This is a genomic window from Bradyrhizobium sp. LA2.1, from assembly GCF_040547725.1.
In the GTDB taxonomy this organism is placed as follows: domain Bacteria; phylum Pseudomonadota; class Alphaproteobacteria; order Rhizobiales; family Xanthobacteraceae; genus Bradyrhizobium; species Bradyrhizobium barranii.
On record NZ_JBEPQI010000005.1, the window covers coordinates 170915 to 226717 of the forward strand.

The window sequence follows — 55803 nt, forward strand, 5'->3', positions numbered from 1 at the left end:
GGTTCATGTCGATCTTCCGAACGGAATCTCGTTCGAAGTGCTGCATTCCTCCGGCGGCCACGCCACGGACAGCGACGCCGTCCTGAAGGAGCTCACCGAGGCCGCCGAAGAACTCGCCGAATCGCTGTCGCACTATTCACCGGCATCGGCCGCAGCTTCCGCCTATGCCTCGCAAGCAAGTTCGTCCGGTCGCAGCAGCCAGCTCGACGCGAGGAGCTGAGCAACACGCAGGCCGCCCTGAGGCTAGCGCCCCTTCGCAAGCGCCAGCGCAGCATCCACCGCGTTTTCGAGAATCTCCTCCGACAATTGCCTGTCGCTCACCGCGCGCGACAATTGCAGCGCGCCGACCATGGTGGCGTAGGCCGCGATGGCGCGGCGGCGCCGCTCCGCCGGCGTGCCCTCAGGCATTTGCGCTGCCATCAGCGCGAGGATGTCGGACATCTTGCCGGTGAAGGCCTCGCGCGTCGCCTTCGGATGCCGCGCGATCTCGGAGACGAGGGCCGCGGTCGGGCAACCGGTCGCCGCGCGATCGCGATGCCTGGGCGAGAGATAATCGCGGATCACGGTCTCGAGCGCGACGCCGTTTTCGAGATTGTCCTTGTGTCGCTGCTCGCGCCGCTCCAGCGCGTCGAGCAGCACCGCGCGCACCAGATCTTCCTTGGAGGCGAAGTGCGTGTAGAAGGCGCCGTTGGTCAGGCCCGCTTCCGCCATGATGCCGGCGAGGCCCACCGCGGCGATGCCGCTCTCGCGGAACTGCGATGATGCGACATCGAGAATGTGCCGCCGCGTCGTGTCCCTGTGTCCCTTGTCATAGCGCGCCAATTCCGCCTCCTGCGAACCCGCCGCCCCCTATGCCACAAAATCGTGAGGTCTATCCTATTGCATTACGGTCATACTAATACATTATGATCATAATGCAATGGGCGGCCGACCGGGCGGTCCGAGGGAACCACAGGATCGAACCATGTCCGTCGAGAATGCCGCCGCGCCGGCCTTGTCCGCCGCGCCATTCGTGGCCCACACCGCGGCGCCGCTTCGCCAGGCGGCTACGCCCGCACCAAGCGCGGCTGAGCAAAGACGCGCCGCGCTCCTGACCGCGCCGATCTTGCCGACGCTGCTCAAGCTCGCGCTGCCGACCGTGACCGTCCTGGTGGCACAGACCGCCGTCAACATCGCAGAGGCTTATTACGTCGGCTATCTCGGCACCGATGCGCTCGCCGGCGCCGCGCTGGTGTTCCCGATCTTCATGCTGATGACCATGATGTCGAATGGTGGGTTCGGTTCCGGCGTTGCGTCCTCGGTGGCGCGCGCGGTCGGTGCCGGCCGCCGCGCTGACGCCGAGGCGGCGCTGTTTCATGCCGTGGTGCTCGCCATCATTGCCGGCGGCGTGTTCACGCTCGGCGTCGTCCTCGGTGGTCCGCATCTCTATCGTGCCCTCGGCGGCACCGACGGTGCGCTTAGCGCTGCCACCACCTATTCCAACTATCTGTTCGCCGGCGCCATTCCGGTGTGGATCGTCAACCTCCAGGCTGCCGCGCTGCGCGGCGCCGGCAACGTCAAAGTGCCGGCCCTGGTGACGCTGGTCGGCGCCATCGTGACCATTCCGGTCTCGCCGGCACTGATCTTCGGGTTCGGGCCGATCCCGCGGCTCGGCATCGGCGGCGCCGGCATAGCCTTCGGCCTCTATTACGGCGCGGCGATGCTGTTCCTGCTGCGCTACATGTCGACGGGCGCGACTGGCTTGAAGCTGCACATCGTGCCGTTGCGCGCAAAAATCTTCGGCGACATGCTGAAGGTCGGCGTCCCCACCGCGTTCAACGCGGTGCTGACCAACCTCACCGTCATTCTCGTCACCGGCGCGGTCGGCCTGTTCGGCACCTCCGCGCTCGCCGGCTACGGCATCGCCTCGCGGCTCGACTACATCATGATCCCGCTGCTGTTCGGGATCAGCACGGCGACGTTGACCATGGTCGGCGTCAACATGGGCGCGGGCCAGACCGCGCGGGCACGAAAGATCGGCTGGATCAGCGGCGTGGTCGGCACGATCATGACCGGCACGATCGGCTTGCTGGTTGCGATCTTCCCGACGGCCTGGCTGCACCTCTTCAGCCATGACGCGGACGTCGTCAGCGAGGGCATGACCTATTTGCGCATCGTCGCGCCCGCCTATGCCGCGCTCGGCTTCGGTTTTGTCAGTTCGTTCGCGGTGCAAGGCACCGGCCGAGCGATGGGGCCGCTGGCCTCGTCAGTCGCGCGCATCTTGATCGCGGCCGGTGGCGGCTGGATCGCGGTGGCGAGTTTTGGCGCGGGCATGGCGGGTCTCGCCACCATGGTCACGGCCTCGCTGGCCGCCTATGCCGCGATCTGCGTCCTGATCATGCTGTCACCGTGGACGTGGCGCTCCGAGTAAACAGGCTCACTGGATGCCGGTAGCGCCGACAGCAGCAGCAAGTTGCTCAGCAAGTTGAGCGATGACGCGTTGATCAGCTTCATCGTCAGGGCGACGCCGGAATTGAACGGCACGCCCTGGAGCAAGGGATAGAGCCTTCGAGGCGGTTCCGGCTGGCGAACTTCGGGGCGGCGAGGCCGGTCATGACTGAACTCCTTGCCGATCTTGCCGCCAATCTCGCATCCGGAGTGACACTTTGCCGTGATGCCCATCACGCTTGCGCAACGCGCCCCATGACCCGCGAATTCGTTTCCTATTTTGCGCCGAATGGAGAACGAGAGTCCGCCACCGGTAGTCATTATGGATTTTCATTTCATTGATTTCGCCTCACGGAGAAGCGAATACGGTTCCACTGATTGCCGCCCGCGTGATGGAGACCAAGATGTCGTTTCGCCTCCCCCTGATCCTCGCAACCGCGCTTGCCGCCTGGTCGGCCGCAGCAACCGCCGAGACCATCAAGATCGGTGTGACGCCGGGCCCGCATGCGCAGATCTTCGAGGCGGTGAAGCCGATCGCCGCCAAGCAGGGCCTCGACATCCAGCTGATCGAGTTCTCCGACTACGTCGTGCCGAATGCCGCGCTCGATGCCGGTGAGATCCAGGCCAATTCGTTCCAGAACCAACCTTATCTCGACAACCAGAAGGCCGACCGCGGCTACAAGATCGAATCCGTCGGGCTGACCGTGAACTTCCCGATCGGCGTCTATTCGAAGAAGCACAAGGCCTTCGCCGATATCCCTGAGGGCGGCAAGGTCTCGATCCCGAACGATCCGACCAATGGCGGCCGCGTGCTGCTGCTGCTGCGCGACAAGGGCGTGATCAAGCTGAAGGACGGCACGGGCTTCAAGCCGACGGTGCTCGACGTCACCGAGAATCCCAAGAAGCTGAAATTCATCGAGGTCGATGCGGCGCAGGCGCCGCGCGCGCTCGACGATGTCGATGCCGCCGCGATCAACACCAATTATGCAACCCAGGCGGGCCTTGATCCCGTCAAGGATCCGATCCTGCGCGAGGACCCGAAAGGACCTTACGTCAACCTGATCGCGGTACGTGCCGCCGACAAGGACAAGCCCTGGGTCAAGATCCTCGTCGACAGCTACCACACGCCCGAGGTGAAGGAGTTCGTCCTGACCAAGTTCAAGGGCGCGGTGCTGCCGAGCTGGTAGGCAATCTGCCTAGCCAAGGTCCAGCGCGGGGGCGATCCGGCGGGCAGCCTTGCGCAATGCCCGCTTGTCTGGAGCTGCGGCAACCGACATCATCGGGGCCCATCCTCGCCCGACAGGGGTCGTATGAAACGCTTTGCAAACCTGAAACGACTGGGGTTCTTCACGCGCCTCCTCGATGAAGCCCCGCCCGCGGAGCGCTACCGCTTTGCCGCCGAGCAGATCGTGCGCGCAGAGAAAGCGGGCCTCGATTCCGCGTGGATCGCGCAGCATCATTTTCACGAACGCGAGGGCGGCCTGCCGTCGCCCTTCACTTTCCTCGGCTACGTCGCGGCGCAAACCTCGCGCATCCGTCTCGGCACCGGCATCGTCACGCTGCCGCTGGAGAACGCGGTGCGGGTGGCGGAAGACGCCGCGGTGCTCGATCTGCTCTGCGACGGCCGCTTCGAGCTCGGCGTCGGCACCGGCGGCAATCCGTCGGCCTTTGCCGCCTTCGGCCTCGACAGTGCCCAGCGCAACGAGATCTTTGCCCGCAATCTTGACGTGGTCCGCACCGCCCTGGTCGGCAAGCCGCTCACTGGCGGCGATACGCTGTATCCGCAGCGGCCCCAGCTGGACAAGCGGATCTGGCAGGCGACGTTCTCGGTTGCCGGTGGTGCGCGCGCGGGCAAGGCCGGCGATGGCTTGCTGCTGTCGCGCACCCAACCCCGGACCAAGGAGGCGCCGAAGGCCACGCTTGCCGAGATCCAGAATCCGGTCATCGATGCCTATCTCGAAGCGCTACCGCCGGGATGCGAGCCCCGGATCATGGCCTCGCGCAGCGTCTTCGTCGCCGACGACCGGACTGAAGCGATGCGCCTTGCCGACATCGGGCTGCGTCGCGCGCTGCCGCAGTTCCTCAAGGGTGGTCACGCCAGGCCGGGCGAGACGCTGGAGGAGATGATCACCGCATTCGACACCCATGTCGGCGCGGCCGACGACGTCATCGCCTCGCTCCGCGCCGACGCCACGCTGGAGCGGGTGACCGACCTCGTCTTCCAGGCGCATTCGGTGGACGCGCCGCATCCTCATACCCTGCGCTCGATCGAGCTTGTCGCGGAGAAGGTCGCGCCGGCGTTGGGCTGGACCCGGACGGCGGCTGACGTGGCTCTGGCGGGCTGATCGGAACGAACATGATCGCGTTGCACGAGGCTGAATGATGGCTACGAAAGATATCATCGACACGCTTGCCGGGATCGAACCGGGCACGGCTCTGGATGGCATTCGCGCACGCCGCCTGCAAGCGCGCGAGAACGCGCAGAAGAGCTATCTCTCGCTGTTCGAGCCGATCGACGCCGGCAATTTTTCGCTTGTGGAGCGCGCCGCAGTCGCGCTCTTCGTGATCGGCCTTCACCGCGAGCCCAATGTGGCCGCCTTCTACCGGGCGAAGCTCGCGGCGACCGCCGATGGTGCGCGCCTGGCCGAGGCGATCGAGGTCGAAGTTGCTCGCGGCGAGACGTCAGGCCCGTACGGTGCGTATCCGGCCGGACCGCTGTCAGTCGAGAACTCGGCCGGCCTGATCTATCGCGTGAGCGCGGAGGGCAGGTCCGTCCTTGGCGCCAAGCTCGCCGCGGCGCTGGAGCATGCGCATCTGCTGGTGTTCCGCCCGCGCGATGCCGCGTCCGCCGATATGAAGGCGCTGCTGGCCGCCGGCTGGTCCGACACCGGCATCGTCACCTTCTCTCAGCTCGTCGCGTTCCTGTCGTTCCAGGTGCGCGTCGTCACGGGCCTGCGCGTGCTCGGCGCCTCGTTGGGCACCGCAAGCGCTGCGGCCGGCGCGTAAGGAGACTGCATCATGAGCGCTGCAAACAACGTCAATCCGCCCGTCGTCTTCACCCAGGACGAGCTCGGCTGGGTCTCGTGGATCGACCCGCTGCCCGAGGCCGAATTGACCGAGCGGCATTTCGCGGGCCTGGTCGATCGCTCCCGTGCCAAGTCCGAATACTTCCGCCTTCTCGTGCGTGATCCCGAGGTGCTCGAAGCCCGCACCAAGACCGACAAGGACATCTTCTACAACGTCGCCGATGGCCTGCCGCGCGCCGAGCGTGAGCTCGCGGCGGCCGCGACCTCGCGCTACAACGGCTGCATCTACTGCGCTTCGGTGCATGCGCGCTTCGCCAGCACCTATTCCAAGCGCCGCGACGACGTGCAGCGTCTGCTCGACGAAGGCGTCAAGGCCGACCTCGGCGAGCGCTGGAATGCGGTGGTCAAGGCCTCGGTCGCGCTGGCCGCGACGCCGATTGCCTTCGGACCTGAGAATATCGCGGAGCTGCGCCGCGCCGGCCTCGACGATGCCGAGATCGTCGACGTCATCAACGGCGCCTCGTTCTTCAACTGGGCGAACCGGCTGATGCTGTCGCTCGGTGAGCCCTCGAAATAGGCAATCTCACCGGCACAAGAATTGCTGCTTGTTTCAACACTGGATGGAGCCGTGCATGAGCAACATCGATCGTCGTACCCTGGTCAAGGGCTCGCTCGCCGCCATGATGGCGGGAGCAGCCTTCTCGCGCGGCGCCTTCGCGCAATCGTCTGAACCGATCCTGCTCGGTGTCAGCGGTCCCCTGACCGGGCCGAACGCGCAATATGGCACGCAGTGGAAGCAGGGCTTCGATCTCGCGCTCGACGAGATCCAGGCGGCCGGCGGCATCAACGGCCGCAAGCTCGCCTATCAGTTCGAGGACAGCCAGAGCGATCCGCGCCAGTCGGTGGCGATCGCGCAGAAATTCGTCTCCGATCCCCGCGTCGTCCTGGAGCTCGGCGACTTCTCCAGCCCCGCCTCGATGGCGGCTTCGCCGATCTATCAGCGCGCGGGCCTGGTGCAGTTCGGCTTCACCAATTCGCACCCTGACTTCACCAAGGGTGGCGACTTCATGTGGAGCACCTCGGTCAGCCAGGCCGACGAGCAGCCGCTGTTGGCGTCCTATGCGGTGAAGCGCCTCGGCCTCAAGAAGCTCGCGGTGCTGCACCTCAACACCGATTGGGGCCGCACCAGCCGCGACTATTTCGTCAATGCTGCCAAGGAATATGGCGCGGAGATCGCGGTCACCGAGGGCTATATTGCCGAGGAGCGCGACTTCCGCTCTACCCTGGTGCGCGTCCGCGACGCCAACCCAGATGGCTTGATCCTGATCTCCTACTACTCCGACGGTGCACTGATCGCGCGTCAGGCGCGCCAGGTCGGGCTCAAGCAGGTGATCTGCGCGGCAAGCTCGGTCTACTCGCCGAAGTTCCTCGAGCTCGGCGGCGAGGCCGTCGAGGAGGTCCATGTCGGCACGCGCTACTTCCCGGAAGACCCGCGGCCCGAGGTGCAGAAGTTCATCGTGGGCTTCAAAAAGAAGTACAATGGGCTCGAGCCCGACGCGTTCAACGCTTACGCCTATGATGCGATGAACATGGCGGCTGCCGTGGTGAAGATCGGCGGCACCGACCGCAAGGCGGTCCGTGACGCCTTCAGCAAGGTCAAGGACGTGCCGAGCGTCATCTTCGGCGCCGCGACGTTCGACGTCGCGACCCGCCGCGTCAAGGGCGCCATGAACGCCGAGCTCGTCGTGCGCAAGGGCCAGTTCGCGCTCTGGGACGGCAAGCCGACCTGACTTGATGGCCGGAGCGGGGGCTCCGGCCGCTTTCCTCTCTACGCGGTGATATCAGCGTGTCTTCCTGGCTCGACTACACGATCAACGGGCTGATCGTCGGCAATGTTTACGCGCTCGTTGCGGTCGGGCTTGCGCTGATCTTCGGCGTTAGCCGGCTGATCAACTTTGCCCAGGGCTCGATCTATCTCGTCGGCGCCTATATCGGCTGGGTCGCGGTGGTGCAGCTGCATACGCCGCTGCCGCTCACCATCATCGTGGTGGCGGTGGCGGCCGCGATCGTCGGACTGATCATCGAACGGTTCGGCCTGCGTCCGCTCCAGAATTCCGTGCGCATCGCGCCGTTGCTCGCGACCATCGGCATCAGCTTCGTGCTCGATCAGCTGGTGATGCTGACCTTCTCGCCCAATCCGCGCGCGCTGCCGAGCCAGCTGCCTGACGTGCGCTTCCAGGTCGGTGGCGGCACGATCGGACCGCTTGATCTGCTGATCGCCGGCGTCGGCCTCACCAGCGCGCTGCTGCTGTTCGTGTTCCTGCGCTACAGCAAGCTCGGCTGGGCGGTGCGCGCCACCGCGCAGGACCGCGACGCCGCCATGCAGATGGGCGTCGATGTCAACCGCGTCAATCAGGCCGTGTTCGGCATCGCGGCTGCGCTCGGCGGCGTCTCCGGCCTGCTGGTCGGCATGTACTACAACCAGATCGACACCGCGATGAGCCTGCAGGCGACGCTGAAGGGCGTCGTTGCGGAAGTGGTCGGTGGTGCCGGCAACGTGCCGGGCGCCGTGATCGGCAGCTTGTTGCTCGGGCTGGTCGAGAGCTACGGCGTCGCCGTGTTCGGCACCAGCTACCGCAATCTGTTCGCGTTCCTGCTGCTGGTCATCGTGCTCGTGCTGCGCCCGAACGGCCTGTTCGCCAGCGCGCGGCAGGCGCCACCCGAGCCGCTCACCGGCACCTTCATCGCGCCGAGCCGCCCGGTGCGGATTCCGCGTTGGGCGCTGCTGGTCGCCGCCGGCGTGTTCGCGATCCTGCCGTTCTTCCCGGTGTCCTTCTACGTGCTCCAGACCCTGATCAACGCCTGGCTGCTCGGCATGCTCGCGCTCAGCCTGACGCTGGTTGCGGGCACGGTGGGGCAGGTCTCGCTCGGACATGCCGCGCTGCTCGCGATCGGCGCCTACACCTCCGCGCTGCTGTCTCTGAATTTCTCCGTCCCGGTCGGCCTCGCCATCATCGCCGGCGGCCTGATGAGTGCCGCGCTCGGCACGGCATTGATCTCGCCGTCGTTCCGTCTGCGCGGCCATTACGTGTCGATCGCGACGCTCGCCATCGGCGAGATCGTGTCGCTGGTGATTTTGAACTGGGAGAGCGTCACGCGCGGTCCGATCGGCATCTCCGGCATTCCGCCGCTGTCGCTGTTCGGCTACGATCTGGTCAGCCCGACGTCGATCTACTGGTTCAGCTTTGTCGTGATGGTCGTGCTGGCGCTGCTGCAGGGGCGGCTGCTCGGCTCGCATCTCGGCCGTAGCTTTCGCGCCATCCGCGACGACGACATCGCCGCGCGCGCCTATGGCCTCAGCCTGAACCGCTACAAGTCGCTGGCCTTCATCTTCGGCGGCTTTGCCGCCGGCGTCAGCGGCGGCATCGCCGCCCATCTCTATTCCTACATCAACCACGAGACCTTCAACACGCAGCAATCCATCCTGGCGCTGACGGTCGTGATCCTGGGCGGTCTCGGCAACGTGGTCGGCGCCATCGTCGGAGCGGTCGCGCTGGTCGGCCTGCCGGAGGTGTTCCGGATCGCGGCGGAGTATCGCATCCTGATCTACGGCATCGTGCTGCTGCTGCTCGTGCGGTTCAGGCCGCAGGGCCTGTTGGGGACGATATGATGGCGGAGCAGCACACGCCCATGCTGTCCCTGCGCGGGCTGACGCGCCGCTTCGGTGGCCTGACCGCGGTGGATGCCGTCGATCTCGATCTCGCCAAAGGCGAGCTCATCAGCATCATCGGCCCGAACGGTGCCGGCAAGACGACGCTGTTCAATCTCGTGACCGGGCTCGATCGGCCCGATGCCGGCCATGTCCACTTCGAAGGGCAGGACATCACGGGTCTCTCGCCCGAACGGCTCGCGGCCGGAGGCATCGCGCGCACGTTCCAGCTCGGTCGCGTCTTCGGCAATCTCAGCGTCATGGACAACGTCCTGATCGGCGCGCACACGCGGCTGCGCGCGGTGAAGCCTGCGGTGCCGGTGATCGGCCCGCTGCTGGAGTTGGGGCTGGCGCTGTTGCGTCCGGCCAGCGTCAGGGACGAAGAGGAACGGCTGCGCGAGGAGGTGAAGGCCATTCTTGCGCGCTTCGGCGAACGGCTGCTGCCGCGGATCGACCAGCCCGCCTACAGCCTGTCCTATGCCAACCGCCGCCGCGTCGAGATCGCGCGCGCGCTTGCGCTGAAGCCGCGCCTGTTGCTGCTCGACGAGCCGACCGCCGGCATGAACCCGACCGAAACCACGGAGATGCAGGGCCTCGTCGCCGAGCTGAAGGCCGAGGGGCTGACCATCCTCCTGATCGAGCACAAGCTGGAGATGGTGATGCGCCTCTCCGACCGCGTCATCGTCATGGACGAGGGCAAGAAGATAGCGGAAGGGCCGGGTGAAGTGGTGCGTGGCGATCCCAAGGTGATCGAGGCCTACCTCGGCCACGGCCTGTTGGAGACGCCGGAGCGGGAGAGCGTGGTATGACGACTGGCGCATCCGAGCCGCTGCTGGCGCTCTCGAACGTCAACACCTTCTACGGCCAGGCGCAGGTGCATTTCGACCTGTCGATCACGGTCGGCCGCGGCCATATCGTCTGCCTGCTCGGCGGCAATGCCAGCGGCAAGTCGACCACGATGAAGATCATTTTGGGCCTGGTGAAACCGCGCTCGGGTGACGTGACCTTCGACGGCGCCTCGCTGCTCGGGCTGACCACGCCGCAGATCGTTCGCCGTGGTATCGCCTCTGTTCCCGAGGCGCGGCGGTTGTTCGCGGACATGAGCGTGCGCGAAAACATCCTGATGGGGGCCTTCGTGCGCAACGACCGCGATGCGGTGGCGCAGGATCTCGACAAGATGCTGACGCTGTTCCCGAAACTTGGCCAGCGGCTGTCGCAGCGCGCGGGCTCGCTCTCAGGCGGCGAGCAGCAGATGGTCGCGATGGCGCGCGCGCTGATGAGCCGTCCCCGGATGATCGTGATGGACGAGCCGACCATGGGCCTGTCGCCGCTCTATGTCGACCGCGTGCTGGAGTTGATCCGCACCATCAACCAGGAAGGCGTGTCGGTCTTCATGGTCGAGCAGAACGCCAGCCTCGCGCTCGAGATCGCGCACGAGGCCTATGTGCTCCAGACCGGCAAAATCGTGCTCTCAGGCCCGGCGCGAGCTCTGAAGGACGACCCCCGCATCCGCGATGCCTATCTTGGTGGTTCCGAGGCCGCGTAGCTTGACCTCGGCCTGATGGTTCGCCCGGCGATGCAGAGCATCGTCCGGACGCCCGCTGCGCGGGCTCCTCCCCATGAGGGTCTGCTCGCAACGTGGCCGCGAATCCAGGCCTCATCCTGAGGAGCCCGCGCAGCGGGCGTCTCGAAGGATGGTTACAAGCATTCCTGCAAAGCGGCCCCCTGGAATTGCATTGGTTAGTGTGATCATTCTATGAAAAGATCATACCGTTGCCGCGAAGGGGCGTGCGAACGGAATGATTGTCGTGACGAAATGGTCCCTACGGGCTGTGGAGCCCGCCACCGTGTTGCTGTTCGGCGGGCTCATCGCCGCCAACGTCGCCGCATGGGCCTGGGCCTTCGCGGCGTTCGGTGACCGGCCGACGGTGATGGCGACCGCGCTGCTGGCCTGGGTGTTTGGCCTCCGCCATGCCGTCGATGCCGACCACATCGCCGCCATCGACAATGTCGTGCGCAAGCTGATGCATGCGGGCGGTGCGCCGCGCAGCGTCGGCCTCTATTTCGCCCTCGGCCATTCCACCGTGGTCGTGGTCGCGACCATGCTGCTGGCACTCGGCGTGGTGAGCCTCGGCGGCGACAGCCTGCTCAGGGATATCGGCGGCGTCATCGGCACATCGGTGTCGGCGCTGTTCTTGCTCGTGATCGCGGCCATCAATCTCGCCATCTTCGTCGGCCTGTGGCGGACGTTTCGCATCGCGCGCGCGCAGGGCGTCCACGACGCCGCGCAGCTCGATGCGCTGCTGGCGAGCCGTGGATTCCTGGCGCGCCTGCTCGGCCCGATGTTCCGCCTGGTGACAAAGCCCTGGCACATGCTCCCGCTCGGCTTCCTGTTCGGGCTCGGCTTCGACACCGCGACCGAGATCGGCCTGCTCAGCATCTCCGCGACCGAAGCCGCGCGCGGCGCTTCGCTCGCCGATGTCATGGTCTTTCCCGCGCTGTTCGCGTCGGGCATGGCGCTGGTCGACACCGCCGATTCGGCGCTGATGGTCAGCGCCTATCGCTGGGCCTTCGTCGATCCCCTGCGAAAGCTCTGGTACAACCTCACCATCACCGGCGCCTCCGTCGCGGTGGCGCTGTTGATCGGCGGCATCGAGGCGCTCGGCCTGATCGCCGACCGGCTTGGTCTAACCGGCGGGGTGTGGACGCTGGTCGACGGCCTCAACGAGTCGCTCGCCAATGTCGGCTTCGCCGTGATCGCGCTGTTTGCGATCGCCTGGCTCGTTTCTGTCGTGCTCTATCGCCGCATGTTTGCGGGCGCCGCGTCCCGCGCGAATGTACTTCGGGGCGCCGATGCGACCGAGGCGGCCTGAGTCTGGCCGTCGTTGCGGAGCGTTGACGGCATTTTCTGCCATCATGCTTCTCGCGGATGACGGCAGCGCCTTCGCGCAGAGCGGTGGCGCCTCGCGCGAACTGCCGCCGATCGAGGTCTCCGGCGGCGAGACGAAGCCTCACAAGAGACTGGCGGCATCGCGGCGAGCCAGCAAGCCGGTCCCGGCCAATCGCGGTCACGTGGCTCAGCCGACGCAGGCTCCGGTCTCGGACGCCCGCAGCGTCGCCTCCGGCGCAAAAGGCCCGCCTGGCATGGCGAGCGAGATCACCGTCTCCGGCGATGAGATCAACGCGCGCCCTTTCGCGCGGCCGGGTGAGGCGCTCGAAGTCGTGCCGGGGTTGATCGTGACCCAGCATTCTGGTGAAGGCAAAGCCAACCAGTATTTTCTGCGCGGCTACAATCTCGACCACGGCACCGATCTCGCCATCTATGTCGATGACGTCCCCGTCAACATGCGGACCCACGCGCATGGCCAGGGCTATGCCGATCTCAACTGGCTGATCCCGGAAACCATCAGCGCGATGGATGTGCGCAAGGGGCCGTACTTCGCCGACGAGAGCGATTTCGCCTCTGTCGGCAGCGTGCGCATCGGCCTGATCGACCGTACCGAAAAGGGCCTCGCGCAGGTGACCGCCGGCAGCTTTGGCTATCGTCGTCTTCTCGGCATGGACTCAGCGAAAGTCGGCGACGGTTCGCTGCTCGTCGCGGGCGAGCTCGGCACCTACAACGGCCCCTGGGACAATCCGGACAATGTGCGCAAGCTCAACGGTCTCGTCCGCTACAGCCAGGGCACCGCGACCGATGGCGTCTCCGTCACCGGCATGGCTTGCGCGAACAAATGGAATTCGACCGACCAGGTGCCGCAACGCGCGATCACCAGCGGCTTTCTCGACCGGTTCGGCTCGGAAGATCCGAGCGACGGCGGCAACACCAACCGCTTTGCGCTCTCGGGCCGCATCGCGCAGAGCGACGATGTGGGGTCGTGGAAGGCCAACGCTTATGTCGTGAAGAGCCAGCTCGACCTCTTCAACAACTTCACCTATTTCCTCAGCGATCCCGTGCTCGGCGACCAGTTCCACCAGCACGACGACCGCCTGATGGCGGGCGCCAACATCTCGCGCACGCTGAACGGGTCGTTCGCCGGACTGCCGATGCAGACCACGATTGGCCTGCAATCGCGCTATGATTCGATCGATCTGGCGCTGAGCAACACGTTCCAGCGCGGCTTCCTCTCCAACATTCGGAGCGACAAGGTCGGCGAGGGCGGCGTCGGCGTCTATGCCGAGAACACCGTACGCTGGACCGATTGGCTGAGGACCACTGTCGGCCTGCGCGGCGATTACTATGCGGCCGACGTCACCTCGCTGTTCAATGCCAACAATTCCGGCCGCACTGACGCCGCGCTCGGCAGCCCGAAATTCCGCATGGTGCTCGGCCCGTTCAACCAGACCGAATTCTTCCTCGGCGCCGGCACCGGCATGCACTCGAACGACGCGCGCGGCGCGACCGCGACGGAAGATCCGAGCGATCCCGCCACGCGACTGACGCCGTCGCCGCTGCTGGTCCGCACAAAGGGCGCGGAGGTTGGCGTCCGCAGCAAGATCGTTCCCGGCCTCGACACCTCGTTCAGCCTCTTCATCCTCGACCAGGATTCCGAGATCCTGTTCTCCGGCGATGCCGGCGATACCTCGGCGACCCGCGCCGGCCGCCGCTACGGCTTCGAGTGGACCAATCATTACCGCCCGCGCTCGTGGATCGACATCGATGCCGATCTCGCCATGACGCATGCGCGCTTCCGCGGCACTGACGGCGAGCAGGCGGAGGTCTACGCCTCGCTCGCGGGCTATCCCGAGGCGCAAATCGGCAACGCGCCCGGCAACTACATTCCGAACGCGCCGGCGATGGTGGCATCGGCCGGCATCACGCTCGGCGAGAAGACCGGCTGGTTTGGGGCTTTGCGCTGGCGCTATCTGGCGTCGAGCCCGCTGACGGAAGACAATGCGTTCCGCTCGTCCGCGACCAGCATCTTCAACAGCCGCCTCGGCTATCGCATCGACAATGGCTGGCGCATCCAGCTCGACGTGCTCAATCTCTTCAACACGCAGGCGAACCAGATCACTTATGCCTATGGCTCGCTGCTCAAGACCGACACGCTGTACAATCTCTGCACCGGCGGCGTCGCGCCGACGGCGGTCTGCCAGAATGGCGTGATGGATTACGTGCTGCACCCGGTCGAGCCGCTGACCTTTCGCCTGACTGTCGCCGGGACGTTCTAGGCGATCTCAAGCCGAGGCCGCGCTCGGAACCGGCTCCGCCGGCAAATCGTCGCCGTTGGGATCGCCCGGCGCGGTGGCCCAGGCCAGCTCCACCAGCGTCACTATCCGGCGGCCGCCGCCGTCGAGCTGGCAGACGATCAGGCCCTGCTCCTCCATGTAGCCGAGCAGGCGCTGGGCGCGGCGCAGCGAATGCGAGCCGTAGGCGCGCGCGATCGCGGCATCGCCGGGGCAGGGCCAGCCTTCCTTCGCCGCGCGTGCGATCATCATGAACACGCCCTGCATGTCGTCGGGCAGGATCGAGGCGCGCAGCGACACGTCCTGCCAGACGTCGTCCTCGGCATGCTCGGCGCCGAGCCCGGCGCGTGCGCGTGTCAGCATGCGGCGGAATTCGTTCAGATCAGGCACCGCGGAGCCGAGGCCCTCGATGCGGCAGCGAACCACGAACTCCTGATAGAGCACGCCGACGGCGCGGAAGCCGGCATCGGGCTCGGCAAGCACGGCGCGAAGCGTACGATCGACGCGCTCGCGCCGCTCGGCGAGCTCCTCGGCGCTGATCGGCACCTCGGCCACCTCAGGCCGGATCTCCGGCGCGGCCGCCTTCGCGGCGCGGAGCTGCTCGAGCAGATCGGGCGCGGGCCGGCGCTGCGGGCGGCTGGCATCGGGCGGCGGTGCGGCCAGGATCACGGCGCGCATATCCTCGAGCGCGGCTTCCGGCATCGGCATCAGCCGCGGCGTGGAATTGCGCGCGTGGGTGTCGGTCGGGCCGATATGCAAACGCAGGGGGCGTCGCGACAACGCCGGGCCGAGCGCCATGAACTGTCCGCGCTCGAGATCGCGAAAGGATTCAGCCTGCCGCCGCTCCATGCCGAGCAGGTCGGCGGCGCGCGCCATGTCGATGTCGAGGAAGGTCCGGCCCATCAGGAAATTGGAGGCTTCCGCCGCGACGTTCTTGGCGAGTTTTGCCAGGCGCTGGGTCGCGATGATGCCGGCGAGGCCACGTTTGCGGCCGCGGCACATCAGATTGGTCATCGCGCCGAGAGAGAGCTTGCGCGCCTCGTCCGAGACCTCGCCTGCGACTGCCGGCGCGAACAGCTGCGCCTCGTCGACCACCACCAGCATCGGGTACCAATGATCGCGATCGACGTCGAACAGGCCGCCGAGGAACGCCGCGGCACGCCGCATCTGGTTCTCGGCGTCCAGCCCTTCGAGATTGAGCACGGTGGAGACGCGATGCAGCCGCGCGCGCTCGCCCGCGACCTGAAGGCCGCGCTCGGTGTGATCCTCGGCCTCGATCACCAGATGGCCGAATTGCTCGGCCAGCGTGACGAAGTCGCCTTCGGGGTCGATGATGGCCTGCTGCACCCAGGGCGCGCTCTGTTCGAGCAGCCGCCGCAACAGATGCGACTTGCCGGAGCCCGAATTGCCCTGCACCAGGAGCCGGGTCGCCAGCAGTTCCTCGAGGTCCATGGCGGCCGCGGCGCCTGCCGTGGTCTGCCCCATCTCGATCGCAACTGTCATGCCCCGACTCAAGTCCCCATCATTCGCGGACAGGGGCTTATCAACCCGGCCGGGGCGCGTCGAGCGGCACCGTGCGAATCATGCGGTGTTGCCCACGGCGGAGTTCAGGCGTGATTCGATTGCCGTAAAAGTGCGGCCCGATAGGGCGCCTGCGGATCGTCGTCCTCGTTCTCGGGGATCGCACAGGAGCCGAATTCCTGCCGGATACGCTCGATCTCGGCGATGCGCTCGTGCAGCCGCTGCAGATGCTCGGGCGATGTCGCGCGCCAGAACCGGAAGGTGTCGGTGGTGAGCGGCAGGAACGCCGTTCCGAACAGCGTCGGCTCGGGAACGATGGTGCGTCCGAGCAGCAGGAACCGGTTCTCGCCGGAGACCACGAGGGTCGCGTAGCCGCGGTTACCGATCCGCCTGATCCCGTTCAGCGACCATTCGACGAGCTTGCTGAAATAAGGCTCCTCGCGCCAGCGATCGGGGCAGTGGTCGTCGACCGTCACGTTGACCGCGTCCTGGCTGAAATGCACGATGATGCCGGACGTCGCCGGAAACCACGCATCATCGAGATGACCTTGCAGCCAGGCGCAGACGAACGACCGGCACATCTGCGGGCGGCGGTCGTAGATGGTGCACCCGGTTCCCGTCTGCCAGTGTCTGCACAGCTGGTTCACCGGCTTGTCGACGGCGGCCACTTCAAGGATATCGCAGCAGGCGTTGCACGATCCGCACTGCCGGGTCAGCGGCGCCGTTTTCGGCAGGCCGGTCGCGCGAAAACCCTGGCCGTCGCGGACCAGGAGCTTTTGCTTCTCCAGCGTGCTCAGCGCGCGCTCGACCTTGAGGCGGGACAATCCGGTCGCGTCAACGATCCCCTTCATCGTCGTCGCGCCGGCCTCCACCGCGCGAGCGACCTGCAACGCCGTCTGATCCATCGTCTTCTACTTGTTCTTCAGCCCTTCGATCCGGCCATCGCGCTGCCCCGGAACCTGCGGAAATCGGCGCCCGCGTGACGGCTAGCAGTCGCATGTATGCGGGATTTACGCAAACGGACTGCTGAGCAGGATCGCCCGTATTGGGCCAAATTGTAAGCCCATGCTCAGGGGCGATCCGATCTGCATCGACAATTCGATCAGTGCAGGCCGGCGCGACCTATGACGGCAGCGCCGGCACGCTGCTACTGCGCGCCAGATCCGCCCTGCACGATCTTCTCGTTCAGCTTCAGGTCCACGGTCTCGACCGTGCGGTCGATCTCGGCATTGGGGGCGCCGAGCTGATGCGAGATCAGCTTCACCAGCAGGTCGACGCGCTCGATGAAGGGCGCGCCGCTCGCGACCGCGCGCGCGGCCGATGACGGCTTGAGCAGGCTTTCGGCGGCCTTGGCGTATTTCGCGAACGGCACCTGGTCCTGCGGATCGGCGCCGAGACGGCGGGCGATCGCGTCGACATGGTCGTAGATCGTCTGCGATCGCTTGAGATCGCCGTGCACGGCGTCGCGGATCGACTGCGGCTCGTGCGGCGTGATGCAGCGATAGTTGCCGGTCAGCAGCATCGACCATTTCGCCAGCGGCACGAACAGCGAGTCGAACACTTTCAGCTTCACCGGCACGTCGTGACCGTCGAGCGTCACCGCGTCGATGTCGGCTTCGAGCTCGCGCAGCACCTTGTTGTGCTTCTCGTCGGCGAAGGCCGATGCCTTGAAATTCGTCGGCAGGCCGACATGAAGCACGTTGGCGGCTTCTTCCGGCGGACGGAAGGCCTGCGGGTCGGGCGAGCACAGCGTCACCAGGCCGGGCTCGAAGCGCTCCCACACCTGCGCATTGGTGTAGGCCTCCTCGAGATCCATGTCGGCAAGCGACGGGATCCGCTTCAGGTAGGGCAGCGGCGGCATGTTCATGATCGACAGGCACGGCAGCTTCGCCGCGGCGATCTTGACCATGAGAACGCGGACCGTGTGGTTGGTGTATTGCGGCTCCTGCATTGCCAGGCCGACCATGTCGTAGCGCGAGAGGTCGACATTGCCCGGCGTCACCGCGTCGAGCTTGCCGGGCAGGTCGCGCGAGAAGATCGCCCGGTGCACCGCCTCGTCGCGCAGCTTGATGCGCACCTCGGTACCGTCACGGTTGATCAGCTCAGCGGTCTTGGCGCGGCAGACCAGGGACACGTTATGGCCCGCCATCAGCAGCTTCGTGCCCAGCAGGGAACCGTAGGAAGCCCCGAGAATCAGGATGTTACGCGCCATATTCCGTCCCTTTGAAAATGTGTGTGATTTTTGAGCCCCGGCCGTCATCCGCGGGCGAGTTGCCGGCATGTAAAGCGAAGTCCGCGGGGATGGCAACTGGGATAATGCATACAAGGCGGAAGGCGGACTGCCGGGCGGGCGCGGGTGATCGGTCGCCCGGATGGAGCGCAGCCCGATCCGGGACCGCTCGTCCGGCGCCCACGCCTTTCCCGGATTGCGCGGAGCCTGTCATCGGGCGGCGCTTCGCGTCGACCCGTTGGCTCCATCCGGGCGACGGGGCTCTCGTTGCCCGACGGGCAAAACACCCGAGAGGGCGTCAAGCCGCGCGGGCGAAAATATTCCACTTTGCCGAAATTCGGAAATATCGTATATGTCGCCTATCCCGGCTCACCAAGAGGGGCGATCTTGTGTCGTCACTGTCGCGAGCCGGGTTGCGGTGGACGCGGCAGCGTCGGGCGCGAGAGGTCAAGGGCAGGGCGGATTGCTCTCCGTGAGCCCAAGACTTCGTGCCGGATGAGCGGTGCTGTCAGGTTCGTCTCGTCTGTAAGTTTCCGGCTCCGTCACTGGAAAAACTGCGGCGAAATGGCGGGCCGTGCGTACGGCAAAACCGTGTGGTCCCGACCGTCGTTGCTACGGTCAAGTGTTTGCGGATGCGGCAGTCGCGTCAACCGGCGCGGCGTCGGCGACTTTCGCAGGCGTGAGGGAGGCCAGAAGGAATTCGGCTCCCGGGAGAGCACGGCATAAGCCGTCCAACCACTGCGCAGGGAAGGCCGAGTGATTGGCACCACCTGTATGCTGCTGTGCGGTTTCCTTGCGCTACCTTTCGCGCAGCGGACCGCGGGTGCGAGGTCCGCACCCGGCCTTCCCTGCGCCCTCTTGGCTTCGAGGGTCGAACGACGAAGCAAAGCTCGGGCGAGATGCGCCGCGAGGATGCGAAGACGTGTCTGCGACCAGGCACTCGCTGTCGTCGCCCGGCTTGACCGGGCGATCCAGTATTCCAGAGACGGCTGTGATTGAGCCGAGAGGCCGCGGCGTACTGGATTCCCCCGCTTGCCGCCTACGCTAAAGCTTCGGCGGCCCTGGACCTCAGCCCCGGCGAAGCCTTGGCGTAGCCGGGTCGCGGGGAATGACAGGGGGACTTGGAGGACGACGCCGATGTCTCATACTTCGTCATTGCTTTGCTGCGCTCGCAACGACGTGGAGGGAGCGTGCGCCACTATGCCCCCGTGCTTGGTCAGCGCATCCGGGAGACCGGAGGAAACGAGCGTGTTTCAAAGAACGATACCGCTGAGAAACTTTACGCAAGCGCCGGCGATCGCATCCGCCCGAAACTTGCGCGTTCCATCACGTCGCGAACTCCCGCCTCATCCCTGGCTCGCCATGCGCGCGCGGTCGAGATGCCCCTCGATCTTCGGGCGGTCGCGGGTGCGCTCGAAGCTGGTGCAGAGGAGCTCGGTCTCCTCGAGGGAAATCGGGGCGCGGTACAGCCGGCACATGAATTCGGCGCTCGCGCGTCCCTTGCCCGTGCCGGGACTGCGTTCGGCGAGAAACATGCAGTCGCGGCAGATGCTGGCATCGAGCCGCTGATGGGCCGCGTCGAGATGATTGAGGATCTCGCGCAGCGAGTCGCGCAGCCTGACGCATTCGTCGGTGCCGAGAGACGTGACCGCGTTCACCACGTGATTGATCGGGTCGTGCTGGCTCAGGCATTTCTCGCCTTGCGCGGTGACGTGCAGCACGACGGACCGCTTGTCCTCGTGCGACGGCTTTCGCACCAGGAAGGACTTGGCTTCCAGCGTCTTCACGATCTGCGATGCCGTGGCCCGGGTCGCGCCGATGAAGCCGGCCAGCGCGGACGGCGTGCGCGAGAACCTGTTGGCGCGGTGAAGAAAGCGCAGCGCCATCCATTCCCGGTCGCGCAACCCGTGCTGATTGCCTTCGAAATACCAGGCTCTGGCCGCCTGAACCAGCAGCTCGACGGCCTCGCGTGCCAACGGCATAAATTCCTACCTTGCCCCGGATATCACGTCTGCGGCGCCCCGGAGCCGCCTTCCGTCGTTGCGCACCAGTCCTTCGCGAGAAGCCGTACCAACCACAACATCCGACACATGCGCAGAGCCTGGCTCTCGCGCGAAAGCACGGACTGTTCTGCCGCCGAACTCGACAGATGGACCCTGCGAGATACGGCGCGAGAAGCTGTGTCGATGATGGTGTGCCAATCGTGGCGTCGTCGAACGAAAGCCCGAGTTGCCGTCACAGCCGGACGATGGATCGGTATTGTTCAACCGTAGCCCCTGAAGTTCAAGTCACACGCAGACGTTTCTTGTATTCCATCGAAACGATGAATGAGCTTCTCAACAAAATCAAGTAGAGACGCTCCCGAAGACTGGCTGTCGCTCGAAGCGATTGTAACGTTCAAGACAATCTCGTTCGTCAGGACACATGATGGTGATCGTAATACGCAGTGTAACAAGCTACTTGCACGCAAATGTGCGACGGTTTGATTGCACGCCTGTTGCTGTCCGCCGTTGATGCAAATTGATGGAAGCTTGTGCATGACGGTGACGCGCAGCGGTGCGTCATCCACAACTTGCGCGATCCGTCACAGAATCGGCAATGGAACTCGTAGGGATTGCACGCAGCGGTTGTTGTGATAATGACAGCGAGACGGGTTCGCCGGATCGCTTTCGCCTCGGCGGCGCGATCTCCACCGAACGGCCGATGCTAGCGCGCGACGGAAAGCGCCAGTCGGCGACGGGTGCGCATGCGCCGGAGGCGCAGCGGTATGCGTGATCGACTGTCGCGATAATGAGCAGGTCGACGACGACGGGCGCGCCGGCCGCGCCCGGCTAGTCGCCCTTGAGCATGTCTCGCAGCTCGCGGAATGGATCGGCGCTCGGCCCTGCCGAGGCGTCCTGCCGCATGGCGCTGTAGATCTTCGGGACCATGTCGACGGCCTGGTCGAGACCCGAATCACGCCCCGTCTGATATCCGCCCATCAGGCGAAGATCGCGCGTGTCCTCGTATTTGGCGATCATGGTGCGCAGCTTGCTCACCAATTCGCGCTCCTCGGGGTCCCAGACGTTGTGGGCGAGGCGGGAGACCGAGGCCAGAACGTCGACGGCGGGATAGCGCGCCTGGTCGGCGATGTGCCTGGAGAGCACGATGTGGCCGTCGAGGGTGCTGCGGATGGTGTCGGCGATCGGCTCGTTGTGATCGTCACCGTCGACCAGCACGGAGAAAATGCCTGTAATCGTCCCGGATCCCTCCTCGCCGGGGCCGGCGCGCTCCAGCAGGCGGGGCAGGTCGGTGAAGACCGTCGGTGCGTAACCGCGGGCGACCGCAGGCTCTCCGGCGGCGAGGGCGACCTCGCGGGCGGCATGGGCAAAACGGGTGATCGAATCGACCACCAGCAGGACCGATTCGCCCCGGTCGCGGAAATATTCGGCGACCGCCATGGCGGTCTTCGGCGCCAGCCGCCGCATCATCGGGCTTTCATCTCCCGTCGATACGATGGTGATGGCGCGGCTGCGGTTGGCGCCGAGCACGTCCTCGATGAATTCGCGCACCTCGCGGCCGCGTTCGCCGACGAGCGCCAGCACGACGGTGTCAAAGCCCTGGCTGCGGGCCAGCATCGCCAGCAGCGTCGACTTGCCGACGCCGGAGCCGGCAAAGATGCCGACGCGCTGGCCGGCGCAGATCGGCGCGAACAGGTCGATGACGCGCACGCCGGTGTGCAGCGGCTTGTGGACGCGCGCCCGCTTCATGGCCGCCGGCGCCTCGGCTTCCGCCGAGACGGTGCGCGATCCCGGGGTGAGGGGACCTTGTCCGTCGAGCGGCGCGCCGAGCGCGTTGATGACGCGGCCCTTCCAGCTCGGATCGGGCGCGAAGGACAGTGGCGGCATTCGGTAGGCGACCGAGCCGAGGCCGCCGGCGAACTGCCGGTCGAACGGCTTGGCGATGATGCCCTCGCTGTCGATCCGCACCACCTCGCCGATCTGGGGCTTGCCGCCGGAGTTGACGCCGATCAGTTCACCAAGCCTGACGAAGCGCGACAGGCCGGAGACGCGGAAATGCGTCGGAGCGATCTCGGAGATCGCGCCGCTGACGCTGGCCAGGGGAGTGCTCTGCTGAAGCTCCAGCAGCGCCCACTCGAGTTGCCGAAGAGCGTTCAAGGAAACCGTCCACCCTCAATGCGCATGCAGCGCAGTCTATTTGCCCGGCTCGCCCAGCGTCCGGATTGCATTCTGGAGCGAGCTCTCGGTGCCCTCGATCATCGAATTGGTGCCGTCGAAGGCGCGCGAAGCCGCGATCAGCTTGGTCAATTCCATCATCGGATTGGCGCTGGAGCCCTCGACATAGCCCTGCTTGAAGCCGTCGCGGGAGAAATCGGCGATGGCGGTCGCGGGCCGGTCCGGCGTGACGCCGGAATTGCCGTAGCGCTCGAGATTGGCATCGGCGGGAATGTTGAACAGGCCGATGGAGCCGATCTCGTTGTTGTCCTGGGTGATCGCGCCGCTGCGGGCGATCGCGATCGGTCCGCCGTTCGGGTCGAGCGTGATCTGCGCGCCGCCGGCATCGATCACGGGGAAGCCGGACACGGTCTGAAGGTCGCCGTTGGGGGCGAGCTGGAGGCGGCCGTCGCGCGTATAGACCGTGCCGTTCGGGCCGGCGAAGGCGATCCAGCCCTGTCCGACCACGGCGACGTCGAGCGGGTTGCCGCTCTCGGTGATGCTGCCCATCTCGCGCGAGATGATGTTGTCGCCGGGCGAGGAGAAGGCGACCGGGTTCGCGCCGGCCTTCGACAGCACGGTCTCGAACTTCACGACGTCGGTGCGGAATGCCGCCGTGTTGACGTTGGCGACGTTGTTGGCGATCGTCTGGAGGCGCTTTTCGAGGGCGACCTGCGCCGACAATCCCACATAGAGGGCCGATTGCATGACTTACTTTCCGAACCGGATGGACTGAAGCTTCGTGAGCATGTCGGTATCCAGGCCGGCCATCGACGACGCGCCGCCGATCAGGACCAGCGCGGAGTTGGTCGAGTTGCCATTGTTGATGTCGTTCTGGGCCTGGGTCGCATCCCACATCGCGGCGAAGCGCTGCACGAACTTGGTGACCTTGGCCGGGTCCTGGAAATCGGTGAGGTCGATCTTGCTCGTGATCAACTTGGCCTGGGCGTCGATGTCTGCCGCGCTGATGGTCGACGGCAGGCCGAGCGCGGTCTGGACCACCTGCGTCATCGCCTTGTCGGCGAGGATCTGGTAGGAGGTGCTGATGGTGGAGGCCTTGCGGGTGAAATAGAGCGCCAGCCGCAGACCCTCGTTCTGGTCGCCGGCCTTCTCCTCCATCGTCTGCGTGACGTATTGGGTCGCCGTACCGGTCGTGGCGGCAGCGGTCTGGGTCGCTTTGTCGCCGAGGGCGGCGAAATTGAAGGCGGCGGCGAATTGCCGGTAGCGGGTGTCGGTCAGCTTGTTGGCGAAGCTCTTGGAGTCGGAGACACCCTCGGTCAGCACCTTGCGCATGAACGCCTTGGCATAGGTCATGTCGCTGAGACCAAAGGCCTTCATCGCGTAGGAGTAGAGGCGATAGTCCTTCAGGAAGTCGTCGATCGTCTTCACATTGCCGATATGGCTGAGAAAATAATCGGTGTCGCGGCTGACGTCCGGCTGGGCCGCGACCTGCGTCAGCGATTTGCCCATGTCCTTGGTCAGTCTGGTGTAGTCCGCGATCGTGGATAGCATGGCACGCGCCCCTCTGGCCGCCGTTGCGACTTCGTCTCAAGCTGCCGCGAATTGCTTGCGCGGGGCTGGCGACCACGAAACCAGCCTCGCGCAAGCGTCGCCGACTAGATATTCCCGATGGGATCGGCGATGGAGTGGCGCGTTGCTCAGTTTCGTGGGGATTTTCATCACGGTAGCGGCACTGCTCGGCGGATTTGCCGCCATGGGCGGGCATCTGGCCGTGCTCATGCAGCCGTGGGAATTCGTGATCATCCTGGGCACCGCGATCGGCACCTTCATCGTCGCCAATCCGTGGAAAACGGTCGTTGATACCGGCGTGGCCTGCATGCAGGCCATCACCGGAGCGGTGCCAAGTGAGCGCTATTACCTCGATCTGCTCGGGGCGCTCCATGCCCTGATGCGGGAGCTCCGGGGCAAAGGCCGCAACGAGGTCGAGGCGCATATCGACGATCCCGCGTCCTCCGAGATCTTCAAGGCGTTCCCGAGCGTCCTCGGGGACCCGCCGTTGCTGCAGTTCATCTGCGACTATGTCCGCCTCATCATCATGGGCAATGCGCGCACGCACGAGATTGAAGCTCTGATGGACGAAGAGATCCACACCATCGTGAAGGCCAAGCTGGCGCCCTACAATTCGATGGTGGTCGTGTCCGAGGCGCTGCCGGCGCTCGGTATCGTCGCCGCCGTGCTCGGCGTCATCAAGGCCATGGGCGCGCTCGACCAGTCGCCGAAGCTCCTTGGCGGCTTCATCGGCGCGGCGCTCGTCGGCACCTTCGCCGGCATCTTCCTGTCCTACGGCGTCCTCTCGCCCTTCGCGATCAAGATCAAGATGACGCGAGAGAAGCGCTGCCGGCCCTACATCATCGTCAAGCAGACGCTGCTGGCGTTCATGAACGGCGCCATGCCGCAGATCGCCGTCGAGCACGGTCGCAAGATGATCGCGAGCGGCGAACGGCCGTCGATCGACGTGGTCGAGAACGAGACGATCGCGGGTCCCAAGGCCGTCGCGACCGAGGCTGAACCGAAGGCTGCCCGCGCATGATGACGGAAGACCTCGACGTCGATCAGCGGAAGCAGCTGCCGAACTACCTGCTGGACGCCGCCGGCATATCGATCGAGCGCATGCCGATGCTCAATGTGATCTTCGATCGCATGGCGGCATCGTGCACCGACAGCCTGCAGCCGATGGCGGGAACGCCGTGCTACTTCTCCGTCAACGGCATCACCAACGACCCGCTCGGCGACATCATCAAGGATTACGAGGGCAACGCGGTTGCCGCCGTGCTCTATGCCGAGCAGTGGGACTCGCGCGTCATCATCATGCTGGATCGCGACTTCGTGTTCACGATGGTCGAGGCGATGTTCGGCTCCGACGGCGCCGAACCGCCGCTCGACGTCGAACGCACCTTCTCGAACATCGAGATCCGGCTGGTCCAGGCACTGTTTGAGCGGTTCGCCAAGGCGCTGCAGGGCGCCTTCGCCGGCACCTCCAATGTCACCTTCCGTGTCGAGCGAGTCGAGACGGCGATGGCGTCGCTCGCGATTGGGCGCGCCAGCAATATGTCGATCTGCGCGAACATGATGGTGCAGGCGCTCTATCGCGGCGGCCAGATGTTCCTGATCATTCCGCACTCCGCGCTCAATCCGCTCAGGCAGAAGCTCGCCCACGTCGTCGTCAGCGACGGCCGCGCGGCCGATCCGCGCTGGCGCGAGCAGATGGAGAGCGAGGTTCACCGTACCGAAGTGACGCTGAGCGCGGTGCTCGACGAGAAGATGATTTCCCTCGAGGACGTCGTGCAATTCAAGGTGGGGCAGGTTCTGGAGCTCGAAGCCACGCCGCGCACGCTGGCCCGGCTCGAGAGCAACAACCAGGTGCTGTTCTGGTGTCAGATCGGCCAGCTCGATGGCTATTACGCCATGCAGGTGGCCGATCCCGTCGATCAGAAGCGGGAGTTCGTCGATGATATCCTATCTCGTTGATGCCGTGCTGCTGATCGCGCTGGCGTTCACCAGCATGAGGGTGACCCGGATGCACCGCGAACTGGCGCGGCTACGCAGCTACCAGGGCGAGTTCTCGACCATCGTCCACGAGACGGCGGGCGCCTTCGACACCGTTATCACCGCCGCGCATGATTCCACCGCAAATCTCGGCAGGCTCGCCAATGTGCTGAGCACGAAGATAGATCAGGCCCACGAGGCGATCGCGGCGCTCGATGCGCGGAGCGGGCTCCAACCGGCCGCAACGGTGAGCGGCGCCGAAGCGAACAAGCATTGAATTCGGGACTTGCAGGACACGTACGATCGGAACGCCGCGGCGCTCCGGGAGCGGAAATACCAAGAGGCGATACCAAATGGCGCAATCTTTCGACTATGAGTCTGCATCGGCATCGGGAGAGACCGATGCGTCTCCGCTGGAGCGGCTGGCGGAGATCGCCGCGCGCACGGCGGAGGAAACCGGCAAATTCGCCAATGTCGATGCCATCCTGCGCATTCCCGTCACGATGCAGGTGGTGCTGGGATCAGCGACCATTCCGGTCGCGAACCTGATGAAGCTCGGCCGCGGCGCGGTGGTTCCGCTCGATCACCGCGTCGGCGAGCCCGTCGACGTCGTGGTCAATGGCCGCGTCGTTGCCCGCGGCGAAGTGGTTGTCGTCGAAGAGGACAATTCCCGCTTCGGCGTCTCGCTCACTGAGATCGTCGGACCGCTGGGGCAGGGTGATACCTGATCATGGCGGCACAGGTCGGCGTCGCTCCTATCAAGCAGCGAGGCGTTGCCACGCTGGGCGGAACGGAAAAGGTCGCGGCACTCCTGCTGGCCATGGGCCGGCAGGCGGCCGCGAGCGTGCTCTCGCAGTTCGAGCCGCAGGATATCCGCATCGTCACCAAGGCCGCGGCCGAGCTGCGGCCGATCACCGCGCAGGAACTCGAGTCGATCGTCGAGGAGTTCGCCCAGCAATTCTCGATGGGCGCTAACATTCTCGGCACCATCGGCGGTCTCGAAGCTGTGCTCGGCGATGTGCTGCCGGCCGACCAGGTCTCGGCAATCATGTCGGACCTGCTCGGCAATTCGAGCCGGTCGGTGTGGGACCGCGTCTCGTCGGTGTCGGAAAACTCGCTGGCGACGTACCTCTCCAAGGAGCATCCGCAAACAGCGGCGCTGATCCTGTCCAAGGTCAAGCCGTCCTGCGCCGCCAAGGTGATGAGTCAGCTGCCGTCGAGCCTGCGCAATGAGCTGATGCGGCGCGTCCTCAGCCTCAAGCCGATCGTCGACGACGCCATGAAAGTCCTCGAGAAGACCTTGCACGAGGACCTGACGCTCAATTTCGCCCGCAACCTCGGTGCCGACACCTACGCACGCGTCGCGGACATCATCAACAAGATGGAGCGCGGCCATATCGAGGACATGCTGAAGAGCTTGTCGGAGAAGCGTCCGAAGTCGGCCGAAGTTCTGAAGGAACTGCTGTTCACCTTCGACGACGTGGTCAATTTGACCCCGAAGGCGCGCACCATGATCTTCGACCAGGTGCCGACCGATCGCATCGTTATCGCGCTGAAGGGCACCGACAAGCATTTCCGCGAACTCATCCTGTCCTCCGTTGCCTCGCGCGTCCGCCGCGTCGTCGAGCACGAACTCGCCATCGGCGAGCCGTCGAACCAGCGCGACGTGCTGGAGGCGCGCCGCGTCATCACCGACCTCGCACTCGACCTGGCGGAAAAGGGCGAAATCGAGCTCAACCCCGAGCAGGAGGATGAGCTGGTCTTCCGCTGACCGCTGAACGGGCATGGCAGAAACATCCGATCAGGAGAGCAAGACAGAAGAGCCGACCGAGAAGAAAGTCCGCGATTCGCTCGAACAGGGCAAAATCCCGGTCTCTCGGGAGGCTTCTATCTTTGCCTCGATGGCCGCGCTGATGGTGATCCAGGCGTTCCTGATCGGCCAGGGCGTACAGCAATTGACGCCGACGCTGAAGAGCCTGCTCGACGATCCCGAAGGCTTCCCTCTCAGCAACGGCGCGGACGCGCGCAACCTGCTCACGGTGGTGGGGCTCGAGGCGCTGCGATTCCTGGTGCCGCTGGTCGTCATTCTGGCGGTGTTCGGCCTCGCCGCATCGTTGCTGCAGAATGCGCCGCGCCTGGTGCTGGAGCGCATCAAGCCGCAGCTGTCGCGAATCTCCCCGATCAGCGGCTGGAGCCGGCTGTTCGGAACGCAGGGCCTCGTCGAATTCGCCAAGTCGCTGTTCAAGCTCGTCTCGGTGACGGTCGTCGTCGTGTTCGTGCTGCGCTCGTCCGAAGCCAGGGCGTTCGAGGCGATGTACACGGATCCGGTCGCGCTGCCGGAGATGATTCTCAACATCGCGATGCGGATCGTCTCGGCGATCTGCATCGCCACCATCGTCCTGGTCGCGATCGATCTCGCCTGGGCGCGCTTCCACTGGCGGCGCGAGCTGCGCATGACCAAGCAGGAGATCAAGGACGAACACAAGCAGGCGGAAGGCGATCCCCTGATCAAGGCGCGCCTGCGCTCGCTGGCGCGCGACCGTTCGCGCCAACGCATGATCGCGTCCGCCTCGCGTGCGACGCTGGTGATCGCCAACCCGACGCACTTCGCGATCGCCCTACGCTACAAGCGCGAGGAAAACGCAGCGCCCATGGTTGTCGCCAAGGGCATGGACGTGATCGCGCTCAAGATCCGCGAAGTCGCGGAGCAGAACCGGATCCCGGTGATCGAGAACAAGGCGCTGGCGCGCGCGCTCTATGAGGCGGTTCAGGTCGATCAGGTGATTCCGGCGGAATTCTTCCGGCCGGTCGCCGAGATCATCTACTTCCTGCAGTCCAAGCAGGCGCCGCGGACCGAGAAGGTTCAGTAGATTTCCGAGCATAGCGTCGGCTGCATCAGCCTGACGAAAGCTTGCGGCCCTAAACTTAATCTTAAGAAATCAGCATGGGGCCGTCGTGGGACCGCTTTATCTCTTCGAACTCGCATCGTCGCAGGCGCGGTACCTCGAGCTCCGCCAGTCGACCATTGCGACCAACGTCGCCAACGCCAATACGCCGGGCTTCAAGGCGCGCGACGTCGAGCCCTTCAACAAGGTGCTCGACGCCACGCCGGTCAGGCTCGCGACGACGTCGCCCTCGCACATGCAATTGTCCGCGGCCGAGACCGATACGCGGAAGACCGCGAAGAAGGACAGCTGGGAAGTGGTTCACTCCGGCAACTCCGTCAGCCTCGAGCAGGAAATGATCAAGGGCAGCGACGTCAGTCGCGACTACTCGATGAACTCGGCGGTCGTGCGGTCGTTCCACCGCATGCTGCTGTCGAGCGCGAAGAGCTGAGGTGAATTGACATGCTGGACTCACTGCAAGCGTCATTGACGGTCGCGAGCTCCGGGCTCGAAGCGCAGTCGACGCGCATGCGCATCGTTTCGGAAAACCTTGCCAATGCGACCTCGACGGGGCGCACGGCCGGCGCCGATCCGTATCAGCGCAAGACCATCACTTTCGATGCCGCCATGGACCGCGCCTCGGGCGCGCAGCTTGCGAAGGTCAAGGAGATCGGGGTCGACACCACGCCGTATCGCGTGGAGTACGAGCCGGGACATCCCGCCGCCGACAAGGCCGGTTACGTCAAGCTGCCGAACGTCAACATGATGATCGAGATGGCCGACATGCGGGAAGTCAACCGGTCCTATGAAGCCAATCTCCAGGTCGTGAAACAGGTGCGGTCGATGCTGGGCATGACCATCGACCTGCTGAGGAGCTGACAATGCTTGAGGCAATTTCATCCACCGCGATTTCCGCCGGGCAAGCGGCGAGCCGCGCGACCGAGACGCAGGCCATCGCGCCGGCGGCGCCGACCGCCATTCAGTCCACCGACGATGTCGGATTCGAATCGGTGATGAAGCAGGTGACGACGGACGCGATCGGGACGCTGAAGGCGGGCGAAGCGGCGTCGATCTCGGCGATGCAGGGTAAGGAATCGACCCGGAAGGTCGTGGAGGCGCTGATGTCGGCCGAGCAGGCCTTGCAGACCGCGGTCGCGGTTCGCGACAAGGTCGTGCAGGCCTACCAAGAAGTCGTCCGGATGTCGATTTGATCTGAGGGAATGAAGCTGTGAAATCGCTCGCCATTGCGGCCACGGGCATGAACGCCCAGCAGACCAACATCGAAGTCATCGCGAACAACATCGCCAACATCAATTCGACGTCGTACAAGCGTGCGCGCGCGGAATTCACCGATCTGTTCTACCAGATGGACCGCATGCAGGGCGTCGCGAACGTCAATGGCTCCTCGCCGATCCCGGAAGGCTCCAATCTCGGTCTCGGCGTCAAGTCGACGGCCATCCGCAAGCTGCACATCCAGGGCGCGCTCACGCAGACCGGCAACCCCTACGACCTCGCGATCAACGGTCGCGGCTGGTTTCAGGTGCTCGGCCCGAACAACGAGGTGCAATACACGCGCGCCGGCTCGTTCAGCCCCAACGCCAACGGCCAGCTCGTCACCACCGACGGCTATCTGCTGGATCCCGCAATCACGATACCGCAGGGAACGGTTCAGGTCGTCGTCAACCAGACCGGACAGGTGTTTGCCAAGCTGGATACGGAAGTGAACCCGCGGCAGATCGGCCAGCTCAACCTCGCCAATTTCGCCAACGAAGCGGGCCTCGAGCCGCTCGGCAGCAACCTCTATCGCGAGACCACGGCGTCCGGCACGCCGGTCGTCGGGCTGCCGGGCGATTCCGGATACGGCAAGATCAATCAGCAATATCTCGAAGCCTCGAACGTCGATCCGGTGAAGGAAATCACCGAGTTGATCTCGGCGCAGCGCGCCTACGAAATGAACGCCAAGGTCATCCAGGCCTCGGATGAAATGGCCCAGACGGTCTCGAAGGGCATGCGCTAGTTCCGGTGTTCTCGATGTCGAACAGGGTGGGCTTGATGGTGCGCGGGTTGGCCGCCGTGCTGCTGGTTCTCGTCTCGGCGCGCCTCGCTGCGGCCGAGGAGAAGCGGCTTCCCGTGCCGGCCGTGTCGATCCGCGCCGGCGAGCTGATCCGGGACGACATGATCACGGAACGCGCCTTCGCGCCGAATGTGCTCGGCGTTGCCATGTTCATCGAAGGACGCCAGATCCTGGTCGGACGCATGGCGCGGCGCGCTCTGCTGCCGGGTCAGCCGATTCCGACCAATTCGGTGGAGGATCCCTGGACCATTGCCCGCGGCGCCATGGTCAAGGTGGTAGTGGAAGACAGCGGCCTGTCGATCGTCACTTACGGCGCGGCGATGCAGTCGGGCGCGACCGGCGCGCTCATCCCGGTGCGAAACACCGACACCGGCGTGATCATCAGAGGCGTCGTCCAGCCGGACGGCACCGTCAAGGTCGTGGATGGATCATGACCAGATTCCTGCTTGCGCTCGTCCTGCTCGTTTCCGCCGCCAGCGCCCAGGCGGCTGTCCGCATCAAGGACATCGCGGACATCAAGGGATTGCGCGAAAACCAGATCGTCGGTTACGGCCTCGTCATCGGCCTGAACGGCACCGGCGACACGCTCCGCAACGCTCCGTTCACGGAGCAGTCCCTGCAATCGATGCTCGAGAACATGGGCATCAACGTCAGGAACGAGACCACGAGCACCAATAATCCCCCGCGTCCGACGACGCTGCGCACACGCAACGTCGCAGCCGTTATGGTGACCGCGGATTTGGCGCCCTCGATCGGAGCGGGCGAGCGCATGGACGTGACCGTATCGTCGCTCGGCGATGCGACCTCGCTGCTCGGCGGCACGCTGGTGATGACGTCGCTGCGGGCGGCGGACGGCGCGGTCTATGCGGTGGCGCAAGGCGCGGTCACGGTCGCCGGTTACAGTGTGGGAGGGCAGGCGCAGAACGTCAGTCAGGGCACGCCGACGGCGGGCCGCATCCCGAACGGTGCGCTGGTCGAGCGCGAGGTGCAGGGAAGCCTCCACGAGATGGAGTTCCTGGTGCTGGAGCTCAAGAACCCTGATTTCGTCACCGCGACACGCATTCTCGACGCCATCAACGGTTACGCCGGTGGCCGCTACCGCGCGCAGATCGCCTTCGAGCGCGACTACCGCACCATCGTGCTGTCGAAGCCGCGTCATATCGGCCCCGTCCGCTTCCTCGCCGAAATCGGCGAGCTGACGGTCGAGCCGGACACGCCGGCGCGAGTGGTGATCAACGAGCGGACCGGTACGGTGGTGATCGGGCGCGACGTGCGCATATCGACCGTCGCCGTGACGCATGGCAACCTGACGGTCCGTGTCACCGAGCTTCCCGTGGTGTCGCAGCCGGCGCCGTTCTCGCGAGGGCAGACCGTGGTCGTTCCCCAGACGGTGGTCGAGGCCAACGAGGCCGGATCGCAGGTGGCGATCCTGAGCGGCGTCGACCTCCAGCGCCTGGTGCGCGGGCTGAACCAGATCGGCCTGAAGCCGTCGGGCATCATCGCGATCCTCCAGGCGATCAAAACGGCCGGCGCACTCCAGGCCGACGTCATCGTGCAATGATGCACAAGCGTCGTGCAAGCTTGGTCGCTCAATGCTCAGGTCTCGACCGAGAATCGCACGCGGCCCGATGCTGAAGCTGGATCACAAAGCCAAACTCCTCCTCCTGGTCGCGGCCTGCGCGTTCGGATGCGCTTCGCCCGTTCTGGCGCTGGATGAGGCCAAGCCGTCGAAGCCGCTCAACCTGTTGTCGTTCGCGCGTGCCCGCGCGCCCGGACCGCAGAAGCCGTATCCGGCGGCCTCGTCGATACCGGGCGACAATGCGTCGTTCCGGGCGACGGCGTGGGCCGCCGAAGATTCCGGACCCGCAATCACGGGGGCCGTGCCGGCTCCCGAGAAGCCTGCGCCGGCGCCCGCAGTCGCGCCCGTGCGCCCGGCCAAGCCGGGCAGCGTCACGGCGCCGCCGAAGCCTGCACCGGCACAGGCTGCGGTACCTGCGGACAATGAGGTCGCCCTGTTCTGCAGCAATGTCGCCGACCCCGCCGTCGATGCGCGGTTGGCCTGGCAGCTCAGGGAGCTGGAGAAGGCCGAGACCCAGCTCCGGGAGCGGATCGCCGAGGTCGAGGCCAAGCGCGCCGAGTACGAGAAGTGGATGGCGCTGCGTGACGACTTCCTGAAGAAGGCCGAAGCGAGCGTCGTCGAGATCTATTCGCGCATGAAGCCGGATGCCGCGGCGACCCAGATCGCCGGGATGGCGGACGAGACCGCCGCCGCCGTGCTTGCAAAACTCAGTCCGAGGAGCTCGAGCGCGATCTTCAACGAGATGGAGACGGCACGCGCGGCGCACCTTGCCGATCTGCTCGGCGGAATGCGTCGCGTGGATGACGGAAAGACCAAATAGATGAAGAATCTGATCCTCATCCTGCCGCTCCTGTTGCTGACCGGGTGCATCGGCGATCCCGCGGAAGTGCTGACCGGTCCGCGACTGTCGCCGGTCGGCACCGGCCTGAGGACACAGGCCGATCCGATTCCGGTGACGCCCCGCATGCGTACGCCCGTCAGCTATCGCTCGACCTGGGACGACGGCACGGATCTCTATCGCGATCCCCGTGCCCGGCGCACCGGCGACGTCGTGACCGTCATCATCTCGATGCAGGACAAGGCCAAGCTCGACAACAAGACCGATCGTTCGCGCGATTCGCAAATCAAGTTCGGGCTGGATTGGCTGATGGACGTCGCCGGATGGCAGGACAAGGGCTCGACCAGCGCCAATCTGAACACCAACACCCAGATCAAGGGGAACGGTCAGATCGATCGTACCGAAGACATCAAGCTGTCGATTGCCGCCATCGTCACCGACGTGTTGCCGAACGGCAATATGATGATCAGCGGCTCGCAGGAGTTCAAGGTCAATACCGAGATGCGCGTGCTCAACGTCGGCGGCATCGTGCGTCCGCGCGATATCTCGCGCACCAACACGATCTCCTACGAGAAGATCGCCGAGGCACGCGTGGCCTATGGCGGTCGCGGAAATCTGTCTGACGTGCAGCAGCCTGGATGGGGACATCGGATCTATGACGCCGTGGCACCATTCTGAGAATCGCGCCGACCGCGCCGCGCCGCGAGGGCAGGGGACGTGATGCGCCTGATTGCGGCCATTGTGGTGCTGACCCTGATCGCGATCGGTGCGGGCGCGGTTGCCGGCCTGCATCTGTTCGCGGCCGCGGAGCGCGTCGCCGACGCGAAGAAGACCGCCACGCCGCCGCCCCTTGCCACGAGCTACGCCGGCAGCGCACGGCTGAGAAAGCTGTCTCCGATCGTGACCAATCTCGCCGCGCCGGCCAACAACTGGGCCCGTGTCGAAGCCTCCATGGTGACCGATAGCATGAGCGACGAGGATGCCGGCATCCTGGCCGCCCATATCAGCGAGGACATCGTGACCTATCTGCGGTCGGCATCGGTTGGCCAGTTCGAGGGATCGCGCGGGCTTCAGCATCTGCGCGACGACCTGACGGAGCGGGCCAATATCCGCTCGTCGGGCAAGATCCGCGAATTGATCATTGAGACCTTGGTGATTCAGTGAGAGTGAGAGTCCTGCTGCTCGCGTTGGTTCTGGTCGTGCTGCCCGAGGTGGCACTGGCCCAGATTCCGGACCTCAACTCGCTGCTGCCGCCCGGCAACGGCTCGACCAGCGGCCGCATCATCCAGCTGATGGCGGTGATCACGGTGCTGTCGGTGGCGCCGGGGCTGCTGATCATGGTGACGAGCTTCACGCGATTTGCGGTGGCGCTGTCGTTCCTGCGCTCCGGTCTCGGCCTTCAGACCACGCCGGCCAATCTGGTGCTGATCAGCCTCGCACTGTTCATGACCTTCTACGTGATGGCGCCGACCTTCGACCGCGCCTGGGAAACCGGCGTCCAGCCGCTGATGAAGAACGAGATCTCGGAGGAAGAGGCCTATCTGAAGATCACCGATCCGTTCCGCGAGTTCATGCTGGCCCATGTCCGCGACAAGGATCTCCAGACCTTCGAGGCACTCGCCGCGGAGAGCTTTCGCAAGAAGTTCGACGACAAGCGCATCGACATGCGCGTCATCATTCCGGCCTTCATGATCTCCGAGCTCAGGCGCTCGTTCGAGATCGGATTCCTCATCATCCTGCCGTTCCTCGTCATCGACATGATCGTGGCGACGCTGACCATGTCGATGGGGATGATGATGATGCCGCCGACGATCATCGCGCTGCCGTTCAAGATGCTGTTCTTCGTGTTGATCGACGGCTGGAATCTGCTCGCCTCCGGACTGGTGCGGTCGTTCTCGTAGCGATCGCGATCGCCGGCCGGTTATGGTTAGCGAGAAGTATCGGCCTATGGTTAGCAGAGGGTAATGTTAACTATATGATATTACAGCGAAATTCAAGCCGATCTTAATCTCGGCGCAAGATTCGACGTGCTAGCAATGCGGCACGGCGGGTTGGACCCCACCCACATCAGTCCAAAGGCATGATGCCGCCCCTCCGTACCGGTGAAAGTCCGGTATGTCCCCTCGTGAAAAATGTAACGCGTACATAAAGGGACATTCGCAATGTCAAGCCTGCTTACGAACTCGACCGCCATGACCGCGCTCCAGACCCTGCGGTCTGTCGGCTCGCAACTCTCCACCACGCAGACCCGGATCTCGACCGGCCAGCGCGTGGCCACCGCTTCGGACAACGCCGCCTACTGGTCGATCGCGACGTCGATGCGCGCCGATAACGCCGCGCTCTCCGCTGTCTCCGACTCGCTCGGTCTGTCGGCTGCGACCGTCGACACGCAGTACACCGCTCTGACCACGGTTATCGGCGACAAGGACTCCGGCCTGACCAAGCTTCAGTCGCTGCTGGTCCAGGCCAAGACCGCCGGTGTCGACCGCACCAAGATCCAGGCAGACGTCACCCAGATTCAGCAGCAGATGAAGTCCACCGCTGATGCGGCGACCTTCAACGGAATTAACTGGCTGAGCATCAACACCTCGGCCGGTCCCGCGGCCACGCCGGCGTCCTTCAACCTGGTGTCGTCGTACTCCCGCGTCGGCGGCACGCCCACGATCGGCTCCATCACGGTGACGACCGCGAACTTCGCGCTCTACACCACCGGTGGCGCATCTTCGACCGGCATTCTCGACACGACCGTCGCCCCGCCCGCCGGTGGCCCGACGCCCGCCCCGGCCGCAGCCTCGGTCGCCACCCTGAACATCGGTAGCTTGACCGATGCGGCGCCCGACCAGGTCCTGCTCGACAGCTACATCGCGCAGGTCACGACCGCGATCAACACGGTGGCCTCGGCCGCCGCCAATCTCGGTGCCGTCAAGAACCGCATCTCGACCAACACGGACTTCGTGAAGTCGCTGATGGACTCGGTTGATCGCGGTGTCGGCCAGCTCGTCGACGCCGACATGAACCAGGAGTCCACCCGCCTGGCGGCCCTCCAGGTCCAGCAGCAGCTCGGCGTTCAGGCGCTTTCGATCGCCAACAACAGCAGCCAGAGCATCCTGTCGCTGTTCCGCTAAGCTTTAAACCATCTGGGGAGGGCCGCGCTTCTCGCGAAGCGCGGCCCTTTCGTTTGGCGTGACGCCGCGCACATGCGGTAATTTCGGCTGCCCTGTTGCGGCTCGGACACAGAGCCACAAGCCTCGCACAAGCTTCACGGGCTATCGTCGCCGTTACGACAGGTTGGGCCTGCTATTTCGCCGCCCAAAGGCATGACGCCGCCCTGTCGTACCGGTGCAAGCCCGGTATGTCCCCAAAAACAGTTCAATCTTCAAAGGGACATCAAAAATGGGTTCAAGTCTGCTCACCAACTCGTCTGCAATGACCGCGCTGCAGACCCTCCGCAATGTCAGCTCGCAGCTCGCGACCACGCAGAACCGGATCTCGACCGGTCAGCGCGTCTCGACCGCTTCGGACAACGCTGCCTACTGGTCGATCGCGACGTCGATGCGCTCCGACAACGCCGCGCTCTCCGCCGTCTCCGACTCGCTCGGTCTGTCGGCCGCGACCGTCGACACGGAATATACTGCTCTGACCTCGGTCATCGGCGACAAGAACTCCGGCCTGACCAAGCTCCAGGCGCTGCTGGTCGAAGCCAAGACCGCCGGTATCGACCGCACCAAGATCCAGGCTGACATCACCCAGATCCAGCAGGATATGAAGCTCAAGGCCGACTCCGCGACCTTCAACGGCATTAACTGGCTGAGCATCAACACCTCGGCCGGTCCCGCGGCCACGCCGGCGTCCTTCAACCTGGTGTCGTCGTACTCCCGCGTCGGCGGCACGCCCACCATCGGCTCCATCACCGTGACGACCGCGAACTTCGCGCTCTACACCACCGGTGGCGCATCTCCGACCGGCATTCTCGACACGACCGTCGCCCCGCCCGCCGGCGGCCCGACGCCCGCTCCCGCCGCGGCCTCGGTCAGCACCATGAACATCGGTGCGCTGACCGATGCGGCGCCCGACCAGGTCCTGCTCGACAGCTACATCGCGCAGGTCACGACCGCGATCAACACGGTGGCCTCGGCCGCCGCCAATCTCGGTGCCGTCAAGAACCGCATCGCGACCAACACCGAATTCGTCAAGACCCTGATGGACTCGGTGGATCGCGGTGTCGGCCAGCTCGTCGACGCCGACATGAATGCGGAATCGACCCGCCTCCAGGCCCTGCAGACCCAGCAGCAGCTCGGCGTGCAGGCGCTCTCGATCGCCAACCAGAACAGCCAGAGCATCCTGTCGCTGTTCCGCGGCTAAGCGTCAAAACCATCAGGGGAGGCCGCGCTTCTCGCGAAGCGCGGCCTTTCCATTTTGGTGCAAGCTCGTCGCGCGCCATGATCCCGGCCCGGAAATTCGACTTGACGCCTTGACCTGGCTCGCCGTGTTCCGGCCCGCCGCGGAGCCACAAGCCTCGCACAAACTTCGCGTGCTATCGCCGCCGTTACGACAGGTTGGGCCGGCTATTTCGCCGCCCAAAGGCATGATGCCGCCCTGTCGTACCGGTGCAAGCCCGGTATGTCCCAAAAAATTTCAATCCGTTTCAAGGGGACGTCAAAAATGAGTTCTAGTCTGCTCACCAACTCGTCTGCAATGACCGCGCTGCAGACCCTCCGCAATGTCAGCTCGCAGCTCGCGACCACGCAGAACCGGATCTCGACCGGTCAGCGCGTCTCGACCGCTTCGGACAACGCTGCCTACTGGTCGATCGCGACCTCGATGCGCTCCGACAACGCCGCGCTCTCCGCCGTCTCCGACTCGCTCGGTCTGTCGGCCGCGACCGTCGACACCGAATACACCGCTCTGACCTCGGTGATCGGTGACAAGAATTCCGGCCTGACCAAGCTCCAGGCGTTGCTGGTCGAAGCCAAGACCGCCGGTATCGACCGCACCAAGATCCAGGCTGACATCACCCAGATTCAGCAGGACATGAGGCTCAAGGCCGACTCCGCGACCTTCAACGGCATTAACTGGCTGAGCATCAACACCTCGGCCGGTCCCGCGGCCACGCCGTTGTCCTTCAACCTGGTGTCGTCGTACTCTCGCGTCGGCGGCACGCCCACCATCGGCTCCATCACGGTGACGACCGCGAACTTCGCGCTCTACACCACCGGTGGCGCATCTCCGACCGGCATTCTCGACACGACCGTCGCCCCGCCCGCCGGTGGCCCGACGCCCGCCCCGGCCGCAGCCTCGGTCAGCACCCTGAACATCAGTGCACTGAGCGACTCGGCGCCCGACCAGATCCTGCTCGACAGCTACATCACGCAGGTCACGACCGCGATCAACACGGTGGCCTCGGCCGCCGCCAATCTCGGTGCCGTCAAGAACCGCATCGCGACCAACACGGACTTCGTCAAGACCCTGATGGACTCGGTGGACCGCGGTGTCGGCCAGCTCGTCGACGCCGACATGAACGCGGAATCGACCCGCCTTCAGGCCCTGCAGACCCAGCAGCAGCTCGGCGTTCAGGCGCTCTCGATCGCCAACCAGAACAGCCAGAGCATCCTGTCGCTGTTCAAGTAAGCTTCGGCTTTGAAAACAACCGTGCTCCCCCGGGAGCACGGTCCCCGCCATGACCGGCGGGTGTGGCGGCACAAGATGTGCCCGTAATGGAAGATCTCCCGACGCCAGACGTCATGCAGCACGCCGCAGCCGATCGCGCTGCCATGCGCCCGCTTGTTGCTCCCGACCTGATCGCGTCGTCCAAGATTCTTGTAAAATTGCAACGCCTCGCCCGCGAACCGACACATTCGCCTCCTCGCGCAACCTTCAGACAAGGTTGGCAGCGGAGTGTCCCATACGTTCGCATTGGTACGAGGTCACATGCTGCTCAGTCGTGCGCAGGTACAGCAACTGCTCAACAATCTGCTGGAGCTTGGGCCGCGACGCCTGATGGCCTTGGGACTGATCGGCTTTGCCGTTCTCGTCACCGTTGTCGGCGGCGCCTATTATCTGAGCCGGCCTGAGTTCGAAACGCTCTATACTGGCCTCAATCGCGAAGACGTGACGCGCATCGGCGCCGCACTGCGCGAGCAGAATATCACATTCGACGTCAATACGGCCGGCGACGCCGTCTCGGTGCGCCCGAGCCAGACCATGCAGGCGCGGATGCTGCTTGCCGAGAAGGGGCTGCCGACCAGCGCCAATTCCGGCTACGAGCTGTTCGACAAGATCGGCTCGCTCGGCCTGACCTCGTTCATGCAGGAAGTCACCAAGCTGCGGGCGCTGGAAGGCGAGATCGCGCGCACCGTGCAGCTGATGAAGGGCGTCAAGGCGGCGCGGGTGCATATCGTGATGCCGGTACGCGGCTCGTTCCGGGCGACGCAGCAGCCGCCTTCGGCGTCGGTCGTGCTGCGCACCGACGGCGCACTCGAGGCGCGCACGGCGCAGTCGATCCGCCACCTCGTCGCGGCGGCCATTCCCGGCATGAGCCGGGACAAGGTGACGGTGCTGGATGCCGATGGTTCGATGCTGCTGGCCGAAGAGGACGAAGCGAGCGCAGCGCCGACCAAGATGGCGAGCCTCCAGAAGACGGTCGGCGGGATGGTGCAGGAGAACATCCGCAAGGCGTTGACGCCATATCTCGGCCTGGACAATTTCGAGGTGAGCGTCGCGCCGCAGCTCTCCACCGACAAGCGGCAGACCAACGAGACGGTCTACGACCCGGAGAGCCGCGCCGAGCGTTCGGTCCGGAACGTGCGCGAGAAGGAATCGTCGCAGAATGCGGACCGTTCGACGCCGACCACGGTGCAGCAGAACCTGCCCGACCAGCAGGTGAATTCCGGCGGCACAAAGAATTCCAGCGAGGACAAGACCCGCCGCGAGGACGTCACCAATTTCGAGGTGTCGTCCAAGACAACGACGACGGTGAGCGACGGCTATTTGGTCAAGAAACTCTTCATCGCCGTGCTGGTCAACCGCGCGCGGCTCGTCGCCGATCTCGGCGACAAGAGCAACCAGGCGATCGTCGACAGCAAGCTCGCCGAGATCAGCCAGCTCGCGGCGACGGCAGGCGGACTGGACAAGCAGCGCGGCGACCAGATCCAGGTGACGGCCGTCGACTTCATCGAAGGCTCGCGCGAACTGGCGCCGGTGCCGCCGATCAGCTTTGTCGAGATGATCAACAAGCAGCTCGGCAGCGTCATCAATGCGGTCACCATCCTGGCCGTTGCCTCGATGCTGGTCTGGTTCGGCCTTCGCCCCGCGGTCAACGGCATTCTGACGCATCGCGCAGCGCAGGAGCAGACCGAGGCGGCCGAGGCCGCCGAGCTCGAAGCTGCAACAGCACTTGCACTGGCCGACAGTCAGGACCCCGAGCTCAACCTCGTCGAGGATCTCGAAGGCAAGATGCAGCGGACGCCGCAGAAGCGGCTGGAGCAGATCGTCCGGCTCGATCAGATGCAGGCGGCAGCAATCCTTAAAGACTGGATGCGACGCGAGGAGGCAGCATGAACGCGGCTATCGGAAAACTCCTGACCCAGTTCGACGCGAATGGGCGGGCCAAGTCTCCACCGCCGCCTCCGCCCCCCAAGATCCAGGATGTGCTGACTAGGCCGATGGAGGTGCGGCGCGAGCCCCAGCCGCCGCGTCAGGCCCAATCGCAGCCGCAGCTTCAGTCGCCGCTTCCGGCGCCCGAGGCGGAAGCTCCGTCGGTCAATCTTCTCGAAGATGCCTATCGTCGCGGCCATGCCGCCGGTGTCGCGGAAGGCGATGCCAGGGTTGCCGAGGAGCGCGTCCGCAGCGCGATCCGGCTCGGCGAGGAGCGGGCCAAATGGTCCGACCAGCAGGCGGTCACGATCGTAGGCGGCTTCGAGACGGCCTGCCGCGAGATCGAAACCAACATCGCAAGCTCGGTTGCGCGGATATTGCTGCCTTTCCTCGCCGACGCCCTCCGTGACAAGGCGATCGGATCGCTGGTCGAGCAGATCGCGGCGCTGACCGGCAATTCGCCGGTGCCGGTGTTCAAGATCACCGGCCCGGGCGAATTGCTCGATCTGGTGCGCTCGCAGCTCCAGACGGCCCGGCGAACCGGGATTGAATACGAAGCCGCCGACACTTTCGAGGTCCGTGTTGTCGCCGACCAGACCGTGATCGAGACGCAGATTGCGGCGTGGAGCGAACGTCTGAACGAGGCGCGCCGGTAGTCCGCCATGGAAGAAGTCAAGCACGAGCTGGTGATCATCCGCAGGCGCAGCGCCTTCGCCGAGGAGGCGCATCACGGTGGCGTCTGGAAGATCGCGTATGCGGACTTCATGACCGCGATGATGGCGTTCTTTCTGGTCATGTGGCTGCTCAATGCGCTCAACCAGGACCAGAAGCAGGTGGTCGCGAGCTATTTCAACCCGATCAAGCTCGCGGAGAACGCACCCGCTCCGAAGGGCCTCAAGGATCTCAGCAAGAAGGAGCCGACGCAGTTCGAAGGCCAGGACGGCAAGCGTCAGCCGGCCGGGCCGAACGAAGAACGTCGCGGAGACTCGCCGACGGCGGAGAAGCCTGCCTCCTTCGAAGAGAAGGTTCTGTTTCGCGATCCCTACGCGACGCTTGCCGAGATCGCCAACAGCGCGAACCAGGCCTCGGGCCAGCGCCGTGCCGGCGCGCTGACCTCCGCCGAAGAGGACGGCCTCAAGGGCGGCGATGCCTACCGCGATCCCTTCGATCCCGGCTATTGGAAGTTGACGCCGCAGACGTCCAAGGATGCGGATCACTTCGTCGACAGCGAGCCAAAGCCGAACGCGTCCGCGCGCGACAACGCGTCCGGGACAGGTCAGGGCGAGCCGCAGGCGCAACGTGCCAAGCAGGACGATGCCGGCGGAAGCGTGGCGCCGAACGCGGACGCGTCGTCTGCAAGCCTGTCGCCCCTGCTGCCGCCGGGGCCTGCGCCTTCGCAGGCTCAACGCGATGGCAGTGCCCAGGCAAATGCGCCGCAACCGGGCGCCCAGGCTGGCGCTCAAGCCAATGCCGCCGCGCAGCCACGCCCCGGCGATCAAGCAAAGAATTCCGAATCGCGCGATGCGGCACAGACCCAGCAGCCGACCGTCAAGCAGCTTCAGTCTGCTATCGCGGATGCGCTGTCGGACATCAAGGCCGGTGCGGGCCCGGTTGCCGAGGTGCGTCAGGTCGAGGAGGGCCTTCTGATCAGCCTGACCGACGATGCGAGCTTCGGGATGTTCGCGGTCGGCTCGGCCGAGCCGCGGCCTGAGCTGATCCGCGTGATCGACAAGATCGGGCCACTGCTGACGAAGCGCCAGGGCATGATCATCGTGCGCGGCCACACCGACAATCGGCCGTACAAGTCTGAGAATTACGACAATTGGCGGCTGTCGACCGCGCGCGCGCAGATGGCTTACTACATGCTGGTTCGGTCCGGCGTCGATGCGCAGCGGATCGAGCATGTCGAAGGCTACGCCGATCGGCGGCCGAAACTGACGAACGATCCTGCTGCCGCCCAGAACCGCCGGATCGAGATCCTGATCCGGGAGAAGCGCCCTTGATCAGGCCGCTCCTGCGCGCCGCGCTGCTGCTGCCGTTCACGACGGTATGCGCGCTTGCCGATCCGGCACCGTCCCCGGCATCAACCTCGGGCGAGCCCTATGAGCTCGTGCGCACATTGCAGGCGGTGCAGGATGGCATTGCCCGTGGCGACACCGCGGCGCATGGCAGCCACATCGCGCTGACCCGGCAGGTCGGCGAGAAGTTCCTCGCCGCCGATCCGGGCGTGTGGAGCAACGCGCAGAACGGCCAGGCCGTCATCATCTATTTGCTCAGCGGCGGCGGGCCGCAGGTCGTCCGAAAGCTGCCGCGCGACAAGTTGAACGTCGACGAGCGGCTGTTCAATGGTGCGCTGGCCTATGTCGAAGGCCGCCAGGACGAAGCGCGCGAACTGCTCAAGGACGTCAAGCCGCGCACGCTGCCAACGGGCCTGGGTGGACAGGTCGCGCTGGTCCAGGGCGCGCTGTTCGCGCGCGCCGAGGCATCGCTCGCGATCGAGCGCCTGGACGACGCGCGGCTGCTGTTGCCGGGCACGCTGGTGGAGGAGGCGGCGCTGCGGCGCGAGATCCTGCTGGTCGGGCAGGCCGAGGATTTCGACAAGTTCGAGTTCCTGACGCTCGCCTATATCCGCCATTACCGCAACTCGGTTTATGCCGGGGACTTCTGGCAGCGCTTCGCCTCCGGCCTGACGCAATCGAGCATTGCTCTCGACGAGCGCCGCTTTGCGCGGATCGTCACTCTGCTGGAGCAGATCGACCGCGCGAGCCGCCTCAAGCTTTATCTCGTGATTGCGCGCACCGCGATGGTGCATGGACGGCTGGCGGTGACCCGGCTTGCAGGCGAGCGTGCGCTGACGCTCAGCGCCGATGCCTCTGAGGATCGCGAGCGCGCGCATTTCTTACGTGGCGTCTCGCGGGCGCTCACTGACGAGTATGACGGCGGTGTCGCCGAGTTGAAGGCCCTCGACCGCTCGAAGTTGCCCGAGCGCGACGTTCCGTTGCTGAATGCGACGTTGCAGCTCGCACTCGACGTCCGCAAGCCGTTCGCGGGTGGATCCGCCGCCGCCGCCGACAAGCCTCCGGTCACGCCGGCGCGTCTCGATCTCGCCGCGTCGTCCGAGACGCTTGCGCGCGCGCGGAAGCAGCTCGGCGAACTCGAACGCCTCACCAGGGATCGCCCATGACGAAGCTCAGTGGAACCTCCGGACAGGTCTTTTCGGGTCTCGCCGAAAGCCTCAACATGCGCGGCGCATCGCGCTCGGGAAAATCCGCCGGAGCGAAATCGCCGGCAGATTCGTCGTTCAACGATCTGCTGCACACCGTCTCGAATCTCGCGAAGCGGGCGCTCAACGACGAGGCCGGCAACACGAGCGCGAAGGCCGGATCGTTGCGCACGCACATCGCGCGCCCGGCCGACAAGGACAAGACGGCGCGCGAACGCACCGAGGCCGATGACGAGCCCGAACCCATTCGCAAATCGTCCGACGAGAAAACTGAAAAATCGCCGGAGACGCAAACTCCGGTCGACCACGGCGCGAAGACCGATGTTTCGGCCCGATCGAGCATTCCGGCGGTCGTCGAACAGCAGTTCGCCGCCGTGCCGGCCGTGAAGCCGCAGCTGCAATCGTCGGCGGGCGACAAGAAGGACGCGCCTGCGCGCGACGAGCGCTCTGCCACGACGAAGCGTGAGGTCCAGGGCACCGCGAAGGTCACGTCTGCCGAGCCCGCGCCGCCGGCTGCCGCTTCAACGGGTACGCGCTCGCAGGGCGCGCCTTCGCAGGCGGCGGCAGCCGCGCAGCAAGGCAGCGATGCGTCCTCGAAGCCAATGCCCGCGACGCAAGGCTTCGAGGCCGTCACGGCCAATGTCGAACGCGCCGTCAAAGCCTCGGCGCGGGACGCATTGCCCGAAGCGACCAAGGTCACCGTGGTCCAGCAGGAGACCCATCTGCCGCCGGCGCAGTTCAGCGCTCCGCAGCAGGTCGCCAACGCAGTCGTCGCCGAGCTGAAGGAGTCGCCGGCTCCGACGGCGTCCACCGCCCCCGATCTCGCGACGTCGCAGACCAATGCGCCTGAGCCGCTCAAGATCCTGACGATCAATCTCGAACCGCCGGCACTCGGCAACGTCACGGTACGCCTTCGCCTCGTCGGCTCGGAGGTTTCCGTTCACCTCGCGGCCGCGCGCAAGGACACCAGCCTGATGCTGGATCAGCAGCGTGACTCGATCCGCGATCTCATGCAGTCGGCGGGCTATGTCGCCGACGTCGCGCCCGTGCAGCACGGCTCGCTGGACGGATTCCAGAGCGGCTCCGGCCAGCCGCAGCCGCAGCTCTCCGGCCAGCAACAGCCATCGTCGCAGTCGCAAGGCACGTTCGGCGGCGCCGGCACGTCGTCCGGGCAATCGGACGGCGGTGCCAAGCAGGCCCGGCAGGAGCGCCAGTCCAACCAGGAGACGCGTCATGACCAGGACGTGGGCCCGCAGATTCGTCGCGGTCCTGTTTATCTGTAACGCGGGCGCCGCGGCAGCGGCGACCGACAACGCGCGCCCGTGCGAGCGCGAGATGGCGCGTGCGTCCCAGCAGCACGGCATTCCGCTCGGCATTCTCTATGCGGTCGGTCTCACCGAGACCGGGCGGCGCGGTGCGCTCTATCCTTACGCACTCGGCGCCGACGGCCAGACCGTGTTCGCCAAGGACATGAACGACGCGATCGCGAATTTCGAGACGATGCGCAGCAAGGGCATCAAGCTGATCGACCTCGGCTGCATGCAGATCAACCATTATTATCACGGCGACAAGTTCACGTCGGTGCGCGCGATGTTCGATCCCGCGAAGAACGTCGAATACGCCGCACGCTTCCTGAAAGAGCTGAAGCAGCGCGAGGGCAGCTGGACCATGGCGGTCGCGCGCTACAACGCAGGCCCCAAAAATCAGCCCGCGCAGAAGCGCTACGTCTGTCACATCGTCGCGCATCTCGTCTCCAGCGGCTTCGGCGCGTGGACCGACAAGGCGCGCTCGTTCTGTCAGCCGAAGACGACATGACCGCTACAACCTGAAAGTTGTGCACGGATCCCAATCATCAGCTCCGCGCAAGCAAGAACCCGCATTGTAGATACAACCTGACAAAGGAGCCTACTTCATGAGCCTGTATGGTGTTATGCGCACCGGCGTTTCCGGAATGAGCGCGCAGTCCAACAAGCTGTCGACGGTTTCGGACAACATCGCGAACGTCAACACGACCGGTTACAAGCGGGCTTCGACGGAATTCTCGTCACTGATCCTGAAGAGCGGCTCCGGCAATTACGACTCCGGCGCCGTCGAGACGACGGTTCGCTACGCCATCAGCGACGCGGGACACACGCAGTTCACCACGTCGACCACGGACCTCGCCGTGCAGGGCAACGGCTTCTTCGTGGTGTCGAACGCAGCCAACACGCAGCAATATCTGACGCGCGCCGGCTCGTTCGTGCCGGACGCCCAGGGCAATCTGGTCAACGCGGCCGGCTACTACCTCCTGGGCCAGCCCGGTAAGGTGACCAATTTCTCGCAGAACAGCCTGTCCGGCATGCAGATCGTCAACATTGCCCAGGTTTCGCAAGTGCCTGTGCCGTCGACGGCGGGAACGCTCACGACCGGCAATCTGGATCCGAAAGCGGCTGTGATCGCCGGTCCGCCCGGGCCGGCGTCATATTCGTCGAAGAGCTCGATCGTGGCCTACAACAATATCGGCCAGGCCGTTACGCTCGACGTCTACATGTCCCACACGGCGACGGCCGCCGGCTCTGACACCTGGCAGCTTCAGGCTTACAATTCCGCGACAGGTGCGTCGGTCGGTGCCGCCACCACTTTCACCTTCGATACGACCGCAACCGGCAAAGGCACGCTGGCCGCGGCGAGCCCGACGACTCTCGCCCTCACCGTTCCCGGCGGTGCGGCGATGAGCCTGGACCTGTCGAACATGACGCAGGTCGGAACCGACTTCAGCTTCAAGGCGACTGTCAATGGCAGCGTTCCATCGGCCATCGACAAAGTCGATGTCGACGATTCGGGCTTCGTGACGGCGATCCTCAAGAACGGTCAGCAGCTGACGCTCTACACCATCATGCTCGCCGACGTCGCGAGCCCCGACAACCTGACGCCGGAGCCCGGCAACGTCTATTCGACCAACATGAATTCCGGCAACGCGCAGGCCGGGAATGCCGGTACCGGCGGTCTCGGCACTGTCCAGTCGGGCGCGCTGGAGGACTCCAACGTCGACCTCGCGGACGAACTCACCGGGATGATCGAGGCGCAGCGCGGCTTCACTGCGAATTCGAAATCGTTCCAGACCGGCGCCGACCTTCTCGACGTCGTCGTCAACCTGAAGCGCTGAATCCTCAAGCGCTCATTCCGGGCAAGAGCAGATCATGTCCCTTACCGCCGCTCTCGACTCCGCTCGTGCGTCGCTCATGGCGTCGGGTATCCAGTCGTCGACGATCTCGCGCAACATAGCCGGTGCCAGCGCCGCCGGCTATTCGCGCAAGATCGCCGTGCTGGACAATCTCCCCGGGGCCGGCGTTTATGTGGCGGCGATCCAGCGCGCCGCCAGCTCGGGTCTCTATAATAACGTCCTGATCGCGACGTCTGGGTCCGCCAAGCAGAATGCGATCCTGGACGGTCTTCAGAAGATATCGGCCTCGACTGTGGACGATCCCGAACTTGGGCAGTCGCCGGCCGCCCAGCTCAACAAGCTGAAGCAGGCGCTCCAGCAATATGCCAACGCTCCGGACAACACCACGCTGGCGCAGGCGGCGGTCACGTCCGCCAAGGACATGGCGACCGCGCTCAACCAGGCCACCAAGACCGTGCAGACGGTGCGCCAGGGAGCGGACGCCGACATGGCGACTTCGGTCGGGAATATCAATCAGCTCCTGACCCAGTTCGATAAGGTCAACACCGCGATCGTGAAGGGGACGATCGCCGGTGACGACGTCACCGATTACCTCGACCAGCGCGACAACATCGTCTCGAAGATGTCGCAGGAGGTCGGCGTCTCGATGACGCTGCGCGCCAACGGCGACGCGGCGCTCTACACCGACAGCGGCGTCGTGCTGTTCGACAAGACGGCGCGCTCGGTCAGCTTCGCGGCGACCAACATCTATACGCCCGGGACCACCGGCAATGCTGTCTATATCGACGGTGTCCCGGTCACCGGCGCCAATTCCGTGATGCCGATCAAGACCGGCAAGCTCGCTGGCCTCGCCCAATTGCGCGACAACGCCACGGTCACGTATCAGAGCCAGCTCGACGAGGTCGCACGCGGCCTTGTCGAATCCTTCAAGGAGGTCGACCAGTCCGGCGCCGCGCTGCCCGACCGGCCCGGCCTCTTCACCTATCCCGGCTCACCCGCGATGCCCGCAAGCGCGACCGTCTCGGTCGGCCTGGCCGGCTCGATCAGCGTAGCCGCGTCGGTCGACCCGGCCCAGGGCGGCAATCCCAACCTGCTGCGTGATGGCGCGATCAGCGGCAACGTTGCCTACAGATACAACACCACCGGCAATGCCGGCTACTCGACCAGGCTGCAGCAGCTGATCGGCAACATGGATGCGTCGCAGCCATTCGATGCAACCACGCAAGGCAAGCCGACCGGCAGCTTGATCGATTTCGCGGCGTCGTCGACGAGCTGGATCGAAAACCAACGCAAGGCCGCGGACGACAACGCCACCTATCAGAACACGCTGCTCGACCGCAGCTCCGCGGCGCTGTCGAACGTCAGCGGCGTCAACATGGACGACGAGATGTCCTTGATGCTTCAGGTCGAACGTACCTATTCGGCGTCGTCGAAGATCATCTCGACCGTCGACCAAATGTTGCAGAGCCTGCTGGCCGCCGTGGGGAACTAAGTCATGATGAGCGCCAACTACATCTCGACCCTGATGCTGTCTTCGTCGTTGAGGTCCTCGATCACGAACAATCAGGCCGCGCTGACCAAGGCCTCGAAGGAAGCCACCACCGGCCGCTTCGCCGATGTCGGCCTCGAGCTTGGTGCCACGACGGGAAGCGACGTCACCCTGCGGGCGGACCTGAGCTTCGCCGATCAGCTCGTCGATACCAACGGGCTCGTCTCGGGGCGCCTGGACACGACGCAGAACCGGATCACCCAGCTCGGCACGACCGCAACCTCTTTCCTCAAGGACCTGATCGCGGCCCGCAGCACCGACGGCGGCGGGCGGATCATCCTGCCGCCTGCGTCCTCCAATCTCCAGGACCTGATCGGCGCGCTGAACGTCTCCTATAACGGCTCGTATCTGTTCTCGGGCATCAACACGCAGAACCAACCGATCACGGCTTACACCGCGGGCTCGGCCAGCAAGAACCAGGTCGACGCCGATTTCCTTGCGACCTTCGGCTTCTCGCAATCCTCGGCCAGCGTGAGCACCATTACCCCGGCCCAAATGCAGACCTTCCTCAACACCACCTTCGATGCCGAGTTCGCGAGCCCGGCCTGGAACACCAATTGGTCAACGGCCACCGACCAGACCATGCAGAGCCGTATCTCCACGACCGAGATCGCCGATACGTCCGTTAGCGCCAACCAGATCGGCTTCCGCAGGCTCGCCGAGGCCTACACCATGATGGCGGATCTCGGGAACGCGAAGCTGAGCCAGGACACGTTCCAGGTCGTCGTGGACAAGGCCATCGGCCTCGTCGGTACCGCCATCACTGACCTCGCTACGCTCGGCGGCAGTATGGGCACAGTCCAGCAGCGGGTCACCGGCGCCACCGAAAAGCTCAAGGCGCAGCAGGACATTCTGAACAATCAGATCGTTGGTCTGGAGGCGGTCGACCCGACGGAGGCCTCGGTCAGGGTCAACACCCTGCAGACCCAGATCAAGACGGCACTGTCGCTGACGTCGCAGCTCCAGCAGATCAGCCTCATCAACTATCTCTGAGCCGCGGTCTGTCACCTTTGTCTTGTTATTCGGTCTCCTGCGCAGAGTGGTTCTAATGACGTTTGAAGCCTATGAAGCGGTTGTCGACGATAGCGGCTATGAGGCGCGGGGCCGCGAGCGGCAGGCGCTCAGCCTCGGCATCGACCGGCTCGAGCGGGTTCGGAGCGAACGCTTCAGCTTCGAAGATCTGGTCGAGAGCCTGCTCTATGTCCGGCGGCTGTGGACGATCTTCATCGAGGATCTCGCCCATCCGGAGAACGCACTCCCGGAAAAGCTGCGCGCCGACATCATCTCGATCGGTCTGTGGGTCGTCAAGGAAGCCGATCGGCTTCGCGACGAGAAGTCGAACGACGTGATGCAGCTCATCGAAATCAACCGCCTGATCCGAGACGCCCTCTGATGAAAATATCCTTGCGGGCGGGCGAGCGGATCTACGTCAATGGCGCTGTGCTGCGCGTGGACCGCAAGGTCTCCGTCGAGCTCGTCAACGACGTGATGTTCCTGCTCGAAGGGCAGGTCATGCAGGCTTCCGACGCCACAACGGCGATGCGGCAGCTCTATTTCATCGTCCAGCTCATGCTGATGAACCCGACGGATATCGGCGCCGCAGTCGCGCTCTACGGGGAGCATCACGCGGCCCTGCTCGCGGTTTGCGAGAGCCGCGAGATGCTCGACGGGCTCGCCGCGATCCACGAGCTGGTCCGTACGACCCGCTATTTCGAGGCGCTCAAGCGGATCCGGGCGCTGTTCCCGGTGGAGGACGCAATCCTGGCCGGGCTGGCCGGCGCCGCCACCGAGATCCCATTCCAGGCTGCCTGACAGCGGAGAGGCTACATGAACGTCACCAGCGCGACCGACAGCACCAGCAAGTCCAATGCGACCGATTCCACGAAGAACACGGCGAGCAACACCGTCGACTACAATACCTTTCTTCAGCTCCTCGTCGCCGAGATGAAGAATCAGGATCCGACCAATCCGATGGATACCTCGCAGTACATGAGCCAGTTCGCCCAGCTCTCGACGGTCGAGCAGGCCATGCAGACCAATTCGAAGCTGGATGCGCTGCTGTCGTCGCAGTCGCTGTCGCAGGCCAACGGGCTGATCGGAAAGACCGTCAGCTTCACCGACGCGACCGGCGCGACCTTCAGCGGCAAGGTCGTTTCGATCTCCATCAACAACGACGGCTCCATCGCAACCCTCGAGAACGGCACGAAGGTCGCGGTCGGGCCCGGCCTTACGATCAGCCAGTCATGAACGAGCGGGACGCCCTCGACATCGTCCAGGCGGCGATCTGGACCATCATCGTCGCCTCCGGCCCCGCCGTCGGCGCCGCGATGCTCGTCGGCACCGCCATTGCGCTGATCCAGGCGCTGACCCAGGTCCAGGAGGTGACGCTGACCTTCGTGCCGAAGATCATCGTCATCCTCCTGGTCGTTGCCGTCTCCGGCTCCTTCATCGGCGCCCATCTCTCCACCTTCACCGAGATGGTCTATTCGCGGATCGAGCACGGCTTCTGATCCGCGCGAGCCCGGCCACCACCCTCGCGTAAGCTTTGCACGGCAGATTGCGGGGCGGACCCTCTGCCGGTGACCCATGGCCGATACATTAGCTGCTAGCCTGCCGACCCCGCGACGATTGGGGGCCGACGCCTTTTTCGCAGGCGGTATCGTGGCCATGCTCACGATCCTGTTCCTGCCAATACCGCCGATCTTGATCGACCTCGGCCTCGCCTTCTCGATCGCGCTGTCCGCGCTGATCCTGATGGTCGCGTTGTGGATCCAGCGGCCGCTCGATTTCTCCGCCTTCCCGACCGTGCTGCTGATCGCGACGATCCTGCGGCTGGCGCTCAACGTTGCGACCACTCGTCTGATCCTGTCGCGGGGCGGGGAGGGCGAACAAGCCGCGGGTCACGTCGTTGCCGGCTTCTCGAAGTTCGTCATGGGCGGCGACTTCGTCATCGGTCTGATCATCTTCGCGATTCTGGTGACGGTGAATTTCGTCGTGATCACCAAGGGCGCAACGCGTATCGCGGAAGTCGGTGCCCGCTTCACCCTGGACGCCATCCCGGGCAAGCAGATGGCGATCGACGCCGATCTCTCCGCGGGCCTCATCGACGACAAGGAGGCCCAGCGCCGGCGCCGCGAGCTCGAAGAGGAGAGCGCGTTCTTCGGCGCAATGGACGGTGCTTCGAAATTCGTCCGCGGCGACGCAATCGCCGGCCTGATCATCACGGCGATCAACATCTTCGGCGGCATCATCATCGGCGTGACGCATCACGGGCTGACGCTGTCGCGCGCCGCCGACGTCTACACCAAACTCTCCGTCGGCGACGGTCTGGTAACGCAGATGCCGGCACTGATCGTGTCGCTGTCGGCGGGCCTCCTGGTCTCCAAGGGCGGCACCAGGGGGTCGGCGGAGCAGGCCGTGCTGAGGCAGCTCGGTGGCTACCCGCGCGCGGTGTCGGCGGCGTCGTTGATGATGTTCGTGCTCGCCTTGATGCCTGGGCTGCCGATGGCACCCTTCGTGCTGCTCGGCGGTGCCATGGCCTTTGTCGGCTACTCGCTGCCGCGGCGGCAGGCGGCGCGGGAGAAGAAAGAGCATGCGCGCAAGGCCGACGAGCGCGCCCAGGCCGATGCCAAGGAATCCGTCAAGGAATCGCTCAAGACCGCAGAGATCGAGGTGTCGCTCGGCGGCCATCTGTCGGTCCATTTGCTGGGCGCGCGTACCGAGCTTGGGCACCGGGTCAGCAAGCTCCGCAAGAAGTTTGCCAAGCAATACGGCTTCGTCATTCCGGAGATCAAGCTCAGCGACAATCTGTCGATCGATCCCAAGGGATACCAGATCCGGATCCACGACACGCGTATCGCCCATGGCGAGCTGCGGCTCGGCGAGGTGCTGGTGCTCGTCGACAAGGACGGCAAGCCCGACGTGCCCGGCGAAGAGGTGATCGAACCCGCTTTCGGCATGAAGGCGCTGTGGGTGACGGAGGCGTTCACCGACGAGGTCAAGCGTCAGGGCTGCAAGCCGGTCGACAATCTGTCGGTGCTGCTCACGCATTTAAGCGAAGTGCTCAGGGCAAATCTCGCGCAGCTGCTGTCCTACAAGGACATGCGCGGGCTGCTCGACCGTCTCGATCCCGAATACAAGCGCCTGGTCGAGGATCTCTGCCCGTCGCAGATCTCCTATTCGGGCCTGCTGGCGATCCTGAAGATCCTGCTGGCCGAGCGCGTGTCGATCCGCAATCTCCATTTGATCCTGGAGGCCATTGCCGAGATCGCCCCCCATGTGCGGCGGTCCGAACAGGTCGCGGAGCATGTGCGGACGCGACTTGCCCAGCAGATCTGCGGCGACCTTTCCGACAACGGTGTGCTGAACGTCGTCCGCCTCGGCAACCGCTGGGACCTGGCGTTCCACCAGAGCCTGAAGCGCGACGCCAAGGGCGAAGTCTTCGAATTCGACGCCGATCCTCGCCTGATCGAGCAGTTCGCAACCGAAGCCAGCGCCGCGATCCGAAAATTCACCGAGAACGGCACCAGCGTGGTTCTGGCGGTCACCCCGGAAGCCCGCCCCTATGTCCGGATGATCCTGGAGCGGGTGTTCCCGACCTTGCCGGTCCTGTCGCATGTCGAGGTCGCGCGCAGTGCCGAGATCAGGGCGCTGGGGGCCATATCGTGATCAGCGGCCTCGCCGACAGCGTGCTGGTCACGTTCATCGTGTTCTGCCGCATCGGCGCCTGCCTGATGCTTGTGCCCGGCTATTCCAGCGTCAACGTTCCGGCCCAGGTTCGCCTGTTCGTCGCGCTCGTCACGACGTTTGCGCTGACGCCGATCCTGATCTCGGTCCTGAAACCTCTCACCGACAACGCCGCGCCGCTGACGCTTGTGCTCCTGATCTGCTCCGAGCTCGTGGTCGGCAGCGTCATCGGGCTTGGCGGGCGGGTGTTCTTCCTCGCGCTGCAGACCATGGCGACCGTGATGGCGGGCGCGATCGGGCTCAGCAACATCCCGGGAACGCCTGTCGGCGACACCGATCCGGCGCCGGCCCTGGTGCCGCTGATCATGGCAGCCGTCACCACATTGTTCTTCATGACCGACCAGCACTGGCAGGTCCTGCGCGGGCTGATGAACTCCTACGACGTCTGGCAGCCCGGCAACAGGATCGGCGGCAGCATGGCGCTCGAGCAGCTGGTCAGCCGCCTGTCCGAGGCGTTCGTGCTGACGCTGCGGATCACCAGCCCCTTCATCGTCTATTCGGTCATCGTCAACCTCGCGGTCGGCCTGATCAACAAGCTGACGCCGGCGATTCCGGTCTATTTCATCTCGGTGCCCTTCGTGCTGTTCGGCGGCTTCCTGCTGCTCTACCTCACCAGCGACGAGCTCTTGACGCAATTCATGCTCGGCGTCTCGTCGTGGCTGGCGGAGTGATGGTCATGACGTCGCGCGCGGACAAGCTCGGCCGGATGGTCTCGCTCGTGAAGCTTCAGCTCCGGCTGTCCGAATGGCAGCTCGCGCATCTGCGGCAGCAGGAGCGCAGCTTGCAGGACGAGCAGGAATGGCTGGTAGGAACCCTCAACGAGGGCAAACCGCCGGCGGGCTCGTCGAGCGATTCAATCGCGCGGCGCCTGAACAGGACGAGCGCCGGTGCGCGCGCGGTCCAGGCGCAGGCGTCGCAGCAGCTCGACCAGGTCCGCGCGGACACCCGCCGTGTGAAACAGCTCGAGCAGGTCGCGAAGGCTGCGCTCGCAGACAAGCTTCGCGACGCGGAGGCGCGCTCGCTCGAAGAGATGACGGGAATAAGCCCCGCCGTGCGCGACTGGACGCCACGGCCACCCAGCCGGAACAAGACATGATCGTGACAGCGACGCCCGACCTCGTTCTCGATGTCCTCGATGCCGCCGACCCCGTGACGCAGCGGGCGGCGACCGCGAAGCTCGATGCACTGAAATCGTCGGACGCCGATTTCGCCGCCACCATGGACGCGGAGGTCGGCAAGGCCAAGGCGGCGAATGCCGATCAATCCGCGGCGCAGGCTGCCGAAGCGCAGCAGCCGGGTGCGGTGAACGGGCCGCCGGTGCGGGTGATCAAGGCGCCCGCATCCGGCGAGGTGTACCGGAAGTTCGAGGCGTTCATTCTCCAGACCTTCGTCGAGACGATGCTGCCGAAGGAGTCGGAGGAAGTCTTCGGCAAGGGCACGGCCGGCGGCGTCTGGAAGTCGATGCTGGCGGAGCAGCTTGGTGCTCAGCTGGCAAAGGGCAAGGGCATTGGCATTGCCAAGCAACTCGCCGCTGCGCAACCGGCGGGGCCCGGCGTTACGGAAAAGACCGGATCATGATCCGGGAATGGGTGACAGAAGTTGAGGGGTGAATTTCCTATGCAAGCACAAGAAGGTGCGGCGGTCCTGGTGGTGGAGCAGTCGGTCGTGGACGCCGAGGCGATGACGCTGGAAGCGGCAGAAGGCGATGCGTTCTTGCCTGCGCTGCTGCCGAATCTCGGCGGTGACGTGGTGAACGACGGCACCGACGCGGCGAGATCGGACGAGGTGCGTGGCCTGCTGTCTGCGATCCGCCGGCTCGAGAACATCGTCGAGGAGGAGACGGTCGCGCTCTCGACGGGCAAGAAGATCGATTTCGACGACTTCAGTGCCCGGAAGAGCCGGAGCATGCTCGAATTCGTCCGCTTGATGCGGGCCCGGATGCATCTCGGCAACGAGGTCGAGATCACCGAGGAGATCCAGCGGTTGCGCGAGAAGCTCGAGCGAAACCGTTCCATCCTCGAAATGCATTACGATGCGGTGCGTGAGGTCGCGGCCATCATCGTCAAAGCGATCAAGGAAGCCGAGTCGGACGGCACCTATACCGGCCGCACAGCACAGGACGGAAAATGATCAGACTCGTGCTGGCCGGGCTCTGGGTATGCATCCTCACCGCGGGCACGAGCTATGCCGTGGCCTATTGGAAGGAAAATGGCAGCCTGCTGCCGGCGAAGGACGAATATCTCGACGGCCTTCAATACCAGAAGACGCGGGCGCTGAGCGTGCCAATGGTCGAGGGCGGCAGCGTGCAGGGCTACATCGTGGCGCGCTTCGTCTA

General features: G+C 65.0%; 59 protein-coding genes (2 of these 59 only partly in view). 50 read left to right on the top strand and 9 right to left on the bottom strand.

Annotated elements, in window-relative coordinates:
• On the top strand, positions 1-220 hold the 3' end of the coding sequence (locus ABIB95_RS11180; RefSeq protein ID WP_354080090.1) for a hypothetical protein. It extends 335 nt beyond the left edge of the window; 220 of the gene's 555 nt are visible here — the last part of the coding sequence; its start codon lies beyond the left edge, outside the window; it ends in the stop codon at positions 218-220.
• A 23-nt stretch (positions 221-243) separates the two neighbouring features.
• Here ABIB95_RS11180 and ABIB95_RS11185 read toward each other — a convergent pair whose 3' ends face one another.
• Positions 244-822, bottom strand: coding sequence for a TetR family transcriptional regulator (locus tag ABIB95_RS11185; protein WP_063981247.1), 579 nt, complete (start codon positions 820-822; stop codon positions 244-246).
• 142 nt (positions 823-964) lie between these two features.
• Here ABIB95_RS11185 and ABIB95_RS11190 point away from each other — a divergent pair, with 142 nt between their 5' ends.
• Entirely contained in the window at positions 965-2410 is a 1446-nt protein-coding gene (locus tag ABIB95_RS11190; RefSeq protein ID WP_354239318.1) for an MATE family efflux transporter, read from the top strand.
• Here the strand turns inward: ABIB95_RS11190 and ABIB95_RS11195 are convergent.
• A complete protein-coding gene (locus ABIB95_RS11195) occupies positions 2353-2664 on the bottom strand; it encodes a hypothetical protein (RefSeq protein ID WP_354239320.1) in 312 nt (103 codons plus the stop codon). The two genes, ABIB95_RS11190 and ABIB95_RS11195, sit on opposite strands and share 58 nt — an antisense overlap.
• 155 nt (positions 2665-2819) lie before the next feature.
• Between ABIB95_RS11195 and ABIB95_RS11200 the strand changes: the two genes are divergently transcribed.
• The 10 genes from ABIB95_RS11200 (at position 2820) to ABIB95_RS11245 (ending at position 14331) form a co-directional block, all read left to right on the top strand.
• Positions 2820-3614 (top strand): MetQ/NlpA family ABC transporter substrate-binding protein, encoded by a 795-nt coding sequence (locus tag ABIB95_RS11200; protein ID WP_028153283.1) that lies wholly within the window; start codon positions 2820-2822, stop codon positions 3612-3614.
• A 123-nt stretch (positions 3615-3737) separates the two neighbouring features.
• A complete protein-coding gene (locus tag ABIB95_RS11205) occupies positions 3738-4772 on the top strand; it encodes a putative FMN-dependent luciferase-like monooxygenase (protein ID WP_354239322.1) in 1035 nt (344 codons plus the stop codon).
• 37 nt (positions 4773-4809) lie between these two features.
• On the top strand, positions 4810-5433 hold the full coding sequence (locus ABIB95_RS11210; RefSeq protein ID WP_354239324.1) for a CMD domain protein: 624 nt from the start codon (positions 4810-4812) through the stop codon (positions 5431-5433).
• Between the two features lie 12 nt (positions 5434-5445).
• Positions 5446-6030: an alkylhydroperoxidase domain protein gene (locus ABIB95_RS11215; RefSeq protein WP_014492615.1), complete on the top strand. Its 585-nt coding sequence runs from the start codon at positions 5446-5448 to the stop codon at positions 6028-6030.
• Positions 6031-6085: 55 nt separating this feature from the next.
• On the top strand, positions 6086-7243 hold the full coding sequence (locus ABIB95_RS11220; protein WP_354239326.1) for an ABC transporter substrate-binding protein: 1158 nt from the start codon (positions 6086-6088) through the stop codon (positions 7241-7243).
• Between the two features lie 56 nt (positions 7244-7299).
• The gene (locus ABIB95_RS11225; protein ID WP_354239328.1) at positions 7300-9123 is read left to right on the top strand and encodes an ABC transporter permease; all 1824 of its coding nucleotides are present in this window, start codon (positions 7300-7302) and stop codon (positions 9121-9123) included.
• The gene (locus ABIB95_RS11230; RefSeq protein WP_354239330.1) at positions 9123-9971 is read left to right on the top strand and encodes an ABC transporter ATP-binding protein; all 849 of its coding nucleotides are present in this window, start codon (positions 9123-9125) and stop codon (positions 9969-9971) included. The genes ABIB95_RS11225 and ABIB95_RS11230 overlap by 1 nt, the downstream gene beginning before the upstream one ends.
• Complete coding sequence (locus ABIB95_RS11235; protein WP_063981254.1) at positions 9968-10708, top strand: ABC transporter ATP-binding protein; 741 nt, start codon at positions 9968-9970, stop codon at positions 10706-10708. Before ABIB95_RS11230 ends, ABIB95_RS11235 begins: the two co-directional genes overlap by 4 nt.
• A gap of 253 nt (positions 10709-10961) precedes the next feature.
• Complete coding sequence (locus tag ABIB95_RS11240) at positions 10962-12035, top strand: HoxN/HupN/NixA family nickel/cobalt transporter (protein WP_354239332.1); 1074 nt, start codon at positions 10962-10964, stop codon at positions 12033-12035.
• Positions 12016-14331, top strand: coding sequence for a TonB-dependent receptor (locus ABIB95_RS11245; protein ID WP_354239334.1), 2316 nt, complete (start codon positions 12016-12018; stop codon positions 14329-14331). Before ABIB95_RS11240 ends, ABIB95_RS11245 begins: the two co-directional genes overlap by 20 nt.
• A 6-nt stretch (positions 14332-14337) precedes the next feature.
• On the opposite strand, the gene ABIB95_RS11250 is transcribed toward ABIB95_RS11245, so the two are convergent.
• The 7 genes from ABIB95_RS11250 to ABIB95_RS11280 form a co-directional block, all read right to left on the bottom strand.
• A complete protein-coding gene (locus ABIB95_RS11250; protein ID WP_135215615.1) occupies positions 14338-15849 on the bottom strand; it encodes a helicase HerA domain-containing protein in 1512 nt (503 codons plus the stop codon).
• Positions 15850-15953: 104 nt separating this feature from the next.
• The gene (locus ABIB95_RS11255; protein WP_354239336.1) at positions 15954-16772 is read right to left on the bottom strand and encodes a YkgJ family cysteine cluster protein; all 819 of its coding nucleotides are present in this window, start codon (positions 16770-16772) and stop codon (positions 15954-15956) included.
• A 242-nt stretch (positions 16773-17014) separates the two neighbouring features.
• Positions 17015-18079 carry a ketopantoate reductase family protein gene (locus ABIB95_RS11260; protein ID WP_354239338.1) on the bottom strand — a complete coding sequence of 355 codons (1065 nt, stop codon included), beginning with the start codon at positions 18077-18079 and terminating at the stop codon, positions 17015-17017.
• 1364 nt (positions 18080-19443) lie between these two features.
• Positions 19444-20079 carry a MarR family winged helix-turn-helix transcriptional regulator gene (locus ABIB95_RS11265; protein ID WP_354239340.1) on the bottom strand — a complete coding sequence of 212 codons (636 nt, stop codon included), beginning with the start codon at positions 20077-20079 and terminating at the stop codon, positions 19444-19446.
• A gap of 849 nt (positions 20080-20928) precedes the next feature.
• The gene (fliI, locus tag ABIB95_RS11270) at positions 20929-22254 is read right to left on the bottom strand and encodes a flagellar protein export ATPase FliI (protein ID WP_063981292.1); all 1326 of its coding nucleotides are present in this window, start codon (positions 22252-22254) and stop codon (positions 20929-20931) included.
• 36 nt (positions 22255-22290) lie between these two features.
• Entirely contained in the window at positions 22291-23019 is a 729-nt protein-coding gene (flgF, locus tag ABIB95_RS11275) for a flagellar basal-body rod protein FlgF (RefSeq protein WP_071909949.1), read from the bottom strand.
• A 3-nt stretch (positions 23020-23022) separates the two neighbouring features.
• On the bottom strand, positions 23023-23823 hold the full coding sequence (locus ABIB95_RS11280) for a DUF1217 domain-containing protein (RefSeq protein ID WP_071909951.1): 801 nt from the start codon (positions 23821-23823) through the stop codon (positions 23023-23025).
• A 142-nt stretch (positions 23824-23965) separates the two neighbouring features.
• On the opposite strand from ABIB95_RS11280, the gene motA reads away from it, so the two are divergent.
• From motA to ABIB95_RS11470, 38 genes are all read left to right on the top strand, one after another.
• Positions 23966-24862 carry a flagellar motor stator protein MotA gene (gene motA / locus ABIB95_RS11285; RefSeq protein WP_063981295.1) on the top strand — a complete coding sequence of 299 codons (897 nt, stop codon included), beginning with the start codon at positions 23966-23968 and terminating at the stop codon, positions 24860-24862.
• Positions 24859-25800: a flagellar motor switch protein FliM gene (locus ABIB95_RS11290; protein ID WP_028153460.1), complete on the top strand. Its 942-nt coding sequence runs from the start codon at positions 24859-24861 to the stop codon at positions 25798-25800. The genes motA and ABIB95_RS11290 overlap by 4 nt, the downstream gene beginning before the upstream one ends.
• Complete coding sequence (locus ABIB95_RS11295) at positions 25781-26095, top strand: hypothetical protein (protein WP_028160773.1); 315 nt, start codon at positions 25781-25783, stop codon at positions 26093-26095. Before ABIB95_RS11290 ends, ABIB95_RS11295 begins: the two co-directional genes overlap by 20 nt.
• Positions 26096-26171: 76 nt before the next feature.
• Complete coding sequence (fliN, locus tag ABIB95_RS11300) at positions 26172-26546, top strand: flagellar motor switch protein FliN (RefSeq protein ID WP_063981297.1); 375 nt, start codon at positions 26172-26174, stop codon at positions 26544-26546.
• A 2-nt stretch (positions 26547-26548) separates the two neighbouring features.
• Positions 26549-27589 (top strand): flagellar motor switch protein FliG, encoded by a 1041-nt coding sequence (locus ABIB95_RS11305; protein WP_014492656.1) that lies wholly within the window; start codon positions 26549-26551, stop codon positions 27587-27589.
• Between the two features lie 13 nt (positions 27590-27602).
• Positions 27603-28688 carry a flagellar biosynthesis protein FlhB gene (flhB, locus tag ABIB95_RS11310; RefSeq protein WP_014492657.1) on the top strand — a complete coding sequence of 362 codons (1086 nt, stop codon included), beginning with the start codon at positions 27603-27605 and terminating at the stop codon, positions 28686-28688.
• An 85-nt stretch (positions 28689-28773) separates the two neighbouring features.
• Positions 28774-29154, top strand: coding sequence for a flagellar basal body rod protein FlgB (gene flgB / locus ABIB95_RS11315; protein WP_014492658.1), 381 nt, complete (start codon positions 28774-28776; stop codon positions 29152-29154).
• A gap of 11 nt (positions 29155-29165) precedes the next feature.
• On the top strand, positions 29166-29582 hold the full coding sequence (flgC, locus tag ABIB95_RS11320; protein WP_014492659.1) for a flagellar basal body rod protein FlgC: 417 nt from the start codon (positions 29166-29168) through the stop codon (positions 29580-29582).
• Positions 29583-29584: 2 nt separating this feature from the next.
• Positions 29585-29914: a flagellar hook-basal body complex protein FliE gene (gene fliE / locus ABIB95_RS11325; protein ID WP_014492660.1), complete on the top strand. Its 330-nt coding sequence runs from the start codon at positions 29585-29587 to the stop codon at positions 29912-29914.
• A gap of 17 nt (positions 29915-29931) precedes the next feature.
• Complete coding sequence (gene flgG / locus ABIB95_RS11330) at positions 29932-30720, top strand: flagellar basal-body rod protein FlgG (protein ID WP_063981298.1); 789 nt, start codon at positions 29932-29934, stop codon at positions 30718-30720.
• A 35-nt stretch (positions 30721-30755) separates the two neighbouring features.
• Complete coding sequence (gene flgA, locus ABIB95_RS11335) at positions 30756-31211, top strand: flagellar basal body P-ring formation chaperone FlgA (RefSeq protein WP_063986113.1); 456 nt, start codon at positions 30756-30758, stop codon at positions 31209-31211.
• Entirely contained in the window at positions 31208-32338 is a 1131-nt protein-coding gene (gene flgI / locus ABIB95_RS11340) for a flagellar basal body P-ring protein FlgI (RefSeq protein WP_135216095.1), read from the top strand. The genes flgA and flgI overlap by 4 nt, the downstream gene beginning before the upstream one ends.
• A gap of 67 nt (positions 32339-32405) precedes the next feature.
• On the top strand, positions 32406-33176 hold the full coding sequence (locus ABIB95_RS11345) for a MotE family protein (protein WP_071909953.1): 771 nt from the start codon (positions 32406-32408) through the stop codon (positions 33174-33176).
• Positions 33177-33872: a flagellar basal body L-ring protein FlgH gene (flgH, locus tag ABIB95_RS11350; RefSeq protein ID WP_354239344.1), complete on the top strand. Its 696-nt coding sequence runs from the start codon at positions 33177-33179 to the stop codon at positions 33870-33872.
• Between the two features lie 42 nt (positions 33873-33914).
• Entirely contained in the window at positions 33915-34358 is a 444-nt protein-coding gene (locus ABIB95_RS11355; protein ID WP_014492666.1) for a flagellar basal body-associated FliL family protein, read from the top strand.
• A complete protein-coding gene (fliP, locus tag ABIB95_RS11360) occupies positions 34355-35095 on the top strand; it encodes a flagellar type III secretion system pore protein FliP (protein ID WP_354239346.1) in 741 nt (246 codons plus the stop codon). The genes ABIB95_RS11355 and fliP overlap by 4 nt, the downstream gene beginning before the upstream one ends.
• A gap of 261 nt (positions 35096-35356) precedes the next feature.
• Positions 35357-36319, top strand: coding sequence for a flagellin N-terminal helical domain-containing protein (locus ABIB95_RS11365; protein ID WP_354239348.1), 963 nt, complete (start codon positions 35357-35359; stop codon positions 36317-36319).
• Between the two features lie 268 nt (positions 36320-36587).
• Complete coding sequence (locus tag ABIB95_RS11370) at positions 36588-37556, top strand: flagellin N-terminal helical domain-containing protein (protein ID WP_354239350.1); 969 nt, start codon at positions 36588-36590, stop codon at positions 37554-37556.
• Between the two features lie 300 nt (positions 37557-37856).
• Entirely contained in the window at positions 37857-38822 is a 966-nt protein-coding gene (locus tag ABIB95_RS11375) for a flagellin N-terminal helical domain-containing protein (protein ID WP_354239352.1), read from the top strand.
• Positions 38823-39122: 300 nt separating this feature from the next.
• Complete coding sequence (gene fliF, locus ABIB95_RS11380) at positions 39123-40751, top strand: flagellar basal-body MS-ring/collar protein FliF (RefSeq protein ID WP_354239354.1); 1629 nt, start codon at positions 39123-39125, stop codon at positions 40749-40751.
• Positions 40748-41443: a hypothetical protein gene (locus ABIB95_RS11385; RefSeq protein ID WP_354239356.1), complete on the top strand. Its 696-nt coding sequence runs from the start codon at positions 40748-40750 to the stop codon at positions 41441-41443. The genes fliF and ABIB95_RS11385 overlap by 4 nt, the downstream gene beginning before the upstream one ends.
• A 6-nt stretch (positions 41444-41449) precedes the next feature.
• Positions 41450-42790, top strand: a complete 1341-nt coding sequence (locus ABIB95_RS11390; RefSeq protein ID WP_085405307.1) for a MotB family protein — start codon at positions 41450-41452, stop codon at positions 42788-42790.
• Positions 42787-43971, top strand: a complete 1185-nt coding sequence (locus ABIB95_RS11395; protein ID WP_354239358.1) for a chemotaxis protein — start codon at positions 42787-42789, stop codon at positions 43969-43971. Before ABIB95_RS11390 ends, ABIB95_RS11395 begins: the two co-directional genes overlap by 4 nt.
• On the top strand, positions 43968-45293 hold the full coding sequence (gene fliK, locus ABIB95_RS11400; RefSeq protein WP_354239360.1) for a flagellar hook-length control protein FliK: 1326 nt from the start codon (positions 43968-43970) through the stop codon (positions 45291-45293). The genes ABIB95_RS11395 and fliK overlap by 4 nt, the downstream gene beginning before the upstream one ends.
• The gene (locus ABIB95_RS11405; RefSeq protein WP_354239362.1) at positions 45244-45825 is read left to right on the top strand and encodes a transglycosylase SLT domain-containing protein; all 582 of its coding nucleotides are present in this window, start codon (positions 45244-45246) and stop codon (positions 45823-45825) included. Before fliK ends, ABIB95_RS11405 begins: the two co-directional genes overlap by 50 nt.
• A 97-nt stretch (positions 45826-45922) precedes the next feature.
• Entirely contained in the window at positions 45923-47155 is a 1233-nt protein-coding gene (locus ABIB95_RS11410; RefSeq protein WP_071909973.1) for a flagellar hook protein FlgE, read from the top strand.
• A 34-nt stretch (positions 47156-47189) separates the two neighbouring features.
• Positions 47190-48665 (top strand): flagellar hook-associated protein FlgK, encoded by a 1476-nt coding sequence (gene flgK / locus ABIB95_RS11415; protein ID WP_354239364.1) that lies wholly within the window; start codon positions 47190-47192, stop codon positions 48663-48665.
• Positions 48666-48668: 3 nt separating this feature from the next.
• Complete coding sequence (locus ABIB95_RS11420; protein WP_354239366.1) at positions 48669-49715, top strand: flagellar hook-associated family protein; 1047 nt, start codon at positions 48669-48671, stop codon at positions 49713-49715.
• Positions 49716-49770: 55 nt separating this feature from the next.
• Positions 49771-50115 (top strand): flagellar biosynthesis regulator FlaF, encoded by a 345-nt coding sequence (flaF, locus tag ABIB95_RS11425; protein WP_354239368.1) that lies wholly within the window; start codon positions 49771-49773, stop codon positions 50113-50115.
• The gene (gene flbT, locus ABIB95_RS11430) at positions 50115-50534 is read left to right on the top strand and encodes a flagellar biosynthesis repressor FlbT (protein WP_166344145.1); all 420 of its coding nucleotides are present in this window, start codon (positions 50115-50117) and stop codon (positions 50532-50534) included. The genes flaF and flbT overlap by 1 nt, the downstream gene beginning before the upstream one ends.
• A gap of 15 nt (positions 50535-50549) precedes the next feature.
• Positions 50550-50969: a flagellar hook assembly protein FlgD gene (gene flgD / locus ABIB95_RS11435; RefSeq protein ID WP_166344144.1), complete on the top strand. Its 420-nt coding sequence runs from the start codon at positions 50550-50552 to the stop codon at positions 50967-50969.
• Complete coding sequence (gene fliQ, locus ABIB95_RS11440; RefSeq protein ID WP_014492683.1) at positions 50966-51232, top strand: flagellar biosynthesis protein FliQ; 267 nt, start codon at positions 50966-50968, stop codon at positions 51230-51232. Before flgD ends, fliQ begins: the two co-directional genes overlap by 4 nt.
• 76 nt (positions 51233-51308) lie before the next feature.
• Positions 51309-53390: a flagellar biosynthesis protein FlhA gene (flhA, locus tag ABIB95_RS11445; RefSeq protein WP_071909981.1), complete on the top strand. Its 2082-nt coding sequence runs from the start codon at positions 51309-51311 to the stop codon at positions 53388-53390.
• Positions 53387-54139, top strand: coding sequence for a flagellar biosynthesis protein FliR (gene fliR / locus ABIB95_RS11450; protein WP_166344143.1), 753 nt, complete (start codon positions 53387-53389; stop codon positions 54137-54139). Before flhA ends, fliR begins: the two co-directional genes overlap by 4 nt.
• Positions 54140-54144: 5 nt before the next feature.
• On the top strand, positions 54145-54564 hold the full coding sequence (locus tag ABIB95_RS11455; protein WP_354176254.1) for a hypothetical protein: 420 nt from the start codon (positions 54145-54147) through the stop codon (positions 54562-54564).
• Positions 54561-55046, top strand: a complete 486-nt coding sequence (locus ABIB95_RS11460) for a rod-binding protein (protein ID WP_063981319.1) — start codon at positions 54561-54563, stop codon at positions 55044-55046. Before ABIB95_RS11455 ends, ABIB95_RS11460 begins: the two co-directional genes overlap by 4 nt.
• Before the next feature lie 39 nt (positions 55047-55085).
• On the top strand, positions 55086-55598 hold the full coding sequence (locus ABIB95_RS11465) for a flagellar biosynthesis protein FlgN (protein WP_354239370.1): 513 nt from the start codon (positions 55086-55088) through the stop codon (positions 55596-55598).
• Positions 55595-55803, top strand: the start of a protein-coding gene (locus ABIB95_RS11470; protein WP_014492689.1) for a hypothetical protein. It continues 250 nt past the right edge of the window; only the first 209 of its 459 coding nucleotides appear in the window; its start codon is at positions 55595-55597; its stop codon lies beyond the right edge, outside the window. The genes ABIB95_RS11465 and ABIB95_RS11470 overlap by 4 nt, the downstream gene beginning before the upstream one ends.

Bases quoted from the DNA above. Each gene is read 5' to 3' on its own strand.
- ABIB95_RS11375 (WP_354239352.1), top strand. From the start codon at position 37,857: ATGAGTTCTAGTCTGCTCACCAACTCGTCTGCAATGACCGCGCTGCAG.
- ABIB95_RS11365 (WP_354239348.1), top strand. From the start codon at position 35,357: ATGTCAAGCCTGCTTACGAACTCGACCGCCATGACCGCGCTCCAGACC.
- flhA (WP_071909981.1), top strand. From the start codon at position 51,309: ATGGCCGATACATTAGCTGCTAGCCTGCCGACCCCGCGACGATTGGGG.
- flgC (WP_014492659.1), top strand. From the start codon at position 29,166: ATGCTGGACTCACTGCAAGCGTCATTGACGGTCGCGAGCTCCGGGCTC.
- flaF (WP_354239368.1), top strand. From the start codon at position 49,771: ATGACGTTTGAAGCCTATGAAGCGGTTGTCGACGATAGCGGCTATGAG.
- ABIB95_RS11220 (WP_354239326.1), top strand. From the start codon at position 6,086: ATGAGCAACATCGATCGTCGTACCCTGGTCAAGGGCTCGCTCGCCGCC.
- ABIB95_RS11345 (WP_071909953.1), top strand. From the start codon at position 32,406: ATGCTGAAGCTGGATCACAAAGCCAAACTCCTCCTCCTGGTCGCGGCC.
- ABIB95_RS11465 (WP_354239370.1), top strand. From the start codon at position 55,086: ATGCAAGCACAAGAAGGTGCGGCGGTCCTGGTGGTGGAGCAGTCGGTC.
- ABIB95_RS11260 (WP_354239338.1), bottom strand. From the start codon at position 18,079: ATGGCGCGTAACATCCTGATTCTCGGGGCTTCCTACGGTTCCCTGCTG.
- ABIB95_RS11460 (WP_063981319.1), top strand. From the start codon at position 54,561: ATGATCGTGACAGCGACGCCCGACCTCGTTCTCGATGTCCTCGATGCC.
- ABIB95_RS11455 (WP_354176254.1), top strand. From the start codon at position 54,145: ATGACGTCGCGCGCGGACAAGCTCGGCCGGATGGTCTCGCTCGTGAAG.
- flgF (WP_071909949.1), bottom strand. From the start codon at position 23,019: ATGCAATCGGCCCTCTATGTGGGATTGTCGGCGCAGGTCGCCCTCGAA.
- flgH (WP_354239344.1), top strand. From the start codon at position 33,177: ATGAAGAATCTGATCCTCATCCTGCCGCTCCTGTTGCTGACCGGGTGC.
- flgD (WP_166344144.1), top strand. From the start codon at position 50,550: ATGAACGTCACCAGCGCGACCGACAGCACCAGCAAGTCCAATGCGACC.
- ABIB95_RS11255 (WP_354239336.1), bottom strand. From the start codon at position 16,772: ATGGATCAGACGGCGTTGCAGGTCGCTCGCGCGGTGGAGGCCGGCGCG.
- fliK (WP_354239360.1), top strand. From the start codon at position 43,968: ATGACGAAGCTCAGTGGAACCTCCGGACAGGTCTTTTCGGGTCTCGCC.
- ABIB95_RS11370 (WP_354239350.1), top strand. From the start codon at position 36,588: ATGGGTTCAAGTCTGCTCACCAACTCGTCTGCAATGACCGCGCTGCAG.
- ABIB95_RS11390 (WP_085405307.1), top strand. From the start codon at position 41,450: ATGGAAGAAGTCAAGCACGAGCTGGTGATCATCCGCAGGCGCAGCGCC.
- ABIB95_RS11240 (WP_354239332.1), top strand. From the start codon at position 10,962: ATGATTGTCGTGACGAAATGGTCCCTACGGGCTGTGGAGCCCGCCACC.
- ABIB95_RS11410 (WP_071909973.1), top strand. From the start codon at position 45,923: ATGAGCCTGTATGGTGTTATGCGCACCGGCGTTTCCGGAATGAGCGCG.
- ABIB95_RS11355 (WP_014492666.1), top strand. From the start codon at position 33,915: ATGCGCCTGATTGCGGCCATTGTGGTGCTGACCCTGATCGCGATCGGT.
- ABIB95_RS11385 (WP_354239356.1), top strand. From the start codon at position 40,748: ATGAACGCGGCTATCGGAAAACTCCTGACCCAGTTCGACGCGAATGGG.
- fliN (WP_063981297.1), top strand. From the start codon at position 26,172: ATGGCGCAATCTTTCGACTATGAGTCTGCATCGGCATCGGGAGAGACC.
- ABIB95_RS11200 (WP_028153283.1), top strand. From the start codon at position 2,820: ATGGAGACCAAGATGTCGTTTCGCCTCCCCCTGATCCTCGCAACCGCG.
- ABIB95_RS11245 (WP_354239334.1), top strand. From the start codon at position 12,016: ATGCGACCGAGGCGGCCTGAGTCTGGCCGTCGTTGCGGAGCGTTGACG.
- ABIB95_RS11405 (WP_354239362.1), top strand. From the start codon at position 45,244: ATGACCAGGACGTGGGCCCGCAGATTCGTCGCGGTCCTGTTTATCTGT.
- ABIB95_RS11210 (WP_354239324.1), top strand. From the start codon at position 4,810: ATGGCTACGAAAGATATCATCGACACGCTTGCCGGGATCGAACCGGGC.
- flgA (WP_063986113.1), top strand. From the start codon at position 30,756: ATGGTGCGCGGGTTGGCCGCCGTGCTGCTGGTTCTCGTCTCGGCGCGC.
- fliE (WP_014492660.1), top strand. From the start codon at position 29,585: ATGCTTGAGGCAATTTCATCCACCGCGATTTCCGCCGGGCAAGCGGCG.
- flgK (WP_354239364.1), top strand. From the start codon at position 47,190: ATGTCCCTTACCGCCGCTCTCGACTCCGCTCGTGCGTCGCTCATGGCG.
- ABIB95_RS11205 (WP_354239322.1), top strand. From the start codon at position 3,738: ATGAAACGCTTTGCAAACCTGAAACGACTGGGGTTCTTCACGCGCCTC.
- ABIB95_RS11235 (WP_063981254.1), top strand. From the start codon at position 9,968: ATGACGACTGGCGCATCCGAGCCGCTGCTGGCGCTCTCGAACGTCAAC.
- ABIB95_RS11265 (WP_354239340.1), bottom strand. From the start codon at position 20,079: ATGCCGTTGGCACGCGAGGCCGTCGAGCTGCTGGTTCAGGCGGCCAGA.
- ABIB95_RS11290 (WP_028153460.1), top strand. From the start codon at position 24,859: ATGATGACGGAAGACCTCGACGTCGATCAGCGGAAGCAGCTGCCGAAC.
- fliQ (WP_014492683.1), top strand. From the start codon at position 50,966: ATGAACGAGCGGGACGCCCTCGACATCGTCCAGGCGGCGATCTGGACC.
- ABIB95_RS11250 (WP_135215615.1), bottom strand. From the start codon at position 15,849: ATGACAGTTGCGATCGAGATGGGGCAGACCACGGCAGGCGCCGCGGCC.
- ABIB95_RS11215 (WP_014492615.1), top strand. From the start codon at position 5,446: ATGAGCGCTGCAAACAACGTCAATCCGCCCGTCGTCTTCACCCAGGAC.
- ABIB95_RS11295 (WP_028160773.1), top strand. From the start codon at position 25,781: ATGATATCCTATCTCGTTGATGCCGTGCTGCTGATCGCGCTGGCGTTC.
- flhB (WP_014492657.1), top strand. From the start codon at position 27,603: ATGGCAGAAACATCCGATCAGGAGAGCAAGACAGAAGAGCCGACCGAG.
- ABIB95_RS11280 (WP_071909951.1), bottom strand. From the start codon at position 23,823: ATGCTATCCACGATCGCGGACTACACCAGACTGACCAAGGACATGGGC.
- flbT (WP_166344145.1), top strand. From the start codon at position 50,115: ATGAAAATATCCTTGCGGGCGGGCGAGCGGATCTACGTCAATGGCGCT.
- ABIB95_RS11230 (WP_354239330.1), top strand. From the start codon at position 9,123: ATGGCGGAGCAGCACACGCCCATGCTGTCCCTGCGCGGGCTGACGCGC.
- ABIB95_RS11420 (WP_354239366.1), top strand. From the start codon at position 48,669: ATGATGAGCGCCAACTACATCTCGACCCTGATGCTGTCTTCGTCGTTG.
- ABIB95_RS11305 (WP_014492656.1), top strand. From the start codon at position 26,549: ATGGCGGCACAGGTCGGCGTCGCTCCTATCAAGCAGCGAGGCGTTGCC.
- ABIB95_RS11190 (WP_354239318.1), top strand. From the start codon at position 965: ATGTCCGTCGAGAATGCCGCCGCGCCGGCCTTGTCCGCCGCGCCATTC.
- fliF (WP_354239354.1), top strand. From the start codon at position 39,123: ATGCTGCTCAGTCGTGCGCAGGTACAGCAACTGCTCAACAATCTGCTG.
- flgI (WP_135216095.1), top strand. From the start codon at position 31,208: ATGACCAGATTCCTGCTTGCGCTCGTCCTGCTCGTTTCCGCCGCCAGC.